We start from the raw sequence: 56,800 nt of genomic DNA on the forward strand, positions 1-56,800 counted from the left end.
CCCGCGGGGGGGGGGGGGGGGCCGCCCCCCCCCCCCCCCCCGCGGGGGGGGGGGGGGGGGGCGCGGGCGGGCCCCCCCCCCCCCCCCCCGGGGGCCCCCCCCCCCCCGCCGGGGAACGCCCCGGGCCTCACCCCGCGCTGCCGGTCCGCTCCGCCAGTTCCTGGAACTGCGCCCAGCTCAGCGCCGGTTTCCGCGGATCCCACAGCTTCTGCGAGGTCGCCACCAGCGGCATCCTGATGCCGTCCGCCACCTGCTGGGTGGTCTGCGCGTTCGGCAGGTCGCCCCAGACGGCGAACCGGCCGCCGAGGATCTGCTTCGAGTAGCGCTCCGCCACGGGTTCGGTGCCGCGCAGGACCAGCGGGGTCCACTGCTCGTAGATCCGCTCGCCGGTCGGGTAGACGAACTCGTTGGGCTCGCCGAGCACGTAGTAGAGGAACTCGTCGTTGAGGTTCAGCATCTTGTAGCCCGCGGCGAGGTACTCCTGCGGCGGGCGGGCGCCGATCTCCTTGCCGGTCCAGTACTCGATCTCGATGTTCTCGTCGGCCTTGACCTTCGTGTCCCGGAAGAGCCCGTCGTTCCAGGCCTTGGCGGTCCGGCCCTTCGGGACGACGACGGCCGCGCGGTCGTTCAGCCAGCCGGTGGCCAGGTCCTCGATCGAGGCTCCGGCGCCGTGCTTCTCCTCCGCCGCGCGCTGGAGCTGCGGATAGGAGGCGGCCGGGTTCTGGACGGTCAGCGCCTGGTACTCGTCCGCGCCCAGGTGCCAGAAGCGCCCCGGGAACAGCTCGGTGTACTCGTCGAGGAGTTCGTCGATCAGCTTGGCCGCGCCCGGCTCGGAGATGTCGATGGAGCCCTTCGACGCGACGCCCGCGGTGTTGCGCAGCTGGAGGTCGGGGTGGGCGGCCAGCACCGCGCCGAGGTGGCCGGGCGAGTCGATCTCGGGGACGACCTCGATGTGCCGACTGTTGGCGAGGGCGACGATGCGGCGGACCTCGTCCTGGGTGAGGGCCTCGTCGGAGACCACCTCGGGGTGCGACTTCGACTCGATCCGGAAGGCCTGGTCGTCGGAGAAGTGCAGGCCGAGCTGGTTGAGCTTGAGGTCGCCCATCTCACGTATGCGGTCCTCTATCCACCCCGCGCTGTAGTGCTTGCGCGCGATGTCGAGGTTGAGTCCGCGCTGCGACCGGTCCGGCCGGTCGTTGACGACGCCCTCGGGGAGCGTGCCGTCTGCCTTGATGGACTGCTTCAGGGTGCGGGTGCCGTAGAAGACTCCCGACTCGTCGGGTCCGGTGATCTTCACCTTCCGGTCGCGCACGGTGAGCGTGTACGACTCGGTGGGGCCCGCGTCCTTGGCGCCGAGCGCCAGCTCGACGTCTCCCGTCCGCGCCGGCTCGGCGCCCCGGTAGCGGATCTTCAGCTCCTCGGCGAGCAGCTCCGCCTCGTCGGCGAGCACCTGGCTGCCCTTGGCGATGACGACGGTGCTGTCCTTGCCCGGCTGCCAGCCGGGCCCCCGGGCCGGGGTGTGCTCGCGCACCGCGGGGATCGTGCTCGGTGTGCTGGACATCGGGTAGCTGCGGGAGGGCGACGGGGCGACGGCCTCGGCGGAGGTGCCGGAGGGCGACGCGGTGTCGCCGGACGATCCGCTGCCGGACCCCTCCGGCCAGACGACGACGGTGAGGGCGACGGCGGCCGCGGCCGTGACAGCCGCGCCGGTGACGAGGGCACCACGCGTGGGCGACATCGGGCAGATTCCTCCGTTGAGGGGGCAGGAGCGGGTGAAACGAGTGAAGAGCCGATGAAACGAGTGAATACGGTGCAAGGTTGGCATTTTTGCCGGGGCCTCGCCCATCGGAGGCTCGGGGGGATCGAACAGAACCCCGGTCGACGCAGGTCAGGCGTCCATCACACGTTCCGAAACTCTCCCGTTCGGGTGATTTTTCCGCGGTCCGCCGGACGGCCGCCGACCGATCTCGCTAGCGTTGCGGCACATTCGTCTCTCCCTTCACTCCCGCCCCCGCGGAACTCACTCCCACGCCGGGCAACCTCGGTACGTCCTGATCTGTCTTCCAGGGACAGAGGGTTCCTTTCGGGGCCACAGAGTCATAGCTGTCGTTGATACGAGGAGTCCACGCTGTCCAGGTCCAGCGAGTCCCCCGCCGGCCTGCCGAAGCGATCCGCGCCCCCGGCCGGCCGTCCGGCCGTGCCCGCGCAGCCGCACCACCCCGTTCCGGCCGACGGCCCGGGAGGCCCGGGAGGCCCGGGAGGCCCGGGAGCGCCGCCCGCCGTCGCGCCGCCCGCCGTCGCGCCGCCGGTTGATCATGCCGCCGACCTGGCCCATTTCAACAACCTGCCCTTCGCCGCCGCCGAGGCGGCCTTCCTGGAGTGCTGCGGCAGTCTCCGCTGGGCCCACCGGATGGCCGCCCACCGCCCCTACCCGGATCTCGGCGCTCTACTGGCCGCGTCCGACGAGGCGGGCTACGACCTCGCGCCCCGGGACATCGCGGAGGCGCTGGCCTCGGAGCTTGCCCCCTGCCTGCACGACGACGCTCCCCGCGCCGCGCATCTGGCGCTGCGGGCCGCGCACGCGGCGTACGAGAGCCGGTTCGGCCACGCCTTCGTGATCTGCCTGGACGCCTACCAGCCCTCCCAGCACGTGGACCAGGTGCTGGCCGGGATCCGGGTCCGGCTGGCGCACGACACGGACGAGGAGCGGGCCGTGACCGCCGAGGAGCTGCGGCGACTCGCCCGGAGCCGGATCGTCGAGCTGCTGGCGGCGGACCCGCGGCGGTAAGGGGCGCTCTAGCCCGTACGTGCCTGATTGATTGCCACTTTGATCACACGGGAGGCCCCGGCGCGAACGAACCGACAATGCGTCGCTACGATGGCCAGGGCCGGTGGACCGTACCCGGCCGGGTCAGACCGACAGTCAAGCCGGCCGACCCCAATCCCCGCTCCCGGAGGGTTCTTCCGTGCCGGCTGGAACGCTGTACCGCGGCCGGGAAGGCATGTGGTCCTGGGTGGCTCATCGAGTCACCGGTGTCCTCATTTTCTTCTTCCTGTTCGTACATGTCCTGGACACCGCTCTCGTCCGCGTCTCCCCCGAGGCCTACGACGAAGTCGTGGCCACGTACAAGACGCCGATCGTCGCGCTCCTCGAATACGGCCTCGTGGCCGCGATTCTCTTCCACGCGCTGAACGGTCTCCGGATCATCGCCGTGGACTTCTGGGCCAAGGGCCCGCGACTCCAGAAGCAGATGCTCTGGACCGTGGTGGGCATCTGGATCGTGCTGATGGTCGGGGCCCTGTACCCCGTCCTCGGTCACGCCGTACGCGACGTCTTCGGGAGCTGAGGCCCATGTCCAGCGAGACTTCTTCCGCAGCCGCGATCGGCGACGTCGAAGGCGTGAGCCTGTATGACGTCGACCACCCGGCCCCGGTGATCGAGCCCCCGCGCAAGCGGACGGGCAAGACGCCCAAGGCTTCGCGCACCAATTTCGAGATGTACGCCTGGCTCTTCATGCGCCTGTCGGGCATCGTCCTGACCGTCCTCGTCATCGGCCACCTGCTGATCCAGCTGGTGCTCGACGGCGGCGTCTCCAAGATCGGCTTCGCCTTCGTGGCGGGCCGCTGGGCCTCGCCGTTCTGGCAGGTCTGGGACCTGACGATGCTGTGGCTCGCCATGCTCCACGGCGCCAACGGCCTCCGTACGGTCATCAACGACTACGCCGAACGGGACAACACCCGCTTCTGGCTGAAGATGCTCCTGTACACCGCCACGGTGTTCACCGTCCTGCTGGGCACGCTGGTGATCTTCACCTTCGACCCGAACATCCGCTAGGCGCCGGGACAGAGGGACCAGAGGGAAACCATGCAGATCCACAAGTACGACACCGTCATCGTCGGCGCCGGCGGCGCCGGCATGCGCGCGGCCATCGAGTCGACCAAGCGCAGCCGTACCGCCGTGCTGACGAAGCTCTACCCCACCCGCTCCCACACGGGCGCGGCGCAGGGCGGCATGGCCGCCGCGCTCGCCAACGTGGAGGAGGACAACTGGGAGTGGCACACCTTCGACACGGTCAAGGGCGGTGACTACCTGGTCGACCAGGACGCCGCCGAGATCCTGGCGAAGGAGGCCATCGACGCCGTCCTCGACCTGGAGAAGATGGGCCTGCCGTTCAACCGGACGCCCGAGGGCCGCATCGACCAGCGCCGCTTCGGCGGTCACACCCGCAGCCACGGTGAGGCCCCGGTCCGCCGGTCCTGCTACGCCGCGGACCGCACGGGTCACATGATCCTCCAGACGCTGTACCAGAACTGCGTCAAGGAGGGCGTGGAGTTCTTCAACGAGTTCTACGTTTTGGACCAGCTGATCACCGAGGTCGACGGGGTCAAGAAGTCCTCCGGCGTCGTCGCGTACGAGCTGGCGACCGGCGAGATCCACGTCTTCCAGGCGAAGTCGGTCATCTACGCCTCCGGCGGCACCGGCAAGTTCTTCAAGGTGACGTCGAACGCCCACACCCTGACCGGTGACGGCCAGGCCGCCTGCTACCGGCGCGGCCTGCCGCTGGAGGACATGGAGTTCTTCCAGTTCCACCCGACGGGCATCTGGCGCATGGGCATCCTGCTGACGGAGGGCGCCCGCGGTGAGGGCGGCATCCTCCGCAACAAGGACGGCGAGCGCTTCATGGAGAAGTACGCGCCGGTCATGAAGGACCTCGCGTCCCGCGACGTCGTCTCGCGCTCCATCTACACGGAGATCCGGGAGGGCCGCGGCTGCGGTCCGGCCGGTGACCACGTGTACCTGGACCTGACGCACCTGCCGCCGGAGCAGCTGGACGCCAAGCTCCCGGACATCACCGAGTTCGCGCGGACGTACCTCGGCATCGAGCCCTACACGGACCCGATCCCGATCCAGCCGACCGCGCACTACGCCATGGGCGGCATCCCGACCAACGTCGAGGGCGAGGTGCTGGCCGACAACACCACCGTCGTCCCGGGCCTGTACGCCGCCGGCGAGGTCGCCTGTGTCTCGGTGCACGGCGCCAACCGCCTGGGCACCAACTCGCTGCTCGACATCAACGTCTTCGGCAAGCGCTCGGGCATCGCCGCCGCCGAGTACGCGACGAAGACCGACTTCGTCGAGCTGCCCGAGAACCCCGCCCAGCTGGTCGCCGACCAGGTCGAGCGGCTGCGCAACTCCACCGGCACCGAGCGCGTCGCGACGCTGCGCCTGGAGCTCCAGGAGTGCATGGACGCCAACGTGATGGTGTTCCGCACCGAGCAGACGATCAAGACGGCGGTCGACAAGATCGCCGAGCTGCGCGAGCGGTACCTCAACGTGTCCATCCAGGACAAGGGCAAGCGGTTCAACACCGACCTGCTGGAGGCCATCGAGCTGGGCAACCTGCTCGACCTGGCCGAGGTCATGGCGGTCTCCGCGCTCGCCCGCAAGGAGTCCCGCGGCGGTCACTACCGCGAGGACTTCCCGAACCGCGACGACGTCAACTTCATGCGCCACACCATGGCGTACCGCGAGGTGGCCGCCGACGGCGCCGAGTCGATCCGGCTCGACTACAAGCCGGTCGTGACGACCCGCTACCAGCCGATGGAGCGTAAGTACTGATGGCTACCCCGACCCTGGACAAGACCGACGGGACCGCGAAGCCCGAGGCCGGCTTCGCCGACTCCCCGTTCATCACCGCCACGTTCCGGATCCGCCGCTTCAACCCGGAGGTCTCCGACGAGGTCCAGTGGCAGGACTTCCAGATCGAGATCGACCCGAAGGAGCGTGTCCTCGACGCCCTTCACAAGATCAAGTGGGAGCTCGACGGAACCCTGACGTTCCGCCGTTCCTGCGCACACGGCATCTGTGGCTCCGACGCGATGCGGATCAACGGCAAGAACAGGCTCGCCTGCAAGACGCTGATCAAGGACATCAACCCGGACAAGCCGATCACGGTGGAGGCCATCAAGGGCCTCACGGTCCTCAAGGACCTCGTGGTCGACATGGACCCGTTCTTCCAGGCGTTCCGCGACGTCATGCCCTTCCTCGTCACCAAGGGGAACGAGCCGACCCGCGAGCGTCTGCAGTCCGCCGAGGACCGCGAGCGGTTCGACGACACCACCAAGTGCATCCTGTGCGCCGCGTGCACGTCCTCGTGCCCGGTGTTCTGGAACGACGGCCAGTACTTCGGCCCGGCGGCGATCGTCGCCGCGCACCGCTTCATCTTCGACTCGCGCGACGAGGCCGGCGAGCAGCGGCTTGAGATCCTCAACGACCGTGATGGTGTGTGGCGTTGCCGCACCACCTTCAACTGCACGGACGCCTGCCCGCGTGGCATCGAGGTCACCAAGGCGATCCAGGAGGTGAAGCGCGCGCTCATCACGCGTCGCTTCTGACCTTCCCGTAACACCTGTTACCTCGACGGGCCCCGCCCCCGCAGCCTCACCGCTGCCGGGGGCGGGGCCTGTTGCTGCGCCGGGGCCGCACGGGCGGTACGGTTCAGCGGAGCTGAAGACCGAAAGAGAACGGGGATCGTCGTGAGCGAGCCGAATCCGTACGCGGACGACGCGTACAAGTGGGGCCCGCCCCAGCAGCCGGGCCACCAGCCGACGGTGGCCGACGGCCAGGGGTACGGCCACCCGGTGCCGGGCGCCCCGCCCGCGTACGGCTATCCGCAGCCGCTGCCGGAGTCCGCGGCCCAGCCCGGCCCCGGTTACGGGTACCCGCAGCACGGCCAGCACGCGCAGCCGACGATGCCCGGCCAGTACCTCCCGGTGCCCCAGGGATTGCCCCAGGGAGCGCCCGGCCAGGGCGGTGTCCCGATGCTGTCGATCGGCGACATCACCGTGATGAGCGACGCGATCGTCACCCCGTCCGGGGCGATGCCGCTCAAGGGCGCGGTCTGGACGGCCACGGACATGTCGCGCACGGAGGAGAAGATCCCGACGCACGCGGTCGTGCTGGCGATCATCTTCGCGCTGTTCTGCCTGATCGGTCTCCTGTTCCTGCTGATGAAGGAGAAGCGGACCACCGGCTTCATCCAGGTCACGGTGACCAGCGGCGGCCGGCACCACTCGACGATGATCCCGGCCATGGGTCCGTACACCTTCCCCGCGGTCATGGGCCAGCTCAACCAGGCCCGCTCGATGAGCGCCTGACGCCCGGGTCGCTCTGAACCACCCCCTCCCCGGACCCCTTCTTGAACATGTTCAAGAAGGGGTCTATCGTCATGCCCGGAAGTATTTTTGAACGCGTTCAAGGGAGGGTGGGGCATGGACCTCACTGTTGTCGCGTACGTCATCTATCTGCTGATCACCGTGGCGCTCACCGTCTGGGTCGCGCGCACCCTCAGCCGCAACGGACGGATCTTCCTCGCCGATGTGCTGCACGGGAACGAGAAGCTCGCCGACGCCGTCAACCACCTGTTGGTGGTCGGCTTCTACCTGGTCAACCTCGGGTTCGTCACGCTCTACCTGAAGAACGCCGACGGGGTGGCCAACGCCCGTGAGCTGTTCGAGGCCCTCTCGGTGAAGGTGGGCGTGGTGCTGCTGGTGCTCGGCGTCATGCACCTAGGCAATGTGTGGGTGCTCAGCCGCATCCGCCGCCGCAGCGCCCTGGAGCGCGAACAGACCCCGCCCGTACCGCCGGGGGCCTGGACGCCGCCGGGCGACCGGGGCCCGTGGGCCGCACCCGCACCCGGGCGGTGAGCCCGGTGACCGAAACCGCGTCCGAGGCGTCGCCGGGACCGGCCTCGTACACCGCCGCCCGGCCCGGGCTGCCCGTACGCCGGCTCACCGTGCTCTACGACGCGCGGTGCCCGCTCTGTGTCCACCTGCGGCACTGGCTCCAGCGGCAGCGGCAGCTCGTCCCGCTGGACCTCGTACCGGCCGGATCGGCCGAGGCGCGGCGGCGGTTCCCTGAGCTGGACCACGCCGCGACGCCGGCGGAGATCACCGTCGTCGGCGACCTGGGACAGGTCTACCGGGAGACCTCCGCCTGGATCGTCTGCCTGTGGGCGTTGGCCAAGTACCGCTCCAGGGCCCACTGGCTGACCACCCCGGCGGGGCGGCCCTTCGCCCGGGGCACCGTCCTGGCCGCCGCCCGCTACCGCTCCCTGGTCCTCCCGCCCTGCGCCCCCGGGGTCCGGGAGTGCGCCGCCCCGCCCGGAGGGCCGTGGGGTCCCCGATAACCTTGGCCCGTGGTGAAGGAAGAGAAGAACGTGCAGGAGACCAAACCGGCCAAGGCCGCGAAGAGCGAGCAGACCCGCACGCTGATTCTCGAAACGGCGCTCCGGCTCTTCGCGGAGCGCGGCTACGACCGGACGACCATGCGGGCCATCGCCCAGGAGGCGGGCGTCTCGGTCGGGAACGCCTATTACTACTTCTCCTCGAAGGAGCACCTGGTCCAGGGTTTCTACGACCGGATCGCCGGTGAACACGCGGCGGCGGTCCGGCCCGTGCTGGAGGGCGACGGGGATCTGACCGTACGCATCAGGGGCGTACTGCTCGGCTGGCTGGACGTGGCGGAGCCTTACCACCGCTTCGCCGCCCAGTTCTTCAAGAACGCCGCCGATCCGGACAGCCCGCTCTCCCCGTTCTCCGAGGACTCGGTGGCCGCCCGCGACGCGGCGATCTCCATCCACGAGCGCTGCATCGCCGGGGCGGACGTCAAGAGCGACCCGGAACTGGCTCCGCTGCTGCCGCAGTTGATGTGGCTGATGCAGATGGGACTGGTGCTGTTCTGGGTGTACGACCGCAGCGAGGGCGCCGAGCGCAGCCGCCGGCTGGTCGAGCGCACCGCGCCGATCGCCGCCCGGGCGATCTCGCTCTCCCGGTTCCGGGTGCTGCGACCGTTGGTGCGGCAGATCCACGGCCTGCTGGTGGAGTTCCTGCCGGGTACGGAGACGGCCGGGCCTCAGGGACGAGACGCCCCCGAGGCCCGGCCGGCCGGCTGATCCGTCCGGATCAGATCCAGCTGAGTTCCCACAGGCGCCAGGTGCCGGTGCCGTCGGAGAGGTACTGGGAGCCGGCGACATCGGACTTGGCGACGACGTAGTCCTTCTTCTGCCACAGCGGCAGCAGGGGGACGTCCTCACCGACCAGCGACTGCATCTCCTTGAAGTCGTTCGAGGTCCGGCTGCGGTCGCTGAACTGCTGTGTGGCGGCGATCAGCTGGTCCATCTTCTTGCTGGAGTATCCGCTGTGCAGGACGTTCCCGGTGCCGACGAGCGGCTGGCTGAAGGTGTCGGGGTCCGGGAAGTCGGGGAACCAGCCGACGGTGTACATGTCGTACTGACCGTCCGCGTACCCCTTCTGGTACTTCGTCCACTCCACGGCCTCGACCGAGACCTTGAACAGCCCGTCCTTCTCCATCTGACGGCGCAGCTCGGCGGTCTCCTTGGTGTACATGTCGCCCTCGCGGTAAGCGAACTTGACGGAGACCGGCGTCTCCACCCCGGCCTGCTCCAGCAGTCGCGCCGCGCCCTTGGGGTCGGAGGAGGGGTAGGTGTCGAAGAAGGGGGTGCTGTGCCCGATGTAGCCGGTGGGGATCAGCGAGTACAGCGGGTCGACCGTGCCCTGGTAGACCTTCCGGACCAGGGGGCCCCGGTCCAGGAGCGTGGCGACGGCCTGGCGGACCTTCTTGTCCGCGAACGGCGAGTCCTCGCGGACGTTGAAGATGATGTTGCGGATCTCGGCGCTGGCCGCCTCGGTCACCCGCACGTCCGGGTCGTTCACGTTCAGTTCGGCGAGCGTCTCGGACGGCAGCTGACGGTGGGCGATGTCCACATCGCCGCTGTCCCACGACGTCTGCAGGTCCTCGGAGGTCTTGAAGTAGCGGATGTTGACCGCTTCACCGGTCTTCTTGAGCGCACCCTTGTACTTCAGGTTCGGCACCAGCTCGGCGCTGTTCCCCGACTCGTACGACTTCAGGACGTACGGGCCGGAGCCGTCGACCTGGTTGCCCTGGCGGAGCCTGTCCTTCGGGTACTTGGTCGGGTCGACGATCGCGGCGGCGCCGGTGGCGATCTTCTGCGGGAAGGTCGCGTCCTTGCCGGAGAGGTTGAACGTGATCGTGCGGCCCTCGGTCGTCACCGTGTCGAGCGTGGGGAAGAGACCCGCGGGACCGACGTCCGACTTGATCGTGAAGATCCGGTCGAAGGAGTGCTTGACATCCTCGGCGGTGATCTTGCGGCCGTTGGAGAAGGTCAGGTCGTCGCGGAGCTTGCACTGGTACGTCTGGAGCTTCTGCCCGACGAATCCGCAGCTCTCGGCGGCGTCCGGTTCCGGCGTGACCGCACCGGGCTTGAAGGTCATCAGCGACTGGTAGATGTTGCTGTAGATCGCCCAGGAACCCGCGTCGTACGCGCCGGCCGGGTCGAGGGAGGTGACGACGTCCGATGTCCCGACCGTGATCGCATCGGTCTTCGCCTCCCCCGACGGGAGCAGTTGCCAGGCACCGACGCCCGCTATCACCAATACCGCGAGAATCGCGAGAATCCGTACCCGGACCGACCGCATTGCCGTGCTCTCCCTTACCAGCCCCACCTCGGCGGTCGCGTTTGTGACGCGCACATCGCCGCATGTTCGCGCTTACCCAATCACACGATTTTCACATCTGGAAGAGTAAATGGGGCACTCACAGCCTTTTATTGGACACGTGCCCGAACCTCTGTCCGAAAAGGCTGTTTCGCGCCTCCTACCTGCGGGTTTCCGTAGCTGACGGTGACCCTTCGGTGTGGATTCCATGAGGATGGATCGAGGGTTCCCGAACCGTCGCACCCGCAACGGAACTACGCCTGACGGGAGGCCAGCTCCACGACGGTGATGTCGGAGGGAGCGCCCACCCGGACCGGCGGGCCCCAGGCGCCCGCACCGCGCGAGACGAAGAGCTGGGTGTCGCCGTAGCGTTCGAGCCCGGCGACGGTGGGGTTGGCCAGTTCGGCGAGGAGGTTGCCGGGCCAGAGCTGTCCGCCGTGGGTGTGGCCGGAGAGCTGGAGGTCGACGCCGTGCTCGACGGCGTCGTGGATGACGACGGGCTGGTGGGCGAGGAGGACGGCGGCCCGGCCGCGGTCCCGGTCGCCCAGTGCGCGGCCGAAGTCGGGCCCCTGCCCCTCGGTCTCGCCCGCGATGTCGTTGACGCCGGCGAGGTCGAAGCCCTCGATCTCGACCCGGGCGTTCTCCAGCGGGATCAGGCCCAGTTCACGGACGTGGTCGACCCACTGCTCGGCGCCGGAGAAGTACTCGTGGTTGCCGGTGACGAAGAAGCTGCCGTGCCGGGCGCGCAAGGCGGCCAGCGGTTCGGCGGCGGAGCCCAGGTCCGCGACGGACCCGTCGACGAGGTCGCCGACGACGGCGACCAGGTCGGGCGAGGTCGCGTTGATCGTGTCGACGATCCGGCGGGTGTGGGCGCGGCCGAGGATCGGCCCGATGTGGATGTCGCTGACCACGGCGATCCGGAAGCCGTGGGCGGAGCGGGGCAGTTTGGCCAGCGGGACGGTGATCCGCCGGACGCTGGGCCCGCGCAGCACGCCGTACGTGCCGTACCCGACGGTGGCGAGTCCGGCCGCGGCCGCCGCGCCGCCGACGACCCGGGAGACGAACAGCCTCCGGGAGGGGCCGGGAGCGGGGGCGGTGACGGAGGTGGCCGTGGCTTCGGCGGCGGGTTCCGTTTCGGGTTCCGTCACGGGGTCAGGGGCCGTACGCGCCACGGCTTCCGAGCGGGTGGGGGCACCGGCCGACCGGGACGGCACCAGCTCTTCGGCACGAGGACGGGTCTCGTCCGGGAGGTCGGCGAGGGTGCCGGAAGCCGTTCCGCTTTCCGCCGCGCCCGTGCTTGCGTCGCGGCGGGCGAGAACCCGCAGGAGCAGGGGGCGTACGGCCTCGCCGACGAACAGCGCCAGCGTCAGATAGAGCAGACAGGCCAGCCAGAGGAAGCCCGGCCAGGCCAGCACCTGCTGGAGCCAGAAGGGGGCTCCCACCCGGCCGGACATCATGGCGCCGACACTCAGCAGGGGCAGGACGAAGGCCGCGACGGTGCCCGCCCGGCGCAGCGGGCTGCCCGGTGCCGTCGTGTCACCGACGAAGCGGCGCCACAGATACCGGTGCACGGCGCCGAGCAGCACCAGTACCACAAGCCCCACCAGAGCGAAGACCACTGCTGCCATCCGAGCTTCCCCATGTTCCCGTCGTCATGCGCGGTCGTCGCGCAAAGCCCTCACTCCGCGCAACCCGATCACGCCGACCGCCGTCCCCAGAAGAAAGGACGTGATGGCGAGCAGCAGGTGTACCCAGAAGTACCCGGTCGGTTCGCCCGCGTCGTCGAAGGCGAGCCCGCTGCCGTCCTGCCACAGGTTCTTGACGAAAGTGATCCAGATGAACCAGCTCCACACCCCGAACGCGAGCAGGAACCAGGACACGCGGCGGCTGAGCTTCATGGGTCCAGTATCGCCGCCGCCTCCCGGCCCCCTTCCCCGGGGTGGCGTCCGAACGGGGCCGTCCCGGCGTTCCCTGCGGCGGGTCAGCCGGTCCGGGTCCGCATCCACACCTTCGCCCTGTACGTTTCCGACCGTGCCTGCTCTGAAAAAGATCGCTCTCACGGTCACCTCCGCCGCCTTGTTGTCCGGTTTCGTCCTGAGTCCCGCCGCGGCGGCCGACAAGGACAAGAGCGACGACAAACAGCCCAAGCCGCCGAGCACGATGTCCAGCCTCGGCGGGGAGCAGCTCGGCAAGGCCGGCACCCAGGTGAATCTAGGCCCGGGGGCGCCGGTGCTGCCCAAGAAGCTGACCGGTCGGTCCTGGATCGTCGCGGACGCGGAGAACGGGGACGTTCTGGCGGCGCACAACTCGCACTGGCGGCTGCCGCCCGCCTCCACCATGAAGATGCTCTTCGCGGACACCGTCCTGCCCGCGCTCCAGCCCACCACCCTGACCCACAAGGTGACGGGGAGTGAGCTGTCCGGGGTCGGCGAGGGCAGCAGCCTGGTCGGGATCAAGGAGGACCACACCTACACGGTCCACGACCTGTGGCTCGGGGTATTCCTGCGGTCGGGCAACGACGCGGTGCACGTCCTGTCGGAGATGTACGGCGGCGTCCCGCAGACGGTGTCGGCGATGCAGAAGCACGCCGAGGAGCTCCAGGCCCTGGACACCCGGGTGGTCTCGCCGGACGGGTACGACGCGCCGGGCCAGGTCTCCAGCGCCTACGACCTGACCCTGATCGCCCGCAGCGGACTCCAGAAGAAGGACTTCCGTGAGTACGCGGCGACCGCGTCGGCCGACTTCCCCGGCGAGGAGAAGAAGGGGAAGAAGCGCGACTCCTTCGAGATCCAGAACACCAACCGGCTGATCACCGGGGACATCGGCGTGGACCCGTACCAGGGCATCGCGGGCGTCAAGAACGGCTACACCACGCACGCGGGCAACACCTTCACCGGAGTCGCCGAGCGCAACGGCAAGGTCCTGCTGGTCACGGTCATGAACCCGTCGGCGGAGGAGAGCCACGCCGTCTACAAGGAGGCCGCCCACCTGCTCGACTGGGGCTTCGCCGCGAGCGGCAAGGTGACCCCGGTCGGCGAGCTGGTGCCGCCGAAGTCCATCGACACCGGCACCGCGACCGGTGGCAAGGGCGCGGCACCCGCCGCCGGTGCCGACCAGGGCTCGGGGGGTCAGGCGGAGGCCGCGCACGCGTCGGCGGCCTCGGACGGTTCCAGCGGGGTCGGGATCGCCCTGGCGATCATCGGCGGTCTGCTGGTGTTCCTGGCCGGCGGGGTGCTCCTCGTCAACCGCCGCTGGCCGCTGACCGGCCTGGCCCGCCGCACCCCGCCCACGCCCGACCCGGCCGAACCCGCCGAGCAGGCCGAGCCTGCCGCCTCGACCGACAAGTCCTAGACGCGGGTGGAGCCGCCGGGCCCCGTGGCGGCTCCACCCGGTGCGGGGCCGTCCGCACCGGGGCCCCCCGCGCCGGGGGCCTGTTCGGTCTCCGCGCGGGCCTCCTCGTCCTTGCTGCCGGTCGCCGTCCAGGCGGCGCAGAACAGCAGCAGCTTCGCGGTGAAGTTGATCCACAGGAGCAGCGCGATCGGCACGCCGAACGCGCCGTACATGCTCTTGCCCGCGACCTCCCGCATATAGCTGCCGAGCAGCAGCTTGAGCAGTTCGAAGCCGACCGCCCCGAGCAGGGCCGCGACCACCAGCCGCCGCCGGGGCGGCTCCACCCCGGGCAGCAGCGTCAGCAGGTAGAGAAGCAGCAGGAAGTCGGCGACGACCGCGACCGCCAGGGCGGCCGCCCGCAGCAGGATGCCGCCGGCCCCGTCCTCGGGGATGCCGATCAGGTCGGCGGTCCAGCCGACCGCCGTCGAGCCGATGGTGGAGACCGCCAGGGTGGCGAGCGCCGCGCCGCCGAGGCCGACCAGCAGCACGGCGTCCTTCACCTTGGCGACGACGGGGTTGGCCTCCTGGACGTCGTCCAGCTCCCAGACCGCGCGCAGGCACTCCCGCATGGAGCCGACCCAGCCGATACCGGTGAACAGCAGCAGCGCACCGGCCACGAGGCCGACCGTGCCCGCGTTGGCGATCAGCCCGTCGATGCCCAGCTGGTCGGAGATGCCCGGCACCTGGTCGGCGAGCTTGTCCTTGACGGTGTCGACCTGCTGGTCGCTCAGCAGGGCGGCGGCGACGGCCGCGCCGACCGCGATCAGCGGGAAGAGGGCCAGGAAGCTGATGAAGGTGATCGCCGCCGCGAGTCTGGCCCAGTGGACCCGGTCCAGCCGCTCGTAGGAACGCCACACGTGCGTTTCCATCAGCCGCGCGACCAGGGGCCCGATCACCGGGAGTTTCTTCAGCCAGTCCATGACGTCACGCGTACCCTCCTGGGCCCGGAACATCGACGGCCCGCCCCGGACTCTCCCGGACACGTCCGGCGGAACTCCGCCACGCTCCGCCGACACTCACGCCATCACCCGTTCCGGTGAGCGAATTCACCAATGCCGCGAAGGGGATTTCCCGGACGATACGGTCACCCTCATGTCCGTCGACACGGTGTCCTTGACCGGCTGGGGCCGCACCGCCCCGACGACCGCCGTGCGGTTTCGCCCCCGCACCCACGAGGAGGCGGCCGCCGTCGTCCGGGGGCGCGGGCCCCGGGGTGTCATCGCGCGCGGGCTGGGGCGGTCGCCCGGGGACGCGGCGCAGAACGCGGGCGGCTCGGTGCTCGACCTGACGGGCCTGGCCCGGGTCGAGAATGTCGACGCCGCCGTCGGCGTGGTGCGCTGCGACGCGGGGGTGAGCCTGGAACGGCTGCTGCGGGTCCTGCTGCCGCTCGGCTGGCTCCCGCCTGTCGTGCCCGGGACCGGCAGGGTGACGGTCGGCGGGGCGATCGGCTCCGATCTGTCCGGCCTCGACCACCGCCGCTCGGGCTCGTTCGCGCGGCACGTGAGCGCCCTGGAGCTGCTCACCGCCGACGGCGAGGTGCGTACGGTGCTGCCGGGCACGGCCCTCTTCGACGCGACCGCCGGGGGCCTGGGGCTGACCGGGGTGATTCTGGGCGCCACCCTGCGCCTCCGGCGCGTGACGACCGGGCTGATGTCCGTCTCCACCGAGCGCGCCGGAGACCTGGACGATCTGCTGGCCCGCTTCACCGCGGGCGGTGACCGGCTGCCGTACGCCTCCGCCTGGATCGACCTGATGGCCCGGGGCCGGGCGACCGGACGCGGGATCCTCACACGGGGGGAGCACGCGACCCCTGATGTGCGCCCGGCGCACGCGGGGCGCACTCCGCTCTTTCCGCGTTCCGGAGGGGCCCGGGGGCGGTTCCGGCTCCCCGGCTTCCCGCCGGTCCCGGGCGGGCTGCTGGGCCCGGCGTCGGCCGCCCTGTACAACGAGGTCCGCTACCGGGGCGCACCCCGCGCGCGGACCGGTGAGCTCCGGCCGGTCCCCGCCTTCTTCCACGCCGCGGACGCCTTCCCGGACGCGAACCTGCTGTACGGCCGGGCCGGCCTGGTGCGCTACCGGTTCACCGTCGGGTACGGCCGGGAGGAGACCCTGCACCGGGTCGTGCGGCGGATCGCGGCCCGCCGGAGCCCCGCCGTGCGGGCCGTGCTCCAGCGGTTCGGGGCGGCGGACCCGGGTGGGCTGTCGTTCGCCGCGCCCGGCTGGTCCCTGGCCCTGGATCTGCCCGCGGCCCTGCCCGGCCTGGCCCGCTTCCTCGACGACCTCGACGAGGAGGTGGCCGCCGCCGGGGGCCGGGTCTGCCTGGCCAAGGACTCCCGGATGCGGCCGGAGACGGCGGCCGCGATGTACCCGGGTCTTGCGGACTTCCGGGAGCTGCGGGCACGGCTGGACCCGTCGGAGGCGTTCCGCTCCGACCTGTCGCGCCGGCTCGGGCTGTAGGGCCCCAGCGCTGCCTGTGTTTCTTCCCCACACCCCTCTGATCAGGAGATTTCCGTGAAGGATGCCTTCGGCGCCCCGCAGTCCCTGCTCGTCCTCGGCGGCACCTCCGAGATCGCCCTGGCCACCGCGCGCCGGCTGATCGCCCTGCGCACCCGCCGGGTCTGGCTGGCCGGGCGCCCCTCCCCGGCCCTGGAGTCGGCCGCCGCCGAGCTGCGCGGCCGGGGGGCGGACGTGCGGACCGTCGACTTCGACGCGCTGGACTCCGCCTCCCACGAGGTCGTCCTAGGCAAGGTCTTCGCGGAGGGCGACATCGACGTGGTGCTGATGGCGTTCGGGGTCCTCGGCGACCAGGCGCGGGACGAGGAGGAGCCGATGGCCGCGGTCCGGGTCGCCCAGACCAACTACACGGGGGCGGTCTCCGCCGGGCTGGTGTGCGCCGGCGCACTGCAGGCGCAGGGGCACGGTTCGCTGGTGGTGCTGTCGTCGGTGGCCGGGGAGCGTGCCCGGCGCGCGGACTTCATCTACGGCTCCAGCAAGGCGGGCCTCGACGCGTTCGCGCAGGGGCTCGGCGACGCGCTCCAGGGGACCGGGGTGCAGGTGATGGTCGTCCGCCCTGGCTTCGTCCGGACCCGGGCCACGGCGGGGCGGCCGGAGCAGCCGTTCGCGACCGGCCCGGAGGAGGTCGCGGAGGCGATCGTCACTGGGCTGCGGCGGCGCTCGGAGAGCGTGTGGGTGCCCGGTTCGCTCCGGGTGGTGATGGCGGCGCTGCGGCACGTCCCGCGCCCGCTGTTCCGCCGGCTGCCTGTCTAGGGCCTGTCGTCAAACTGCCGTCGTCGCCCGAAGGGCGGCCGGGCGGCGTCTGGTGCGTGCGATCGCAAGGCGCTGGAATGGTCTCGTAGCGGAGCTACTAGGGCATTTCGGCAACGCCGCGAGCGTGCGTGCCAGACGCCGCCCGGCAGGCGGCAGTTTGACGACAGGCCCTAGGGCCTGCGGCCCCAGGGGCTCAGGGCCGCAGCGACGGGGCGTCGATCGTGTAGCCGCCCTGGGCCGGGACGGCGGGCGTGCCGCCGCCCGCTTCGAACGGGAAGTCCCGGAGCTTGCGCCAGACGGCGTCCGGGCCCTGCTCGTACAGCGCGAAGGATCCGCAGGTCCAGGCGGCCTCGTAGTCCGCGAGCTCCTCGTAGGCCCGGTCCATGGCCTCCTCGGCGATGCCGTGGGCCACGGTGACGTGCGGGTGGTAGGGGAACTGGAGCTCGCGCACCAGGGGGCCCGAGGCGTCCCGGACCCGCTTCTGGAGCCAGGAGCAGGCCGAGGCGCCCTCGACGACCTGGACGAAGACCACCGGCGACAGCGGGCGGAAGGTGCCGGTGCCGGACAGCCGCATCGGGAACGGCCGGCCGGCCGTGGCGATCCTGTCGAGGTGCGCCTCGATCGCCGGGAGGTCGGCCGACTGCGCCTCGGTCGGCGGCATGAGGGTGACGTGGGTGGGAATGCCGAAGGCGGCAGGGTCCCCGAAGCTCGCGCGGCGATCCTGGAGCAGGCTGCCGTAGGGCTCCGGGACCGCGATCGAAACGCCGAGCGTTACGGTCCCCACGTCGTTCTCCTCCACCGTCGATGGTCGATTTTCGGTCATGCCGCGTGGGCCGGGTTTCCGGCCCACGCGTTCCGTCGCCGCAAGTGTGACCCCTGCGGCCATGATCTCGCCAGGGTCCTTGGACTCAGTGCTTCGCGGGCAGCAAGCCCATCCGGTCGTACGTCTGTGCCAGGGTCTCCGCGGCGACGGCCCTGGCCTTCTCCGCTCCCTTGGCCAGGATGGCATCCAGCGTCTCCGGGTCGTCCAGATACTGCTGGGCGCGGGCCCGGAAAGGAGTGACGAATTCCACCATGGCCTCGGCAAGATCGGTCTTCAGCGCACCGTAGCCCTTGCCCTCGTAACTCCGTTCCAGGTCCTCGACCGGGCTGCCGGAGAGGGTGGAGAGGATCGTGAGCAGGTTGCTGACGCCCGGCTTCTTCTCGGCGTCGAAGCGGATCACCGTGTCGGTGTCGGTGACCGCGCTCTTCACCTTCTTCGCGGTGGCCTTCGGGTCGTCGAGGAGGTTGATGAGGCCCTTCGGCGTGGAGGCCGACTTGCTCATCTTCACCGCCGGGTCCTGGAGGTCGAAGATCTTCGCCGTCTCCTTGAGGATGTACGGCGCGGGGACGGTGAACGTCTGGCCGTACCGGCCGTTGAACCGCTCGGCGAGGTCGCGGGTCAGCTCGATGTGCTGGCGCTGGTCCTCGCCCACCGGGACCTGGTTCGCCTGGTAGAGCAGGATGTCCGCGACCTGGAGCACCGGGTAGGTGAAGAGGCCGACGGTGGCCCGGTCGGCGCCCTGCTTGGCGGACTTGTCCTTGAACTGCGTCATCCGGGAGGCCTCGCCGAAGCCGGTGAGGCAGTTCATCACCCAGCCGAGCTGGGCGTGCTCGGGCACATGGCTCTGGACGAAGAGTGTGCAGCGCTCCGGGTCCACACCGGCCGCCAGCAGCTGCGCCACGGCGAGCCGGGTGTTGGCACGCAGCTCGGCGGGGTCCTGCGGGATCGTGATCGCGTGCAGGTCCACGACCATGTAGAAGGCGTCGTGGCTCTCCTGAAGCGCCACCCACTGGCGCACCGCGCCCAGGTAGTTGCCGAGGTGGAACGAGCCCGCGGTGGGCTGGATCCCGGAGAGCACGCGCGGACGGGCGGCCGCACCGGTGCGGCCCGTCTGCGGCTGGTCGGTGGGGAGGTCAGAGGCCATGGCTTCATTGTCTCAGGTACGGGGGCGATCTCCGGCAGCCGGTGCGGGGCGGAGAGGGCGCGTACTCGCAGGGGCACGGAGCACGGGAGCGCACGCGCGAGATGAACCGCACATTTCGGCTGCCCGGCGTGCGACGGCGGGCGCGCCGGGCAATGGAGGTTTCCCGGCGCGGGTTCCGACCGACGATACAAAGTGGGCACCACCCCCGCCCACGCCGCACGACGAACGGAGATCCCGTGTCGATCACGGAAACTGCCATCGCCTCCGCCGAGGCGCACAGCGCGCACAACTACCACCCGTTGCCGGTCGTCGTGGCCTCGGCGGAGGGCGCCTGGATGACCGATGTCGAGGGCCGCCGGTACCTCGATCTGCTCGCCGGATATTCGGCACTCAATTTCGGCCATGGCAACCGCCGGCTCATCGACGCGGCCAAGGCCCAGCTGGAACGGGTGACGCTGACGTCCCGGGCCTTCCACCACGACCGGTTCGCCGACTTCTGTACGGAGCTGGCGGCGCTGTGCGGCATGGAGACGGTGCTGCCGATGAACACCGGGGCGGAGGCCGTGGAGACCGCGGTGAAGACCGCCCGCAAGTGGGGCTACCGGGTCAAGGGCGTGCCGGACGGCATGGCGAAGATCATCGTGGCCTCGGACAACTTCCACGGCCGCACGACCACGATCGTCAGCTTCTCCACCGACCCGGAGGCGCGGGCCGACTTCGGCCCGTACACCCCCGGCTTCGAGATCGTCCCGTACGGGGACCTCACCGCGATGCGGGAGGCGATGACCGAGAACACCGTGGCGGTGCTGATCGAGCCGATCCAGGGCGAGGCCGGGGTGCTGGTGCCGCCGGCCGGCTACCTCCCCGGCGTACGGGAGCTGACCCGCGAGCGGAACGTGCTGTTCGTCGCGGACGAGATCCAGTCGGGGCTGGGGCGTACCGGGAAGACGTTCGCGCTGGAGCACGAGGGCGTGGTGCCGGACATGTACCTGCTGGGGAAGGCGCTCGGCGGCGGGGTGGTCCCGGTGTCGGCGGTCGTCTCCTCGGCGGACGTCCTCGGCGTGTTCCGGCCCGGCGAGCACGGCTCCACGTTCGGCGGGAACCCGCTGGCCTGCGCGGTGGCGCTGGAGGTGATCGCGATGCTGCGGACCGGCGAGTACCAGCAGCGGGCGGCCGAGCTGGGCGACCATCTGCACCGCGAGCTGGGCCTGTTGACGGGCGGCGGCGCGGTGGAGGCGGTGCGCGGCCGGGGTCTGTGGGCGGGCGTCGACCTCGCTCCGGCGCTGGGCACCGGCCGGGAGATCTCCGAGAGGCTGATGGAGCTGGGGGTGCTGGTGAAGGACACCCACGGCTCCACCATCCGGATCGCCCCGCCGCTGGTGATCAGCAAGGAGGACCTGGACTGGGGCCTGGACCGGCTGCGGGCGGTACTGAGCGCCTGAGAGTCCGCCGGGCGGGGCCCGGGGCCGGGCCTCGGGACCTCAGAGGATGACGTGGGGCAGGAAGCGGGCGTACTCGTCCGTGACCGGCCCCGCCGACTCCCGGATGCCGAGCCCCGCCGCCTCGTCCTCGACGACCCACGCGCCGAGCACCACCCGGTTGCCGTCGAAGTCGGGCAGCGGAGCCACCTCCTGGTAGCAGCACGGCTCGTCGCGCGTCACGGGCGGCGAGCCGGGGCCGTGCAGCTCGACACCGGCGCCCTCGCGGCCGAGCAGCGGCTTGGACACGTATCCGGCCCCGCCGGGTCCGGCCAGCTCGCGCGGGCCGTCGAGGTAGGCGGGCAGCAGGTTGGGGTGGCCGGGGTACAGCTCCCAGACGATCGCGAGCAGCGCCTTGTTGGAGAGGAGCATCTTCCAGGCGGGCTCGATCCAGCAGGTGGTGCCGGAGCCGCCGCCGTTGTCGAGGGTGTCCAGCACCTGCGGGCCGAAGCGGTCGGTGGCCAGCCACTCCCAGGGGTAGAGCTTGAAGCAGCTGCGGATGAACCGCAGCCGTTCGTCGACGAACCGGCCCGACAGCCGGTCCCAGCCGATCTCCTCGACGGACAGCGCCTCGGTGTCGAGCCCGGCCTGCTGGGCGGTCTCGCGCAGATACGCGACCGTCATCAGGTCCTCGCCCAGCTCGTCGCCGTCGGAGTGGACGAAGTGCAGCGGCCCGGGCGGCAGCAGGGGCGCCTGCCGCTTCCAGGCGTCGACCAGCCTCTCGTGCAGGGAGTTCCACTGGTCGGCCCCGGGGAACCGGTCCTCCATCCAGAACCACTGGGCGCTCGCGGCCTCCACCAGCGAGGTCGGGGTGTCGGCGTTGTACTCCAGCATCTTCGCCGGGCCGTTCCCGTCGTAGCGCAGGTCGAACCTCCCGTACACGGACGGCAGTTCGGCGCGGCGGCGCCAGGACTCGGCGACCAGCGCGGCGAGCCGGGGGTCGGTGATGCCGAGGTCGGCGAAGCGGTCCCGCTCGACGATGTGCGCGGCGGCGGCCAGGCACATCGTGTGCAGTTCCTCGACGGTCTCCTCCAGCGCCTCGACCTCGGGCAGCGAGAAGACGTAGTAGGCGCTCTCGTCCCAGTACGGACGCAGCGAACCGTCCGGGTAGCGGGTGAGCGGGTAGACGACGCCCTGCGCCTCGACGGTCTCCTGCCAGCCGGGGCGCGGCTCGATCGTGCGGCGTTCCACGGCGGTCAGCCGCCGCCGGAGCCGGAGCAGCCGAAGCCGCCGCGGTCGACCGCCGACTTGTCGAAGCTGCCGCCCTGCACCTTCCCGCTGTCGCTCTTGCCGCCGTAGTAGTACGAACCGTTGCCGCCGCTGCGGCACTCGGAGCTCGGCAGCGTCCGCTGCGTCGTGCGGTCGGCGCAGCGCTTGTCCGGCTCCGAGCCGCAGGACGTGATCGTCAGGGCGAGCAGCCCCATACCGCCGAGCACGACCGTGCTCGACCTCAGCCTTCGTGTGGACATGTTCGGTTCTCCCCCGTCGTACGCGATCGGATCCGGCGTCCCTTTTCCGCCACCGGACCTCTTGTCAGATTAGTGGGAGGGGTGGCCGGTTCGGAACCTGGTCCCCTACGGGAGTACCCGGCACAGGGCGTCGAGCGCGCCCGCCCAGGCGCTCTCCGACGGCGAGCCGTAGCCGATCACCAGGGCGTCGCGGGCGGCCGGGGCGTCCGGGTGGCGGTAGCGCGCGAGGCCGTCCAGTGCCAGGCCCTGGAACGCCGCCGCCTGGATCACCGAACGCTCGGCGCCCGGCGGGAGTTCGAGGACCGCGTGCAGCCCGGCCGCGATCCCGCTGACCTCGATGCCCGGCGCGCGCTCGGCGAGCGCCGCGACGAGCTGGTCGCGGCGACGGCGGTAGCGCAGCCGCATGGAGCGCACATGCCGGTCGTACGCCCCGGAGGCGATGAACTCCGCGAGCGTCAGCTGGTCGGGCGAGCCGGACATCCAGTCGGACACGCCCTTCTCCGCCACCACCTCCTCCACCAGGCCCCGGGGCAGCACCATCCAGCCGAGGCGCAACCCCGGTGCCAGCGACTTGCTGGCGGTGCCGAGATGGACGACCCGCTCCGGGTCGAGGCCCTGGAGCGCCCCCACCGGCTGCCGGTCGTACCGGAACTCCCCGTCGTAGTCGTCCTCCAGGATCAGCCCGCCGGTGGACCGGGCCCAGTCGACGGCGGCGGCCCGCCGGTCCGGGTGCAGCGGTACGCCGGTGGGGAACTGGTGCGCCGGGGTCAGCAGGACCGCGCCCGCGCCGCGCAGCGCGGCCAGCTCGCCGGTCCGGGACCCGTGCTCGTCCAGGGGCAGGCACGGGGTGCGCAGCCCGGCTTCGGTGAGGAGGTCTCTATGGAGGTCGAGGCCGTACGACTCGACGGCGATCTCCCGGCCCCCGCGCCGCCGCAGCACCCGGCCCAGCAGCCTCAGCCCGTGCGCGAAGCCGGAGCAGATCACGATGCGCTCCGGGTCGGTGTGGACCCCGCGCGCCCTCGCCAGGTACTCGGCCAGCACGGTGCGCAGTTCGACGCGGCCGTGCGGATCGCCGTAGCCGAAGGCCTCGTCGGGCGCGGCGGTGAGCGCCTTGCGGGCGGCCTTGAGCCAGGCGGTGCGCGGAAAGGCGGAGAGGTCCGGCGAGCCGGGCTTCAGGTTGTGCCCGGCCCCGGGCCGCACCGGCCGGGACCGGGCCGCCACGGGGTCGGTCCGGCGCGGCGCGGACCGCTGGGCGACCCGGGTCCCCGAGCCCTGTCGGGCGGTGAGCCAGCCCTCGGCGACCAGCTCGGCGTAGGCGTCGGCGACCGTGTTGCGGGCGACGCCCAGGTCGGCGGCGAGCACCCGGGAGGACGGCAGCCGGGTGCCGGGGGTCAGGCGGCCGGTGCGCACCGCCTCCCGCAGCGCCTCCATCAGCCCGCTGCGGAGCCCCTGGCCGACCGGTTCCAGATGCAGGTCCGCGCCGAAAGTGGCCCAGGAATCCGTCATGCCAATGGACCATACCGGGGTGCCATCGGGGCCGTAGCGTCGTCCTCATGACCTCGACGCACGAGCACCACCACGCCCCGGCCGACCTCTCCCCCGAGGAGCCGCCCCGGATCTCCGTCTCCCAGCTCCTCCCTGACGTCTACAAGGCGATGGTCCGGCTCGACATCGCCGCCCGCAAAGGCCTGGACCCCGTCCTGGTCGAGCTGGTGAAGATCCGGGCCTCGCAGCTCAACCAGTGCGCGTTCTGCCTGGACATGCACAGCAAGGACGCGCTCGCGGCGGGCGAGTCGGTCGAGCGGATCGTCCAGCTCAGCGCCTGGAGGGAGTCGCGGCACTTCTACACCCCGAAGGAGCTGGCGGCGCTGGCCCTGACCGAGGCGGTCACCGTCCTGACCGACGGCTTCGTCCCGGACGAGGTGTACGCGGAGGCCGCCAAGCACTTCGAGGAGACCGAGCTGGCCCAGCTGATCGCGGCCATCACCGTGATCAACGCCTGGAACCGCTTCGGCGTCACCGGGCGGCTGACCCCGGGCCACTACACGCCGGGCGACTTCAAGAGCTGATCACTCCCGGCTGATCGCTCCTGGCTGATCACTCCCCCGGGAACGCCCGTCAGAACGGGTCGTCGTACGGGTCCCTCGGCGTCGTCCTGGGTGATGAACCCGGGCAGCGGCGAGGCGTCCGGGGACGCGGTGTCCGAGACCTCGGGCGGGTCCTGGCCCTGCGACGGCCGCGGCACGGCACTCCCGGTCACCGGCACCTCTTTCCCTCTGGCACTTCGCACCGGTCCCGGCCCGGGACGTACGGAGACGGTTGAGGGCGGGAAACGCGGAAGCGCCCCCGGCGGCGGGTGCTGCCGGGGGCGCTCGACGTGGTGCGGGTGCGGGTCTCAGATGAGGCCGAGCTCGCGGACCGCGTCGCGCTCCTCGGTGAGCTCCTTGACCGACGCGTCGATGCGCGTACGGGAGAACTCGTTGATGTCCAGGCCCTGGACGATCTCGTACTTTCCGTCCTTCGTGGTGACCGGGAAGGAGGAGATGATGCCCTCGGGGACGCCGTAGGAGCCGTCCGACGGGATGCCCATCGAGGTCCAGTCGCCGGCGGCGGTGCCGTTGACCCAGGTGTGCACGTGGTCGATGGCGGCATTGGCGGCCGAGGCGGCCGAGGACGCGCCACGGGCCTCGATGATCGCGGCGCCGCGCTTGGCGACGGTCGGGATGAAGGTGTCGGCCAGCCACACCTCGTCGTTGACGGTCTCGGCGGCGTTCTTGCCGGCGATCTCCGCGTGGAAGATGTCCGGGTACTGGGTGGCCGAGTGGTTGCCCCAGATCGTCAGCTTCTTGATGTCGGAGACGGCGGCACCGGTCTTGGCGGCCAGCTGCGAGATCGCGCGGTTGTGGTCCAGACGGGTCATCGCGGTGAAGCGCTCCGCCGGTACGTCCGGGGCGGCGGCCTGCGCGATGAGCGCGTTGGTGTTGGCCGGGTTGCCGACGACGAGGACCTTGATGTCGTCGGCGGCGTTGTCGTTGATGGCCTTGCCCTGCGGCTTGAAGATGCCGCCGTTGGCGGCGAGCAGGTCACCGCGCTCCATGCCCTTGGTGCGCGGGCGGGCGCCGACGAGCAGGGCGACGTTCGCACCGGCGAAGCCGACGTTCGGGTCGTCGGTGATCTCGATGTTGCGCAGCAGCGGGAAGGCGCAGTCGTCGAGCTCCATCGCGGTGCCCTCGGCGGCCTTGAGGCCCTGCGGGATCTCCAGGAGGCGCAGGTTGACCGGCACGTCCGGGCCGAGCAGGTGGCCGGAGGCGATGCGGAAGAGCAGCGCGTAGCCGATCTGGCCGGCTGCGCCGGTCACGGTGACATTCACGGGAGTGCGGGTCATGGCGGTCTCCGTTTAGACAGCTGGCGGTGGGGGTCCCGGCCCCTGGTGCCGGACCCTGGTGCTGGACACCCTCCCCGCCCCGACGAATCTTGACGTGAAGAGATATCCAGCGGTCAGGCTATCGGACCCGGCTCGGCCGGGCCGCCCGCCCCCCTGTGGCACCGCACACAAACGGTCACGCACCGCACCCACGGGCCACGGGGCTCCTGGCTTCCGCCGCCCCGGGCCCGCCGTCACTCGCCCGGGTCGGTGCACCCCTTCGTGCCGGAGGTGAGCGTCGCGCAGGCCTTCGCGTCGGGCGCCTTCTTCACCGCGACCATCGGGGTGTACGCGTCGGTGTCCCCCATGACCTCGCCGTTCTGCGCTCCCTCGCCGGCGGTGATCCGCACGGTGTCGCCGATGGCCGCCTCGGTGAGCCGAGCCCAGGAGGCGGAGCAGACCTCGCTGTAGCGGACCTCGATCTTGCTGCCGCCGACCACGGCGGCGGCCACCGTACGGGCGAACTCGCCGCCGCAGCCCATCGCCTCGGGGTCCTTCCCGGCGCACTCCGCGCCGCTGCACTCGACGCCCACGGGCAGCTCCGGGGCGGCCTTGGTGGGAGCCACCGACGGGGTGGGGGTGGCCTTGGCCGCGTCGTCGCCCGGTGCGAGCAGCACCGCGCCGACCACGACGATCAGGGCGCCGAGGGCCCCGACGGCGAGCATGGGGCCCTTCCTGCGGCCGCCGGGGGTCTGGCCCGGTCGGGTGCCGCGCACGTCCCGGCCGGAGCCGGAGTCGCGGCCGGTGTTCTCCGCCGTGTTCCGCTCCGGCCGCTGCCCGCCCTGGTTCGGCCCGCCGTCGTACGGTCGGTCCTGGTGGCGTGCGGGGTGCGGTGCGGTGCCGCGCTGCATGGGAACGATGAGTTGGCGCGTGTCGTCGTCGCCGGGCCCGTAAGCCCCGCCGCCGTACGGGTCCTTGCCGTGGACGTCGCGGGGCGGGGCGTCCGTGCCGGCCGGGCCCGCGGCGGCGGGAACCCGCGTGCCGGCTCCGGACGCGCTGTGCCGGCCGCCGGCGGAGGACCGGCCGGACCGGCCGGCCGCCGGGGCGTCGGGAGCCGTCGTGCCGAGCTCGCCGAGCGCGGCGCGGGCCTGCGTGATCCGGATGGTCTCCATCGTCATGTCGTGGCGCATCTCGGCCCGGCTCCAGGCCCGCTCCGCCAGCTCCCACATGGTCGTGAGGTGGTGCTGCGGGGCGCCCGTCACCTCGGCGAGGGCCACGACGGCTCCGCGCGGGGCGAGCAGCCGCCCGTTGAGATACCGCTCCCAGGACGTCTTGCTGTAACCCGTGCGGTCGGCCACCGCGTTGATGTTCAGTCCGCTGCGGTCGACGAGCCTGCGCAGCTGGCTGGCGAACTCCCTGATCTGCGGGTCGAGCTCTTCGGGCAGTGCCTTCCAACGAGGCATCGCGTTTCCCCCTCTTGTCCCCCGGACGTATTTGCTGTGCCCCGCTACGGCCGGTCCCCCGGTCCGCGCATCCCCCGGTCCGTCCGCCGCCGTCCGGTCCGGACCGTCAGCTGGACTACCCACGAGGATGCGCGGAGCCAGGGTGTCAGTTCCTGACGAGGAGGCGCACGGGAGCATTCGGGAGGGGTGCGTGTTCTCACGCGCCCCGAACTCCGCGCCGGCCACTGCTCCGCCTGCTCCGTGCCGCTCTGTGCGCCGTGCCAGTCTGCCATCGTTGCGCGGCGATCACACCGTGCCGGAATGGTCACTTCCGTGCCACAGGCCACAGTGAGCGCTTGTTCCGGTCTTTCATGTCCATGACGCTGGAGTCGGGACGGGGCAAGGCCGCCCATCTCGCCGCATACCGGGGCTTCTTGCCCGGTTGTCCCGTTCCGCCGTGGTGTCCGTCCCTCCTCGGGGGTGGGGACGGGCACCACGGACCTGATCGGGACGGGGCGCCCGGCGGCGGAATCGGGACGGATGCCCGCTAGCGGATCGTGAAGCGGACCGCGTCCTCCAGGATCGGGACGTCGAGCCACGGCGCGGGCTGTGCGACCAGCGCGAGCAGCACGATCAACGTGCCCATCAGCCCGTACGTGACCAGGTCGGTGAAGCGGGAACGTACCGCCAGCATCCCGACCGAGGGCACCACCCAGCGCAGCACGGCACCGGCGATCAGCGCGCCACCGATCAGGATCGTGCCGATGCGGAACGCCTGGTCGAACGGGTCGAGCACCACGATCAGCAGTCCGAGGCCCGCCGCGCAGAGCACGGTGAGCAACGGCCACTGCCGGGCCGGGGCGGGCGCGTCGCCGGACGCCGCCCTGCCACCGCCCTCGGGACGGGCGGTGTCCCGGGTGAACCGCGGGAACCGCCGCGACCGGCGGGGCCGCCCGTCGGCCGCGGCCCCGTCCTTGCCCGGGCCCGTGGCCGTGGCCGTGTCCGTGGCCGTGGCCGTGGCCGTGTCCGTGTCCGGGGCCTCGTCCGTGTCCGTGGACGTGGACGAGGACGTGGTGGTGTCCGTGGACGTGTCCGTGTCCGTGGACGGGGCGGTGTCCGTGCCCGGAGCCGTGGCGTCCGTGGCGTCCGCGACCGGGTCCGGTCCGGCGGACCCTGTGGACCCGGCGGGCCCGGCGGACCCGTCCCGCTCTTCCCGCTCGTCCGGTTCGCGCGGCTCGTCCGCCGCCCGGCCGGCGGGGGCGGGGTCGGCCGGACTCGTACCAGCACCCATGAGGTTCCCTCCGGATCCGGCCGTCAGCCCGTTGCGGCGGCGTCGGCGGCCTCGGCGGCGGCCCGCTCGGCGGCCTCGACCACGTTGACCAGCAGCTGCGCGCGGGTCATCGGGCCGACGCCCCCGGGGTTCGGGGCGACCCAGGCGGCCACCTCACGGACCCCCGGGTGCACATCGCCGACGATCTTGCCGTCAGCGTCCCGGCTGACGCCGACGTCGAGCACGGCCGCGCCCGGCTTCACGTCCTCCGGCTTGATCAGGTGCTGCACGCCGGCGGCGGCGACGATGATGTCGGCCTGCCGCAGGTGGGAGGAGAGGTCCCGGGTGCCGGTGTGGCACTGGGTCACCGTGGCGTTCTCCGACTTGCGGGTCAGCAGCAGCGGGATCGACCGGCCGATGGTGACACCGCGTCCGACGACCACGACGTGCGCCCCGTTGATCTCCACGCCGTGCGCGCGCAGCAGCTGGACGACGCCCTGCGGGGTGCAGGGCAGCGGGCCGGTCTCGTTGAGGACGAGGCGGCCGAGGCTCATCGGGTGCAGCCCGTCGGCGTCCTTCTCCGGGTCCATCAGCTCCAGGATCCGGTTGGTGTCGATGCCCTTGGGCAGCGGCAGCTGGACGATGTAGCCGGTGCACTCGGGGTTGGCGTTGAGCTCCCGGACGACGTCCTCGATCTCCTCCTGCGTGGCGGTGTCGGGAAGTTCGCGCTGGATCGAGCCGATGCCGACCTGGGCGCAGTCACGGTGCTTGCCGTTGACGTACCACCGGCTGCCCGGGTCGTCCCCGACGAGCAGGGTTCCGAGGCCGGGAGTGATCCCCTGGGCCTTGAGGGCCGCCACACGGACGGTCAGATCGGATTTGATCGCGGCAGCGGTGGCCTTGCCATCGAGAATCTGGGCAGTCATGGTCCCATCCTCGCGGATGACCCCGCCCGCATACCAATTGCCGGTGCCGCACCCGTACCGGACATTGCACTTGCACAACGTCGGGGGCCCCGGACTGGACAAACAAGGGTCCCGCTCATAACGATGAAGGCCGCGGTTGTACGGGGGGCGGGCCGCTGATCGATGTCCTTCCTCCGTGTGGCCATCTCGTCCCCACACGTCTGTTGAAGGAACACCCCTTATGAGCTTCGGCGACCCGAACAACCCGTACGGGCAGCAGCCCGGCCAGCCGCCCCAGGGCCCGCCGCAGGGACAGCCCGGTTACGGCTACCCGCAGCAGGCTCCGCAGGGTGTCCCGCCGCAGGGCTACGGCTACCCGCAGCAGCAGCCGGGGTATCCCCAGCAGCCCGGCTACCCGCAGCAGCCCGGCCAGCCCTACGGTGGCGGTTACCCGCAGCAGCCCGGCCAGGGCGGCATGCCGGAGCTGGCCCACTGGGGCCTGCGCTTCGGCGGACTGATCGTCGACGGGCTCGTCATGATGGTCCCGTACATCCTGGTCATCATCGGCGGTGGGGTCGGCGACTCCTTCGGCATGATCCTCAGCGCCATCGGCTCCATCGGTGTCATCGCCGTGGTCATCTGGCAGCTGTACCAGGAGGGCACCACCGGCCAGACGATCGGCAAGAAGGCCGTGGGCATCCGCCTGCTGCGCGAGGCCGACGGCCGCCCGCTGGGCTTCGGCATGGCCTTCGTGCGCCGCCTGGCCCACTTCCTGGACAGCATCGCCTGCTACATCGGCTGGCTGTGGCCGCTGTGGGACGCGAAGAAGCAGACGTTCGCGGACAAGGTCTGCTCGTCGGTGGTCGTCAAGGCCAACTGATCCACCTCATCCACCTGATTCACCTGATTCACCTGATTCACCGCAGCACCTCGCGCATACGAAGGCCGCACCCGTTGAACGGGTGCGGCCTTCGCGCGTACGGGCCCGGGGCCGCTGTCGGTCGACCGGGACGCTGTCAGTCCCCCCTGGCCCCCGGGATCTCCGCCGGCTCCGGTGACGTGCGCTCCATCACCACGAAGCTGCCACCCCGGTGCTTGAGCCGGTAGGACGCCTCGGGGTGCAGCTGCTGGGCGTACGCCACCGGGTCCTGGATCGGGCGGGACCAGCCGAAGTCCAGGTTGATGGCGACGAAGTCGGGTGCGGTGCCCGGGGCTCCGCCGACCCAGTAGACGGTGCGGTCGGAGGTGAGGTGGGCCATCAGCGTGATGTCCGTCTCGACCCGCGCCCCGGCCGGGATGGCGTCGAGCGCCGCCCGGGCCGCCTGGCTGCGGGCGTCGTCGGTGCGGTAGGTCTCCGGGCGCAACAGGTCGCGCAGCGGCAGGTGCTGGGTCATCGCGACGGCGATCGCGGCGGCGACGGGCACGGCGACCTTCGCGTACGAGGCGAGCCAGGGCCGGTGCGAGTCGCGGCTGCGGCGGACGCCGTCGGCCAGCGCGAGGAAGAGCACCGGCATGAGGATCGCGCTGTAGTGCCAGACCATGCCCCAGTGGTTGCTGTCCTGCGAGAGCAGCCGCCAGCCGAGCGTGGGAACGATCAGCAGCGTCAGCGGTGAACGCAGCGCCATGAACGCGGTGATGCCGATCAGGAAGACCAGCATCTCGATCTTGACGGAGGAGTTGAGGACGCCGAGGACGGAGTCCAGCATCGAGACGTCCTGCTCACCGTTCTTGTCGATCTTCTGCCAGTAGTCGTAGGTGCCCGCACTGCTGGCCGCCGGGATGAGGACCATGAGCGTGACGACGAAGGCGGCGACCCCGAAGGCGGCGAGCAGCGCGCCCTGGAGGCGGCGGCCGTACACGAAGAGCAGGAAGCCGACGACCGCCACGGTGGCGCCCAGGTCCTCCTTGACCAGGACCAGGGGGAGCGACCACAGGAGCGCGGCCGTGTACCGCTTCAGGAGCAGGGCCCGGCAGACGAGGGCCAGCAGCGGTACGGCGAACGCGATCTCGTGGAAGTCGGCCTTCACCGCTTCCTGGATGCCCCAGGAGAGTCCGTACGCGACGGTGACGCAGAGCCCCGAGCGCCCGCCGAGGAGCTGCTGGGTGGTGCGGCCGACGATGACCGCTCCCAGCGCGAACAGTGCGGCCTGTGCGAACAGCAGGGACTCGGCCGACGGCCAGAGCCAGTACAGCGGGGCCAGCAGCGCCACGATCGGGGAGAAGTGGTCGCCGAGGATCAGATAGCCGGGGCCCTTGATGTCGACGACCGGGGCGTCGAACCCGGCGTACGCCCGGACCTCCTGCTCGAAGATTCCCAGGTCCCAGGAGGGTGAGCCGAAGCGGCTGTACTGGAAGTACGCGTAGAGGAAGTAGAGCGCGCACAGGATCGCGCCGGCGACGAGGTACGGGCGCAGGGGTACGCGTTCGGCGGCGGCGTCGCCCGTACGCGGCGCGTCGCCGGCCGGACGGGCGTCCGGCCCCGGGCCCTGGGCGGGCAGGCGTCCCGGTCCGGACCGGTCCGTTCCACTCTTGTTCAGCTCAAGCACGGTGACTGCCCCCGCTACGGATTTCCACGGCCGTTCATTAGAACAGAGCGGCGAGCCGGTTCCGCACGACGGACACGGCCGAGGCCGCACCCGTGTCGGGGTGCGGCCTCGGGCCGGTCGGTGAACTCCGCGGAAGAGGTCCCGGTCAGTGGAAGAAGTGGCGCGTGCCCGTGAAGTACATGGTCACGCCGGCCTTCTTCGCGGCCTCGATCACCAGCTCGTCGCGGACGGACCCGCCGGGCTGGGCGACGGCCTTGACGCCGGCGGCCGTGAGGATCTCCAGACCGTCGGGGAACGGGAAGAAGGCGTCGGAGGCGGCGTACGCCCCGCGCGCCCGCTCCTCGCCGGCCCGCTCGACGGCGAGCTTCGCGGAGTCGACCCGGTTGACCTGGCCCATGCCGACGCCGACCGAGGCGCCGTCCTTGGCGAGCAGGATCGCGTTGGACTTGACGGCGCGGCTCGCCTTCCAGGCGAAGGCCAGCTCCTTCAGCTCAGCCGCGGAGAGCGCGTCGCCGGTGGCGAGCGTCCAGTTGGCCGGGTCGTCGCCGTCGGCCTGGAGGCGGTCGGCGACCTGGAGCAGCGCGCCGCCGTCGATCGGCTTCACCTCGAACGCGGCGGTCGGGGCCTCGGGAGCGCGCAGCACCCGGATGTTCTTCTTGCGGGCCAGCACCTCGACGGCGCCGTCCTCGTAGGCCGGGGCGACGATGACCTCGGTGAAGATCTCCGCGACCTGCTCGGCCATCTCGACGGTCACCGGGCGGTTGACGGCGATCACGCCGCCGAACGCGGAGAGCGGGTCGCAGGCGTGCGCGTTGCGGTGCGCGGTGGCGACGTCGTCGGCGATGGCGATGCCGCACGGGTTGGCGTGCTTGATGATCGCGACGCACGGCTCGGCGTGGTCGTAGGCGGCGCGGCGGGCGGCGTCGGTGTCCGTGTAGTTGTTGTAGGACATCTCCTTGCCGTGCAGCTGCTCGGCCTCGGCGAGACCGCCGTCGCCGGAGGTGTAGAGCGCGGCGGGCTGGTGCGGGTTCTCGCCGTAGCGCAGGACGTTCTTGCGCGTGTAGGTGTCGCCGAGGAACTCGGGGAGGCCCGAGGCATCCGCGGCCGCGTAGTCGTCCGCGAACCAGGAGGCGACGGCCACGTCGTAGGCGGCGGTGTGCTGGAAGGCCTCGCCGGCGAGCCGCGCGCGGGCGGTCAGGTCGAAGCCGCCGGCCTTGACGGCGGCGAGGACGTCGGCGTACCGCTCGGGGCTGGTGACGACGGCGACCGACGGGTGGTTCTTGGCGGCGGCGCGGACCATCGAGGGGCCGCCGATGTCGATCTGCTCGACGCACTCGTCGTCGGAGGCGCCCGAGGCGACGGTCTCCTTGAACGGGTAGAGGTTCACCACGACCAGGTCGAAGGGCTCGACGCCGAGCTCCGCGAGCTGCTCGCGGTGGGAGTCGAGACGGAGGTCGGCGAGGATGCCGGCGTGGACGCGGGGGTGCAGCGTCTTGACGCGGCCGTCCAGGCACTCGGGGAAGCCGGTGAGCTCCTCGACCTTGGTGACCGGCACTCCGGCGGCGGCGATCCTCCCGGCGGTGGAGCCGGTGGAGACGAGTTCGACGCCCGCCTCGTGCAGACCGCGGGCGAGGTCTTCGAGCCCCGTCTTGTCGTAGACACTGACCAGGGCGCGGCGGATGGGCTTATTCACCGACATGACCGAGATGAACCTTTCGTCCCTCAATGCGATAGCCGTCACGGGCGATACGCCCCACGGCCTCGACGAGCAGCGAGCGCTCGACTTCCTTGATGCGTTCGTGAAGGGCGGCTTCGCCCTCCGGGGTGTCCTCCTCGGTCACCTCGACCACGCCCTGCGCGATGATCGGACCGGTGTCGACGCCGTCGTCGACGAAGTGGACGGTGCAGCCCGTGACCTTGACGCCGTACGCGAGTGCGTCACGCACTCCGTGGGCGCCGGGGAAAGCGGGCAGCAGGGCGGGGTGGGTGTTGACGGTCCGGCCGCCGAACGCGGCGAGGAACGCCGGACCGACGATCTTCATGAAACCGGCGGAGACGACGAGGTCCGGGCGGTGCGCGGCGACCTGCGCGGCGAGCGCCTCGTCCCACTCGGCGCGGGTCGCGTGGTCCTTGAGCTTGCACACGAACGTGGGGATTCCGGCCCGCTCCGCGCGCTCCACGCCCCCGGTCCCGTCGCGGTCCGCGCCGACGGCGACGACCCGTGCCCCGTACGCCGCCGGGTCGTCGCCGATGGCGTCGAGCAGCGCCTGGAGATTCGTACCGGATCCGGAGACCAGCACGACCAGCCGGGCAGGAGAGGCGGAGGGGGGCGGGGAGGCCACGTCGGGGCCCTTTCTCACGTGATGACCGCAGGGTGACGCAGGTGCGGCATGCTCTTTGTAGGGTCGTACGAAAGTATCGCCTCGCCCGATACGGGGAACCCTACGAACGGGCCGACCGTCAGCAACGATACCGGCACACCCGACGGCCCCCACGGGACGGGGGCGTGACCGGGAGGTAGCGTCAGGGGACAGCGAGCCGTCCACCGGGCGGACGAACCGTCCTACGGGCGGACATGACGAGATGGGGAAGACGTTCACCACATGCCGGACCGACGCCGTCGCACCGCCTTCCGCCTCCCGCTGCCCGAGCGGTCCGCTCCCCTGATGCGGGAACGCCTGCCCTCTTCGCCGGACTCCTCGTCCCCGGGCTCCTCGCCTCAGGGACCTTCCTCGTCGGGTCCTCCTTCCCCGGATTCCTCGTCCTCGGGTTCCTCGTCCTCGGATTCCTCGTCCCCGGGTCACTCCTCGCCGGATTCCTCCTCGGGATCCGCGCCGGCCTCCGGCTCCGCCGCGAAGCCTCAGGAGGACAACCCGTTCGCCGCGCCGCCCGTGGACCGTCCGGACCAGCCGTGGCAGCCGCGCCGCGCCGCCGGGTCCAACGGGCCGGAGGGGTCGAACGGTTCGGACGGGAACGGTGGGCCCGACGGGGACGGCTCCGCCGGGGACCGCCCGTCGTGGGGCAGCCAGTGGAGCAGCAAGCAGCCCGGCCGGGGCAACGGCGGCTTCGGCGGCCGCTCCGGCGGGAACGGCTCCGGCGGCCCGGGAGGCAAGGGCGGATCCGAACGCGGCGGTCCGGGTGGACTGCGCTGGGACCCCACCGACCCCGCACAGCGGCGCGCCCGCTACGCGGTGCTCGGCGGTATGTGGGCCTTCTTCTTCGCCCTCTTCGACCTCTCGGAGCTCGCCCTCCTCCTGGGCGCGCTCTCGACGTACTGGGCGATCAGCGCGCTCCGCACCCCGATGAAGAGCGCGTCCGCGACGGACCGTACGGCGGCGGGCGGCACCGGAGCGGCCGGGACCGCTGCGGGGGCCGAGACCGGGACGGGGGCCACGGCGGGCGACGTCTCCGGAGCCTCGCCCGCCGTGCCCACGCCCGCCGCGCCGCCGAATGTCAGCAGCAGGCAGCAGACCACGGCGGCGGTGAGCGGACTGGTGACCGCCCTGCTGGCACTGCTCATCGTGGCGACCACGTTCACCGTGCAGCTCGTCTACCGCGACTACTACACGTGTGTGAACGACTCCCTGACCAAGACGGGCGCACTGTCCTGCAACGACCAACTGCCGAAGCCTTTGGAGCCGTTCTTCGGCGTCAAGGAGTAGGCCCCGGGCGGTCCGCTTCCGCCGCGGGACGCCCCGCGGCGGCATCGGCGGCATCAGCAGAATCGGCGGGGCCGGCGAGACCAGCAGAATCGGCGGGACCAGCGGGGAAGTCGGCCATCAGGCCGCCGGAACCCCGCTTCAGGGAGGCCCAACGGGCCTCCCTGAAGTCTTTCTCGTGCCACGGGTCGGTCGGCAGGAAGTCGTACGGCTCGAACCCCGCGTCCCCCCTCCCCGCCCCCGACCCGGCCCCGCCGACCAGAGCGCCGGAGACCGTTTCGGGTGCCGACCCGGGGGCCGGAACGGCGGACGCGGCGGGTGCCGCGGAACCGCCCTGCGCCGCATCGCCGGACGCGCCCGCCGCCCCTCCCCGCACCCGCCACGGCGCCCACCAGCGGCGCGGACGCCCGATGGCGGCCTGCGCGTCCGCCCCCGCCTTCTCCTCGGACGCCGTCGCTTTCGCTGCCGCTTTCGTCGGCGTCGGCGTCGACGCTGTCACCGAGGGCTCGTCCGCTTCCGGTACGTCCCTGCGCCAGGCCCAGCCCGGGGTGCGCAGGCGCCACAGGCGCAGCAGCAGGACCGCCGGTACGCCGATGCCCGCCGTCCACGCCAGTGCCGCCGGTCCGGCCAGCCACCACACCGGGCCGAACTCCCTCAGCGCCCCGGTGCCGAGCGGCCCGCCGGCCACCGCCATGAGCAGCCCCGTCACGGCACCGCAGGCCAGCGCGGCGAGCAGCGTCACCAGCACCGTCTCGCGCCGGCTCCACACCTGAGCGCGGGGCGCGTCGGCGGGCGCGGCCCTGCGGGCGGTGAACCAGGCGACGGCCAGCGCGGTCGCCACCGGCACCGCCAGGGCCGCCCCGTTCAGCAGGGAGCCCGGCCCCTGGTCCGGCACGGCCGCCAGCAGGGGGAAATGGGGCGCCGCCGGAGTCCCGTCGAGGCCCAGCGGGGTGGCGGTGGCTCCCGTACCGAGCGAGAAGCCGGGCCCGAGCCCGTACGAAGCTCCCCACAGTGCGGCGTTCGGCACGAGCGAGGCGGCCAGTAGGAGCACGGCGAACCGTCCCGACCAGTCGCCCGCGAGCCCCAGGAACGCGTCCTGCGCCACCCCCGCGTTCCGGCCGAGCGCCACCGCGACCAGCACCGCACCGCCCCCGAGCAGCACCGTGACGCCCACCGCCGCCGACCGGCACGCCGCCTCGACCCGATCGCGGAAGAGCGTCCGCGCGATCGCTTCCTGAAGCACCAAAGGAGACCAGGACGGCAGGGGCCCGAGTGGCCGCCCGGCCGCCGTCCACACCCCGGCCGCCGCCGCACCGGCCACCACCAACGCCACCGGGAACACCAGCGTGTCCGGGTCCGGGCGCAGCGAACCGCCGCGCGCACCGGCCGCCGCCCCCGCCACGACCAGCAAATATCCCGCGGTCACCGCGCAGAACGCGCCCACCTGCGAAGGCCTGGGCCGCCCCTCCTCCGGCTCCGCCGCATCGCGCGCCGCGCGGTGCGCCAGCCAGACCGGGCCCACCACGAGCAGCAGCGGCACCACGGAGACGGGGGCGGGAACGCCGCTCAGGGTGTCGGGCCGCACGAGCCCCGCGCCGTGCGCGAGCAGCCAGACCCCGGCCGCCGCGCGCAGCGCGCCGCCCGGCCCGCTGTCGGGATACGGGGAGCTGATCCACAACACCATGACCAGCACCGTCAGCGACCCGAGGCCGAGCCCGGCAGCGACGGCTCCCCGCACCAGGGCGGAGGCCAGGGCGAGGGTGCGGTTCCGCTCGGCCGTCGCCTTCGGGCTGCCTTGCGTCATTTGGGTCACGCGGCCCATGCTGCCAACGACACGCGCTTATTTCGCGTAACGCGCGAACAGCCGTTGTGTCGCTCAATATACGTTTATGTACTTTTTCACTCAGTGCGGCGCTGCCGGGGGTCGTCCATGACCCGGAGCACGACCGACGAGGCCGCCGCGCCGCAGCTGCCCTCCCCCAAGGAGCGCCGCAGACTGCGCGAGGCGAAATCGCTGAGCGAGGAGCAGGTAGCGGCGGCGGTCGGCGTCACGCGCGCCACCGTGCGCTCCTGGGAGACGGGGCGCACGAGCCCGCGCGGACGCAAGCGCGCGCTGTACGCGAAGCTCATCGCCCCCGAACCGAAGGCACCCACCACGCCGCCACCAGCGGCTGCCCCGGCGGCTGCGGCTGCGGCTGCGGCTGTGCCTGTGCCTGCGGCTGTGGCAGCTCAGGAGCCTCCTCCCGAGGCCCCTCCCGAAGCCGCTCCGGAGGTAAAGGTGCCGGTGGTGGCGGAGGCGGAAGCGGAGCCGGAAGCGGAGCCGGAGGGAGAGAGGGAGGGGGACACGGAGGCAGTCGGAGAGCGGCGTCTCTCCCCCGCCGAGGCGTTCGACGAGTTGTACGCCCGGACTGCCCCCGGCCTCGTCCGGCAGGCCTATCTGCTGACCGGCCGCCGCGCCCTGGCCCGCGAGTCCGTCGAGCGTGCCTTCCAACTGGCCTGGCACCGCTGGCCCGAGGTGGCCGTCGACCGCGACCCGGCCGGCTGGGTGCGCGCGGCGGCGTACGAGTACGCGATGTCCCCCTGGCACCGGCTGCGCCGCGGGCACCGGCATCCCGACGCCCCGCCCACGGAACCGGGGAAGCGGGCGCTGTTCGACGCGCTGCTCGACCTGCCCCCGGCCTACCGGCGCACGCTCCTCCTGTACGACGGGGTCGGCCTGGACCTCCCGGAGACCGCGGCCGAGACGGAGGCCAGCACCCCGGCGGCGGCGGGCCGTCTGATGACCGCCCGCGCCGCCGTCGCCGAGCGGCTCCCCGAACTCGCGGCCGTCGGCTCGCCCGCCGAGCAGTCGGCCCTGCTGCACGACCGGCTCGGCGGGCTCGCGCGCGCCGAGCACGTACCCGTACCGCGGCCGGCCCGTGCTGTGCGCACCGGCAGCGAGGACAAGGCCAGGCTGTGGACCAGGGCCGCCATCGCGGGTGTCGCGGTGCTCATCGCCGTGACCGGACTGACCCTGCACACCGCGCCCACCCACTACGAGCCGCCGATCGCCCCCGCCGAGCGGGTCGGGGGCGTACCGCCCCGCGGTGGTCCCCAGAAGCTCACCGCCCAGGACCTGAAGCTCCAGATGTCGCTGCGCGAGCAGTTGGCGCACGGCCCGGAGCGGCTGATTCCGCAGCTCCGGTGAGCCGTCACGTGAGCCGTCACGCGGACTGAGCCATCACCCGGACGGCAGGCGCGTACGCGAACGGCGCGGGCCCGCACCCCTGCGTCACAGGGAGTGCGGGCCCGCGCCGTTCGCAGCGTGCCTCCGCCGCCTGACCGACTGCGTCAGGCGCCGAGGATCTCGCGCGCCAGCTTGGCGGTCTCGGTCGGCGTCTTGCCGACCTTGACGCCGGCGGCCTCAAGGGCCTCCTTCTTCGCCTGGGCGGTGCCCGAGGAGCCGGAGACGATGGCGCCGGCGTGGCCCATGGTCTTGCCCTCCGGGGCGGTGAAGCCCGCGACGTAACCGACGACCGGCTTGGTGACGTTCTTCGCGATGAAGTCGGCGGCACGCTCCTCGGCGTCGCCGCCGATCTCGCCGATCATCACGATGAGGTCGGTCTCCGGGTCCGCCTCGAACGCCGCGAGGGCGTCGATGTGCGTGGTGCCGATGACCGGGTCGCCACCGATGCCGACGGCGGACGAGAAGCCGATGTCACGGAGCTCGTACATCATCTGGTAGGTCAGCGTGCCCGACTTCGACACGAGACCGATGCGGCCGGGCTTGGTGATGTCGCCCGGGATGATGCCGGCGTTGGACTGGCCGGGGGTGATGAGACCCGGGCAGTTCGGGCCGATGATCCGGGTCTTGTTGCCCTTCGCGCCGGCGTACGCCCAGAAGGCGGCCGAGTCGTGGACGGCGATGCCCTCGGTGATCACGACGGCGAGCGGGATCTCGGCGTCGATCGCCTCGACGACGGCGGCCTTGGAGAAGGCCGGCGGCACGAAGAGGACGGACACGTTCGCGCCGGTCTTCTCCATCGCCTCGGCGACGGAGCCGAAGACCGGTACCTCGGTGCCGTCGAAGTCGACGGAGGTGCCGGCCTTGCGCGGGTTCACGCCGCCGACGATGTTGGTGCCGTCGGCGAGCATGAGCTTGGTGTGCTTCATGCCCGTCGCGCCGGTCATCCCCTGGACGATGACCTTGCTGTCCTTGGTGAGGAAGATAGCCATGGTGGTCTGAGTCCCTCTTCCTTACTTCGCAGCCGCGGCGAGCTCGGCGGCCTTGTCGGCCGCGCCGTCCATGGTGTCCACGCGCTGCACGAGCGGGTGGTTGGCGTCGGAAAGGATCTTGCGACCCAGCTCCGCGTTGTTGCCGTCGAGACGCACGACCAGCGGCTTCTCGACCTTCTCGCCCTTGGACTCGAGCAGCGCGAGCGCCTGCACGATGCCGTTGGCGACCTCGTCACAGGCGGTGATGCCACCGAAGACGTTGACGAAGACGGACCGGACGTCCGGGTCGCCGAGGATGATCTCCAGGCCGTTCGCCATGACCTCTGCGGAGGCGCCGCCACCGATGTCGAGGAAGTTGGCGGGCTTCACGTTGCCGTGGTTCTCACCGGCGTACGCGACGACGTCCAGGGTCGACATGACCAGACCGGCACCGTTACCGATGATGCCGACCTCGCCGTCGAGCTTGACGTAGTTGAGGTTCTTGGCCTTGGCGGCAGCCTCGAGCGGGTTGGCTGCGGCCTTGTCCTCGAGCGCCTCGTGACCCGGCTGACGGAAGTCGGCGTTCTCGTCGAGAGACACCTTGCCGTCCAGGGCCAGGATCCGGCCGTCCTTGGTCTTCACCAGCGGGTTGACCTCGACGAGGAGCGCGTCCTCGGCGACGAAGGTGTCCCACAGGGTCACCAGGGCCTCGGCGACACCCTCGGCCACGTCGGCCGGGAACTTCGCCTGGGCCACGATCTCGCGGGCCTTGACAATGTCGACGCCGTCGACGGCGTTGACGGGGACCTTCGCGAGGGCCTCGGGGGTCTTCTCCGCGACCTCCTCGATGTCCATGCCGCCCTGCACCGAGGCCATGGCCAGGAAGGTGCGGTTGGTGCGGTCGAGGAGGTACGAGACGTAGTACTCCGCCTCGATCTCCGGGGACAGCTCGGCGATCATCACCTTGTGGACCGTGTGGCCCTTGATGTCCATACCGAGAATGTCGGTCGCCCGGGCGACCGCCTCGTCGGGGTCGGCCGCCAGCTTGACGCCACCGGCCTTGCCTCGGCCACCGACCTTCACCTGCGCCTTGACGACAGACTTGCCGCCCAGCTTCTCGGTCGCCTCGCGGGCTGCCTCAGGCGTGTCGATGACTTCACCGGCCAGCACCGGTACACCGTGCTTGGCGAAGAGGTCCCTCGCCTGGTACTCGAACAGGTCCACGCGCGTCCGTCCCTTTTAGTGGTATCGCGGTTCGTTCTTCTGCGTGGGCGTGCCGCGATGGGCAACGTGACTGCGCGGTCACAAGGAAGGCGTACACGGTGTCCGAGTACGCGGCATGTCCATCCGGCAGGTTATCCCCGCGCTCCGTGTGACCCTAAATCGCAGATCACACCTGAGCGGTGATAACGGTCACAGGGGGTGGCCCCTCCGGCTCCCGGACGGGGCTCGCCGGGAGCCGGAAGAGGCTGGTCGGAACCGGAGCACCCGGCCCGGGTCCCCCTGGGCCGAGTACTCCGATGTGGTGAACCGTGCGGCCTCTCAGCCCGCGCCGTTCGTCCTTGTCGGACATCTCGGAGCCGACATCTCGGAGCCGACTTCTCGCAGCCGATTTCTCAGAGGGGGCTTCTCAGAGGCGGCTTCTCAGATCGGACTTCTCAGAGCGCGGGCAGCGCGTCCGTCGCGAAGGACGGGGCGACGGAGGTGACGCCCTGGACGCCGGCGCCCGCGTGACCCACGGCGGGGCGGGCGTCCTCGCTGACCGTGTCCGCCAGACCGCCCGCGAACGGCCGGGCCTGCGCCCCGACGCCCTCGGCCAGCGGCTGCACCCGGGCGGTGACCCCCTGGGCGAACGGCGCGACGGCGTCACCGGTCAGACCCTCGGCGAGCGGCGACACCTCGGCGGCGACGCCTCCGGCGAACGGCACGGCCGCACCCGTGACGCCGGCCGCCAGCGGCTGGACCTCGGTCGTGACTCCCTGCACGAAGGGCGCGGCGGCGTCGCCGACGACGCCCTGGGCGAACGGCGCGACCTCGCCAACGACTCCCCGGGCGAGCGTGCCGACGTCGCCGACCGCCTGCCCGACGACCGGGACCGCGACGCCGACCGCACCCGCGGCGAGCGGCGGCAGCACCGCGTCGGACGTCTGCCCGACCACGGGCCCCGCCTCGGCCAGCGCCCCCTGGACGGCGGCCGGCGCCTGGTTCTGCGCATAGCCGGGGATCTGCTCGATCGGCCCGAAGAGGTAGTCGATCTCGTCGGCCGGCGCGGCGGGAAGCCGCACGGCCCCGGGCACCTGCTGTACGTCGCCGAGCTCCGGCACCTCCGCGGCATGCGGGACTTCCGGCACCTGCGGCGCGCGCACCTGTGACGGGAGTCCGTCCCGTACGTCGGCCGCACCGGCGGCCTTGCTCCCGGCCTCCGTCAGCGTGTCCTTGACGCCGTCGACGCCGTCGATGGTGTCGATGCTGTCGACGGCCTTGGCGTCCTTGAGCACCTTGGCGTCCCTGGAGTCCTTGAGGACCTTGGTGTCGGTGACGTCCTTGACGTCCTTGACGATCTCCGTCGCGTCGGGGGCCTCGGCCGCCAGGTCCGGGGTGGAGAGCGGTACGGACACGGGCAGCTCGTCCGCGCTCGCCGCGGCGGTGCCGAGCGCCCACATACCGGTGGCGGTGGCGGCGACGGCTATGGATCGGCGCATGTTCTTGTGCATGGGTGTGTCAGATCCTTCGAAGATGTTCGGCAGTCCGGAGAGCTCCGGACGCGGGCAGACCTGTTCCGCCCCCGCGCGGCAGGTCGAGGCGGGGAACGGCCTGCCCTAGCCGGGGAATTCGAGGATCTCGCCGGATCTGTCGGGTATCGGGGCGGCGGTCGCCGGGAGTCCCGCTCCCCGGACGAGCGCGGTGTACGGGCCACTCGGGGCACGGACCGCGTGCAGGTCGCCGCCGCGCGGCCCCTGGCCGTCGGCCACCGCCGTACGCACGAGGTCGCCGCAGGGACCGAGCGGTGCACGGCCCGGAGCCGGCGTGGGCTCGGAGTCCGGTGTGTGCCCGGCATCCGACGCTCCGGACACGTCCGGCACGGCCGGGGCGGAGCCCTGGTCCGCGGTGCTCCGGTCGTGGCCGGCCCTGGGCTCGGCCGAGGCGTCCGCCCCGGCGTCGACGTGCGCCGCCGTGCCGCTCCCGGCCCCATGGCCGGTGTCCGGCACGGAAGGTGACGGAGCACCGGGTGCGTCCGGTCCACCACCGGGCACGGGGAGCACGGAGAAGAGCGGGGGAAGCCCCGGCAGGGACGGCACCAACGGCCGCACCGCCCCGGCGATCCGGTCCACGGTGTCTCCCGCACCCCCGACCACGGCATCGCGGACGCGAGCGGGCGCAGAGGCAGTGGAGGCAGCAGCGGAGACGGTTGAGCCAGGGGAGACGGTGGAGGCAAAGGCGTCGGTGGAAGCAAGGGCGTCGGCGGGGGTCGCGGGTTCGGCGGCCGGTTCCGCGGCGGATTCCCCTACAGATTCCGCAGGGGCCTTCTGCACGGTCCGCTGCTGTGCGGCCTGTTGCCGGGCGGCCCGCTCGACCGGCTCGATCACTGTCCTGACCACCGGCTGGGCCGCCGGCTCGACTGCCGTGGGGACGGCGGCCTCAGGGGCTGCGCCCTCCGGCACGGCGTCCGCCACGGAGGCGGTGAGCGGACCCGGGCCCGGACGCTCCCGCGCTTCCGCGTGTCCACCCGCGAGGAGACCCAGGGCCAGCAGCCCGCCGAGGAACAGCACCACCTGTACCGCGCGACGCCCCGCCGTACCCCGCGCCGGGCGCGGATCGACGGCTGCGCGAGCAGCGGCGGTTGCGGTCACCTCGGTGGATCCTCTCTGGTGCACGGGGGGGGCGGAATGCGCCCCTCCGCGAATGACGGGTCGATGCTTGCACGAGCCCGTGGGGGTCGCGCAAGTCCCCGGTTACTGTTGGGTCTCCTTGTCCGGTATGGGCAGTGGCCTCTTCTCGATCGCCGCCGCCATGACGTCCGGGAAGAGATCCGGCGTACAGGCGAACGCTGGTGCGCCCAGCGCCCCGAGCGCCGCCGCGTGGTCGTGGTCGTACGCGGGTGCGCCCTCGTCGGAGAGCGCGAGCAGCGTCACGAACTGCACGCCGGAGGCCTTCATCGCGGCGATCCGCTTGAGCATCTCGTCGCGTATGCCGCCCTCGTAGAGGTCGCTGACGAGGACGACGACGGTGTCCGCGGGGCGGGTGATCTTCGACTGGCAGTAGGCGAGCGCCCGGTTGATGTCGGTGCCGCCGCCGAGTTGGGTGCCGAAGAGAACGTCGACCGGGTCGTCGAGCTGGTCCGTGAGGTCGACGACCGCCGTGTCGAAGACGACGAGCCGGGTCGAGAGGGTGCGCATGGAGGCGAGCACCGCCCCGAAGACCGAGGCGTAGACGACCGACGCGGCCATCGAGCCCGACTGGTCGATGCACAGGACGATGTCCTTCTTGGCGGACCGGGAGGCGCGCCCGTAGCCGATGAGGCGCTCGGGAACGATCGTGCCCGTCGGCGGCGCACCGTCGGCCCCCGGGACGGGGAGGTAGTTCTTGAGGTTGGCCCGGATGGTGCGGTTCCAGTCGATGTCCCGGTGGCGGGGCCGGCTGATGCGCGCCGAGCGGTCCAGGGCGCCGGTCAGGGTGGCCCTGGTACGGCTCTCCAGACGCTTCTCCAGGTCCTCGACGACCTTGCGGACCACAGCGCGCGCGGTCTCCTTCGTCGTCTCGGGCATCGCCTTGTTGAGGGAGAGCAGGGTGCCGACGAGGTGGACGTCAGCCTCGACCGCCTCCAGCATCTCCGGTTCGAGGAGCAGGGCCGCCAGGCCGAGCCGGTCGATCGCGTCGCGCTGCATGACCTGGACCACGGAGCTGGGGAAATAGGTCCGGATGTCGCCGAGCCAGCGGGCGACGGAGGGCGCCGACGCGCCGAGACCCGCCGAACGGCCACCGGAGCCCCGGCCGCCGGGCTTCTTCCCCGCGCCCCCGCCGTACAGCGCGTCCAACGCGCCGTCCATCGCGGCGTCCTGGCCGGTGAAGGCACGCCCGGTGCTGTCGGCACTGTCCGCGCCGAGCACCATCCGCCAGCGCCGCAGCCGTTCGGCGTCGGGCACGTGCGGGGCGGTGGGCCGCGCCGTCCCGGAGGCCTGTGCCGTCGTCCGTTCCATCGTCTCCTCCGTCGGGTCCGTCGGGTCCGTCGGGTCCGTCGGGTCCGTCGGGTCCGTCGGGTCCGTCGGGTCCGTCGGGTCCGTCGGGTCCGTCGGGTCCGTCGGGTCTGTCGGGTCTGTCGCGCCGTGGCCGGTCGTGCCCGGGTCGGTGGTCCCCGGGTCCGTCGCGCCGTGGCCCCTCGGGCCCGGGCCCGTCGTGCCGTGGTCGGTCGTCCCCGGGTCGGTCGTGGTCGTCGTCATCCGGCTGCCTCCTCGGGCTCCGATCGGCTGCCGATCAGCAGGCGCAGCACCGGCTCCACCGCGTCGGCCCGGACCCGGTCGAGACCGGGTCCGAAGCCCCCGGGCACCCGGCCGACGTCGTCGCGGCGGGCGCCCTCGGGGACGGGCCCGCGCCGGACCAGCTCGCCCAGAGTGCGCCGTACGCCCGGTTCGTACGCGGAGAACGTGCGGCGCAGCAGCGGCAGCACATCGGTGAACATCTCGGCGGGGACACCGGTCAGCCAGGCGTCGATGAGGCCGAGCAGCCGCTCGTCGTGGACCAGCAGCATGCCGCCGCCCGACGCGCCGCCGACGAACCCCTCGATCCAGGCGGCGGCGTCGGCGGGCGGCGTTCCGGGCGAGAGCGCCAGGCCCATCAGCCGGGCCGCCTCGTCCTCGGCCAGCCGCCCCTCGTCCAGGAGCAGCCGGGTGGCGCGGCCCCGGATGATCCCGGCGACCGTGTCCCGGGCCGCCAGCTTGTGCAGAACGGCGTCCCAGCGCTCTCGCAGTCCTTCGGCGGGGGCCGTCCCGGCGAGCAGGAGCCCGATCGCACCGTGCACGGCCTCCACCTGACGGCGCAGCGCCTCGGCCCCGTCGGCGTCGAGGCCGGTGCAGGCGGGCGGCAGGCCGACGCAGATCCGCTCGGCGAGTCCGGCGGCGACCTCCGCGAGCGCCGCCGTGTCCGTGGAGCGCACGTCCCCGTACCGCAGGGAACGGGCCAGGGCGGGCAGCGCGTCCGCGAGGTGGCCGACGTCCGCGTCGAGGGCGGCCCGGTCGGCGAGGGCCCTCATCACGACGGGCAGCGCGTCGGGCAGTCCGGCCAGGAGGCAGCGTTCGGCGAGTGCGGTGACGTCGGCCAGCGCGGTCGCCGCCACGGCCCCCGACTCGGCCTTCGCGGTGGCGGCGGTGAGCACGGTGGTGCCCCACACGCCCGCCTCCGCGACCCGGACGTGCAGTTCCGGTTCCCAGCTCAGCCGCCAGCTCTCCCGGAAGGTGCCGGTGCTGCCCCGGCCCTCGACCGGGTCGCCCCAGCCGACGTCGAGGAGGCGCAGCCGGTGCAGGAGGCGGCTGCGGGCGGCGTCGGTCTCCTTGCGCAGGTCGAGGTCCAGCTCGCGCTCCGACGCCTCCGGCTTGAGCCGGAGGGTGCGCTGGCTGCGGGTCAGGTCCCGTTGCAGCGGGACGGCAGGGGCGGTATCCGGCACCTCGCCGAGGGTCTCGCCGACGATCAGCCGGTCCCGGACGAGGGCGAGCGGGACGTCGGACCCCTCGCACATGACGGCCCGCACAGCGTCGGTCGTCTCCCCGAGGCCGGCCAGCGGGCGGCCCCGGAGGGCGGCGAGGGTCTCGGCGAGCCGGACGGCCTCGATGACATGGGCGGTGGAGACGAACCGGTCCTCCTCGCGCAGCAGTCCGGCGACCTTGGTCATCCATCGCTCGATCGGCCGGTCGGCGACGTCGAAGAGGTGCCCGTACCACCCCGGCGAGTCGATCCCCGCCCCGTATCCGCTGTGCCGGGCGAGCCGGCGGTGGGTCCAGGGCACCCAGGTGAGGTCGGCCTTGACCTTCGGGTGGCCCTTGAGCAGGGCGCGGTCGGCGGCGAGGGTGGTCCGCGCGGCGAGGGCGGGAACGTGCCAGGCCCCGCAGACGACGGCGACGTCCTCCCCGAACTCCTTGCGCGCGGTACGCAACTGGATCCGCATGTACGCCTCGCGCACCGCGTCCCGGGGCTGCCCGCCGTCGCCGTATGCCTCGCGGAGAGCGCTCATGGCCTCCGCCAGCGCGACGAACGGCGCGAGCGCGTCGCCCCCCTCGCTCGCGTCGCCCCCCTCGCTCGCGTCGCCCCCGTCGCTCATGGGGTCCCCGTCGCTCACGTCCACCGTGGCTCCGGGCGGGCCGCCGGTGGGCGCCGCTCCGGTGGGTGCCGCTCCGGTGGGTGAGCGGTGCTCGACGACGTCCTCCCACCAGCGTTCGGGATCGTCGTATCCGGCGGTCTCGGCGAGGACCCGGATCGGGTCGACGACCGGCGTGGCATCTTCCCCGGCCCGCTCCCCCGCCGCCGGCTCCTCGCTCCCGATGCCCGGCGCGGGTTCCTTGAGCGCGAGGGAGTGGGCGGCGGGGAGGTCGATGAAGCGGACCGGGACGTCGTGGTCGAGAGCCCAGCGGATGGCCACCCACTCGGGCGAGAACGCGGCCATCGGCCAGAAGGAGGCCCGCCCGGGGTCGTCCACGGCGTGCGCGAGCAACGCGACGGGGGGACGCATCCGCGGGTCGGCGACGAGGGGCAGCAGCGCGTCGCCCTCGGGCGGCCCCTCGATGAGGACGGCGGCCGGACGGGCCGCCGCGAGCGCGGCGAGGACCGCGCGGGCCGACCCGGGGCCGTGGTGCCGCACCCCCAGGAACCAGGGCCCGGCGGCCACGCGGGGCCCCGGCCCGTCCGTTCCGGTCGTGGCCCCGGTCACCGCTGGCGCCCCGGCGGCGGTCGGCGCTCCGGTCGCGGTCGTGGCCGGGGCCGGGGCCCCGGTCACCGCTGCCGCCCCGGTCGTGGGCGGCGCTCCGGTCGTCGTCGCCGCCGTCCCGGCGGGGCTCGTCATGCCGATACCTCGCGGCAGGCGCGGTAGAAGTCCTTCCAGCCGTCCCGCTCGCGGACCACGGTCTCCAGATACTCCTGCCAGACCACCCGGTCCGCCGCCGGGTCCCGGACGACCGCGCCGAGGATGCCGGCCGCGACGTCGCCGGGGCGCAGGACGCCGTCGCCGAAGTGGGCGGCGAGTGCGAGACCGTTGGTGACGACGGAAATCGCCTCCGCCGTGGAGAGCGTGCCGGAGGGGGACTTGAGCTTGGTGCGCCCGTCGGTGGTCACCCCCTCGCGCAGCTCGCGGAAGACCGTCACCACGCGCCGGATCTCGGTCAGGCCCTCCGGCGCCGCGGGCAGGTCGAGCGAGCGGCCGATCTGGTCGACGCGCCGGGACACGATGTCGACCTCGGCGTCCGGGGTGGCGGGCAGGGGCAGCACGACGGTGTTGAACCGGCGGCGCAACGCGCTGGACAGCTCGTTGACCCCGCGGTCCCGGTCGTTGGCCGTGGCGATGAGATTGAACCCGCGGACGGCCTGGACCTCCTGCCCCAGCTCGGGGACGGGCAGCGTCTTCTCGGACAGGATCGTGATGAGCGAATCCTGCACGTCGGCGGGGATGCGGGTCAGCTCCTCGACCCGGGCGGTCATGCCCTCGGACATCGCCCGCATCAGCGGACTGGGCACCAGGGCGTCGCGGCTGGGGCCGTGGGCGAGCAGCCGGGCGTAGTTCCACCCGTAGCGGACGGCTTCCTCGGGCGTCCCCGCCGTGCCCTGGACGAGCAGCGTCGAGTCACCGCTGACGGCGGCGGCGAGATGCTCGGACACCCAGGTCTTGGCCGTACCGGGGACGCCGAGCAGGAGCAGCGCCCGGTCGGTGGCGAGCGTGGTCACGGCCACCTCGACCAGGCGGCGCGGGCCCACGTACTTCGGCGTGATCACCGTGCCGTCCGGCAGGGTCCCGCCCTGCAGATAGGTGGCGACAGCCCAGGGCGACAGCCGCCAACGGGCGGGCCTCGGGCGGTCGTCGGCGGCTTCGAGCGCCTTCAGCTCGTCGGCGAACGCGTCCTCGGCGTGCGGGCGGAGCGCCTCGGCGCCCGCCTCCGGCTCGACGGCCGCGGTGGTTTCGGACACGGTCATGGATCCCCCTCCAGATCGTTCGACCTGATGTGGTTCCCACCGTGCACCATGCCACTGACAACGGGCCCTGACCGCAGGTCAGGACCCGTTGTCAGGCCCGCGGGGCCAACTCGGCCGCCCCCGCCGGACCCCGCGCTCGGCCAGTCAGTCAGGCGCTCGGCCGGTCGGCCGGTCAGCGGGTCAGCCGGTCAGCCGGTCAGCCGGTCAGCCGGTCAGCCCACGATCGGGGACACGGCGACACAGCCGCCCGCCGTGAGCATGCCCTCCCCCTTCGCCTCCTTGATGACCTTGCCCTTGTACGTGATGGTGCAGGTGACGTCGGCGCCGCCCGCGTCCACGGCCATCGGCATGACGGCGGGCGGCATGATGCCGCGCAGCTCGACGGTCTTCTTCCACGGCAGGGTCGGCGAGGTGACGGTCTCCAGCTTGGGCTCCATGGCCTCCCCGCCGCCCCCGTGGTACGTGATCTCGTCGACGCTCTTGCCGGTGACCTCGTACGTGACCTCGTACTTCTCGTCCACGGTCGTGTCGACCGCCTTGCCGACCGCTTCGTCCACCGACTCGGCCGAGCAGGCGCCGAGGCCGAGCACGAGACCGGCGATGGCGAGGGCGTGGGCAGCGGCGCGTACCGGGCGGGTGGTTCTGGCGGTACGTGCGGTGCGGGTGGTGCGGTTCATTTCGGGATCCCCCCTGGATCGGACCGGGCACGGATCTTTTCCGTACGCGGAGATCGCAGAGAAACGTAAGGCAATGGCAAAGTCAAATCCCGCGCGGAGCGGCTGCTTCGCAGGTCGGAGGGGTCTGTCAGTGGTGCCCCCTACCGTCGGAGGCATGCTGCTATCTCACGGGGGAGAACCCTCGCCCACCGGTGGACCGGTGGCGCGCTGGTCGGTGGAGCAGGTGCTGGCACTGGCTCCTGACGACGCATCACGCAAGGCGGGTACGCGACTCGGCGCGGCCGGCCCGTGGACGGGCACGGGCCGCGACGCGGCGGGCGCGGTATGGGGCCGGTGCAAGGGGAGCGGGAGCACGCCGTACCGCACGGTGGTCGACACCACCGGCCCGGCCTACTCCTGCAGTTGCCCCAGCCGCAAGTTCCCGTGCAAGCACGCGCTGGGGCTGTTGCTGCTCCGGGCGTCCGACGACGCCGCGTTCCGGCCTGGTGAGCCGGCCGACTGGGCCGCGGCGTGGATCGAGGCCCGGCGCGGACGCGCGGCGGAGAAGGACGGGCCCGCCACGGGCGGTGACACCGCGCGGGGTCCCGCCGACCCCGCCGCCGCCAGGAAACGGGCGGAGCGCCGTGCCGAGCGCGTCACGGGCGGGGCCCAGGAGCTGGAACAGCGCCTGGCCGACCTGCTGCGCGGCGGACTCGCCGCGACCGACCGCTCGGGGTACGGCCTGTGGGAGGAGACCGCGGCCCGCATGGTCGACGCCCAGGCCCCGGGGCTCGCGGCCCGGGTGAGGGAGCTGGGCGCGATCACCGGGTCCGGTCCGGGCTGGCCGGTCCGCCTGCTGGAGGAGTGCGGCCTGCTCCATCTGCTGGACACGGCCTGGCTCGGCCGGGAGCGGCTGCCGGACCCGCTGGCCGCGACCGTGCGGACGAGAGTGGGACTGCCCATGTCCGCCGAGGGTGCCCCGGTCCGTGACCACTGGCTGGTCCTCGCGCAGTACGACATCCCGGACGGCAAGATCGTCGCCCGGCGAATCTGGCTGTACGGGTGGGAGTCGGGCCGTACGGCTCTGCTGCTCTCGTTCGGCGCGGCGGGCCGGTCCCCGGCTCAGGCGCTGCCGGTGGGCGCGACGATCGACGCCGAGCTGACGCCGTATCCGGGCGGCGGGCAGCTCCGGGCGGAGCTGGGCGAGCAGTTCGGGGCCATGGCCCCGGCCGGGCCACCGCCGGGGATCGCCGCCGCGGCCGCGCCGGCCGTCTACGGGGACGCCCTGCGGGAGGACCCCTGGCTGGACGCCTGGCCGGTCACCCTGCGCGACGTCATACCCGTGCCGGCCAAGGACGGCTGGCAGGTGGCGGACGCGCACGCCGAGTCCGCGCTGCCGATCGCCCCGGCCGCGCTGTCCCGGCCGGGGCTGTGGAAGCTCGTCGCCCTGTCCGGCGGTGGCCCGGTCACCGTGTTCGGCGAGATCGGCCACCGCGGCTTCGACCCGTTCGCGGCCTGGGACCCGGGCGAGGCGGAGGAGGGCGGGCGCACCACGGGCGGCTCGATCGTCCAACTGGTCTGACCCGCACGACCGGCCGCCCGGCCCGTCGTCCCTGCTCGCCGCCCCTCCCCCGCCATCAGTCCGCCGTCCCAGTCCGACATCCGCGCATTCCTGCCGCTGGAGGGGAAAGATGCCTCGCACGACCAGCCCCACCGCCACCATCGCCACCACCGCCCCCGCTGCTGCCGCCGCGTCTGCCACCGATACCGCCGCTACCGCCGCCGCTTGCGGCTCCATCGACTCCCTCCCCTGGGAGGAGCTCGTCACCTCGGCGCTCCTGGGCACCGACCGCCGCCCCCCGACGCCCCACGGCGGCCCGGTACCGGCCGATGCGCCCGCGGCCCTGCTGGACGCCGCCGCGCTGCACACCGTGCGGCAGCGGGCCGGGCTGCTGCCGGCCGTGCCGGAGGCCCGGCCCGAGCCCGCTGCACCGGATCCCCGTCCGGCGCTCCCCGAGGCCGCCCGGCACCGACTCGCCCACCTGCTGGCCGACCGTGCCGCGCCTTCGGGCAGCGGGCGCCGCGGGGCCGCACCCGATCTCACCGAGCTGATTCCGCAGTGGCTGGCCACCGCCAACCGGAAGGGGTTCCGCGCCCCGGCGGCCCTGTTGCCGCCGCTGCTGGACGCCGCCCGCGCCCGTACGGACCTGCGCCCGCAGGCGCTCGCGTTCGCCGGGGCGCGCGGTCTGTGGTTGGCCGGGCTGAATCCCGACTGGAAGTTCGCCCTGCGGGGCGCGGCGCGCGGCGCGCTCCACCCCGACATCACGGACCCGGAAGCGGTGGGCCGGCTGTGGGAGGAAGGGCTGTTCGCGGAGCGGGTCGCGCTGCTCGACGCCGTACGGGCGCAGGATCCGCCCGCCGCGCTCGCCCTGCTCGCCACCACCTGGCCGGCCGAACGGGCCGAGGACCGGCTGATGTTCCTGGACTCCCTGCGGTCCGGGCTCGGGGGCGACGACGAGCCGTTCCTGGAGCAGGCCCTGTCCGACCGCAGCCGCAATGTCCGCGCCACCGCCGCCGAACTGCTGTCCGCCCTGCCCGAGTCGGCGCTCGCCGGACGGATGGCGGCCCGCGCGATCTCCTGCGTGAACCCGGACCGTACCGGGGACACCGCCTCCATAGCCGTGGAGGCGCCGCACGAGTGCGACGCGGCGATGCAGCGCGACGGCGTCGCCGCGGTCCCGCCGACCGGCCGGGGCGAACGGTCGTGGTGGCTCGGCCAGTTGGTGGAGGCCACCCCGCTCGGCATCTGGGAGGAGCGGTTCGGCAAACGTCCCGCCGAGGAGGTCGTGGCCCTGCCCGTCGCCGACGACTGGGCGGACGAGCTGCACGCCGCCTGGTGCCGGGCGGCCGTACGGCAGCGGAATCCGCAGTGGGCCCGGGCTCTGCTCGGGCGCCCCTCAGCACCCCCGGCGAGCGGCCCGGGGACGGTCTCGATCGCCGAGCGCTCGAAGCTCCTCGCGATCCTGGAGCAGGCCGAACGCGCTTCCTGGGTGGCCGAGTTCATCGCCGCGCACGGCCTCTCGGAGGCGTTCCAGCTGCTCGGGGTGTGCACGGTCCCCTGGGCCGGGCCGCTCGGGCGTGCGGTGGTCGACGCTCTCGACATCGCGCGGGACAGTGGGAGCTATCCCTGGAGCTTCAGCGGAGTGATGGGCCTCGCGGAACGCTGTCTGGATCCGGCCGAGGCCGACCGGCTGGAGGTCCTGACGGCCGCGCAGGACGAGCAGGAGGGGGCATCGCCGGGGGCGGGCGGCTACTGGTCGGAGGCCTTCCAGCGCCTGGTCTCCACCCTGCGGCTGCGCGCCGCGATGGAGGCGGAACTGATGTCCTGACGCCGCGAGGGAAGCGGCGCGGATCTGCCAGCCGCCGCAAGGGAGTCGGAGCTGCCCCGCCCACCGCCGTGACAAACGACGGCGAGAACGCGGGCACACACGCGGGGAGGGCGACCGCGAGCACGTACGCGCACGCGGGCGACGGCGAGAAAGCCGGCACGTACGCGGGCGAGGGCGGCAGCGACGGCCCGGGGCGGCGGCGACGGAACCGTCGTCGCCCGCGCGGGCCCCGTACGCAGCGGGCCCGCTCCGGGGTCGGCGTTCAGGCCTGCGCGGCCTGGCGGACGTTGGCGTTGACCCACGTGACGATCTCGGTCGTCGTCGCCCCCGGGGTGAACAGCTCCGCGACGCCCAGCTCCTTCAGCGGCGCGATGTCGTCCTCCGGGATGATCCCGCCGCCGAACACCTTGATGTCCTCCGCCTCCCGGACCTTCAGCAACTCGATCACCTTGGCGAACAGCGTGTTGTGCGCCCCGGAGAGGATCGAGAGGCCGATGGCGTCGGCGTCCTCCTGGATCGCCGTGTCGACGATCTGCTCGGGCGTCTGGTGGAGCCCCGTGTAGATCACCTCCATACCGGCGTCCCGCAACGCCCGCGCGATGACTTTGGCCCCGCGGTCGTGGCCGTCGAGTCCCGGCTTGGCCACCACCACACGGATCGGACCGGTCACACCCATCACTGCCTCCACCTGGTCTCCCGCGCCTGAAGGGCCGGGGATGTGAACGAACGTTATCCACAGCATCCCGCAAGGCGCTGTTTCGCGGCAGGCGGGGAGGGGGAAATCACATGTGGGACATGTTCGCCGGGCGTCATCGACCCGTACGTGACCGATCGGACACCCCCAGGGGAAGGGCACGAGGTTGTCGTACCACCGCGCCGCCAGCCGCACGGCACGGTGGTGCGGCCCCCGTGGCCCGCAGGTCCGCGACCCTCGCGGAGACACCCCATGGCGGAGACACCCCATGAGGGCATACGGGGACGGGAGCCGTCTCCTCGTACGCCAGTGCAGGAGGTCGGCCGTGAAGCTCCTTCCTCTCCTCTCCCTGCTGCCCCGCCTGCCGGGCCCCCGACTGTCGTCCGCGCTGCTCGGCGCCACCGCGCTGGAGCTGGCCGTCCTCACCGGGCACCTGATCGCCTACCCCTTCGGCCTCACCCCGGAGCGCCGCCCGTCTCCCCGCCCGCCGGCCCCGCCCGCGAGCGCCGGGGCCGACGGCCCGGGTCACAGCGGGACCACCCCACCCGGGGCCACCGCCCTGCCGGTCGCGGCCACCGCCGCGCCGCCCGTCGTCCTGTTGCACGGCTTCATCGACAACCGTTCCGTGTTCGTCGTCCTGCGGCGCACACTGACCCGGCACGGCCACCGCCACCTGGAAGCCCTCAACTACTCGCCGCTGACACGCGACATCCGCACCGCCGCCGAACTGCTCGGGCGGCATGTGGAGGAAATCTGCGAGCGCACCGGGCACAGCCGGGTCGACGTCGTCGGGCACAGCCTCGGCGGCCTGATCGCCCGGTATTACGTACAGCGACTCGGCGGTGACCGGCGGGTGCGCACTTTGGTGACGCTCGGAACCCCGCACGGGGGCACCGCCGTCGCCCCAGGGGCGGGCGTTCACCCCATCGTGCGTCAGATGCGCGGCGGTTCCTCCGTGATCGAGGAGCTGCGTGCCCCCGCTCCCGGCTGCCGGACCAGGTTCGTGAGCTTCTGGAGCGAGTGGGACCAGGTGATGGTTCCGGTCAGGACCGCGCGCGTCGACCATCCCGATCTCGACGCGGTGAACGTACGCGTCACCGGCATCGGACACCTCGCGCTGCCCGTGCACCCGACGGTGGCCGCCGCGATCCGTGAGGCGCTCGATGCGCCGGAGGCCGGAGAGCACACCGCCACCGCCGCCGGATCCTCCACCGGGACGACTTCCGCGGCCTGAAATAGAACATCAGTCGAACGTAGGGCCAAGGCTGCGCCTGCCGTCCACCGAAAGACGGCCGATTGCCCGTTTCCTGCGAACGCAAAACCTGTCGAAGATTGTCGTCCTCACATACCGCCGGGTACAGTCGCGGCCACTGCTTCCCCCTGGGGCTCCCCTGACCGGGACCCAGAACAGTCCTGCTGCCGAGGCGAGAGAGAAGTTGGTGAACGACCAGCACCCCCACGCCGGGCATGTCGGGTACGACGACCGATCGACCGGCAGCTTCGACACCGACCCGCTCTTCGGCTCCCTTCCGGGCGGCCACGACACCGGCTACGACGCGGGTCACTCCGTCGCCGGATACGGCGACACCACCTACGGCGCCGGTTACGACACGACGTACGCGACCGGACAGCCGGACCACAGCGGCCAGTACGACTCCTCCGCGTGGAACACCGACACCGGCGCACAGCAGACGCCCGCCTACGACGGTCACGCCGCCCAGGAGCAGGCCCCGCAGCAGTGGGACACCTCCGGGGCCTGGCAACAGGTCGCCGACCAGAACCTGACCGGCCAGTGGGCGACGGCCGACACCGGCGCGTTCCCCACCACGGGTTTCCCCGCCGCCCCGTACGGCACGGACACCGCGTACGCCACGGAGGCGTACGGCACCGGGGTGTACGGGACGGACGCCTACGACACCGGTACATACCCGGCCGGCGCCGCGTACGGAGCCGACGGCGTCCACGGCGCCGACGCCTACGAGTCCGGGTCGTACCCGACCGGCGCGTACGGCACGACGGCCGTCGCCGCCGACACCGGGACGTACGCCACCACCGCCTTCACCACCGGTACGTTCGACGCGGGCACCCATGACACCGGTGCGCATGGCACGGGCGCGCATGACACCGGTTCGTACGACATCGGTTCGTACGACATCGGCGCCTACGAAACCGGCGCTTACGGCACCGTTTCCTACGGCACGGGCACGTACGACACAGGCGCCTACGACGCGACCGCGTGGAACTCCGGCGCCACGCCCGGGGACTCCGCGTACGAACCCGAACAGACGTCGCACCCGCTGTACGAACAGCAGCCGGCCGACGCGACGGCGGCCGCGGCGGCAGCCGAACCGGACGGTACGACCGAGGAGCCGGAGACCGGCCACCACTCCACCGCCGAGTTCGCCGCCCTCGCACCGGACACCGTGCTGGAGCCGGAAGCCGGGGACGACTCCCCCGCCCCGCACTCCGTGAACCGCACCGCCGTCCGCCCCCCCGCCCCCCGCAACCGGGCCCGTCGGCGCACCCCCGCCAAACGTTCCGCCCTGCTGACCGTCGCGGTGCCCTCCGCCTGCGTGATGAGCGTCGCGGGCATCGCCGCCGCCTCGGTCGGCGGGATGCCCGGCGGCGAGGAGAAGCCGGAGGAGACGACCACCTCGCTGGCGGTGGCCGACCCCAGCACGGTCAAGCCGGTCGCCGCGAACAACCGGCTGGACAGCCAGCTGGAGCAGCTCTCCGAGGGCAGCGACGACTTCCGTGAGCGCGCGAGCCGCACCCAGGAGCGCATCGACCTGCGGGAGCGGCAGGCGGCGGAGAAGAAGAAGCGCGAGGAGGAGGCCGCACGCCGCGAGGCGCTGCGACCCAAGTTCGTCCTGCCGGTCAAGCAGCACGGGCTCAGCGCCTACTACGGCCAGGCGGGCGTCAACTGGATGTCCGTGCACTCGGGCATCGACTTCCCCGTCTCGTACGGCACTCCGGTGATGGCCGCGACCGACGGCACCGTACGGACCCAGCTGAACAGCGCCTACGGGGTCATGGCGATCGTGACCGCCGCCGACGGCACCGAGACCTGGTACTGCCACCTCAGCAGCACCAAGATCCGCTCCGGCCCGGTGAAGGCCGGCGACGTCATCGCGTACTCGGGGAACTCGGGCAACTCCACCGGTCCGCACCTGCACTTCGAGGTCCGGCCCGGCGGCGGCTCGGCCATCGACCCGCTGGCATGGCTGCGCAGCAAGGGCATCGACCCGAGCTGAGACGGCAGCACGAGCACGGACGGACGGAAGCGGGGGGGGGGGGCGCGGGCCCCCCCCCCCCCCGGGGGCCGCCCCCCCGGGCCCCCCCCCAACACCCTCGAGCCCCGGGGGGGCCCCCCCCGCCGCGTAGTAGGGGGGGGGTGACCCCACTC

The 56,800-nt window shown here is 72.3% G+C and carries 48 protein-coding genes; 21 read left to right on the forward strand and 27 right to left on the reverse strand.

Going from position 1 to position 56,800, the window contains the following annotated elements; translation table 11 throughout:
- Positions 1-127 precede the first annotated feature (127 nt).
- Complete coding sequence (locus ACIQRW_RS34730) at positions 128-1,738, reverse strand: family 20 glycosylhydrolase (RefSeq protein WP_403768360.1); 1,611 nt, start codon at positions 1,736-1,738, stop codon at positions 128-130.
- Positions 1,739-2,197: 459 nt separating this feature from the next.
- Between ACIQRW_RS34730 and ACIQRW_RS34735 the strand changes: the two genes are divergently transcribed.
- The 9 genes from ACIQRW_RS34735 to ACIQRW_RS34775 all read left to right on the forward strand — a co-directional run bounded on the left by ACIQRW_RS34735 (position 2,198) and on the right by ACIQRW_RS34775 (position 8,954).
- On the forward strand, positions 2,198-2,788 hold the full coding sequence (locus tag ACIQRW_RS34735; protein ID WP_403768363.1) for a 2-oxo-4-hydroxy-4-carboxy-5-ureidoimidazoline decarboxylase: 591 nt from the start codon (positions 2,198-2,200) through the stop codon (positions 2,786-2,788).
- Positions 2,789-2,966: 178 nt separating this feature from the next.
- Positions 2,967-3,347, forward strand: coding sequence for a succinate dehydrogenase, cytochrome b556 subunit (sdhC, locus tag ACIQRW_RS34740; RefSeq protein WP_097868837.1), 381 nt, complete (start codon positions 2,967-2,969; stop codon positions 3,345-3,347).
- A 5-nt stretch (positions 3,348-3,352) separates the two neighbouring features.
- Positions 3,353-3,835 carry a succinate dehydrogenase hydrophobic membrane anchor subunit gene (locus ACIQRW_RS34745; RefSeq protein ID WP_215110457.1) on the forward strand — a complete coding sequence of 161 codons (483 nt, stop codon included), beginning with the start codon at positions 3,353-3,355 and terminating at the stop codon, positions 3,833-3,835.
- A gap of 30 nt (positions 3,836-3,865) precedes the next feature.
- Positions 3,866-5,620, forward strand: coding sequence for a succinate dehydrogenase flavoprotein subunit (gene sdhA / locus ACIQRW_RS34750; RefSeq protein WP_403768366.1), 1,755 nt, complete (start codon positions 3,866-3,868; stop codon positions 5,618-5,620).
- The gene (locus ACIQRW_RS34755) at positions 5,620-6,396 is read left to right on the forward strand and encodes a succinate dehydrogenase iron-sulfur subunit (protein WP_215110459.1); all 777 of its coding nucleotides are present in this window, start codon (positions 5,620-5,622) and stop codon (positions 6,394-6,396) included. Before sdhA ends, ACIQRW_RS34755 begins: the two co-directional genes overlap by 1 nt.
- A gap of 141 nt (positions 6,397-6,537) precedes the next feature.
- Positions 6,538-7,158 (forward strand): hypothetical protein, encoded by a 621-nt coding sequence (locus ACIQRW_RS34760; protein WP_403768369.1) that lies wholly within the window; start codon positions 6,538-6,540, stop codon positions 7,156-7,158.
- Positions 7,159-7,272: 114 nt separating this feature from the next.
- Positions 7,273-7,707, forward strand: coding sequence for a hypothetical protein (locus ACIQRW_RS34765; protein WP_403768371.1), 435 nt, complete (start codon positions 7,273-7,275; stop codon positions 7,705-7,707).
- Between the two features lie 5 nt (positions 7,708-7,712).
- Entirely contained in the window at positions 7,713-8,189 is a 477-nt protein-coding gene (locus tag ACIQRW_RS34770) for a thiol-disulfide oxidoreductase DCC family protein (protein ID WP_403768374.1), read from the forward strand.
- Between the two features lie 9 nt (positions 8,190-8,198).
- On the forward strand, positions 8,199-8,954 hold the full coding sequence (locus ACIQRW_RS34775; RefSeq protein ID WP_403768377.1) for a TetR family transcriptional regulator: 756 nt from the start codon (positions 8,199-8,201) through the stop codon (positions 8,952-8,954).
- A gap of 10 nt (positions 8,955-8,964) precedes the next feature.
- Here the strand turns inward: ACIQRW_RS34775 and ACIQRW_RS34780 are convergent, their stop codons facing one another.
- From ACIQRW_RS34780 to ACIQRW_RS34790, 3 genes are all read right to left on the reverse strand, one after another.
- Positions 8,965-10,518, reverse strand: coding sequence for an ABC transporter substrate-binding protein (locus tag ACIQRW_RS34780; RefSeq protein WP_403768518.1), 1,554 nt, complete (start codon positions 10,516-10,518; stop codon positions 8,965-8,967).
- Between the two features lie 272 nt (positions 10,519-10,790).
- Positions 10,791-12,155, reverse strand: a complete 1,365-nt coding sequence (locus ACIQRW_RS34785) for a metallophosphoesterase (protein WP_403768521.1) — start codon at positions 12,153-12,155, stop codon at positions 10,791-10,793.
- 33 nt (positions 12,156-12,188) lie between these two features.
- Complete coding sequence (locus ACIQRW_RS34790; protein ID WP_032794318.1) at positions 12,189-12,434, reverse strand: SCO4848 family membrane protein; 246 nt, start codon at positions 12,432-12,434, stop codon at positions 12,189-12,191.
- 133 nt (positions 12,435-12,567) lie between these two features.
- Between ACIQRW_RS34790 and ACIQRW_RS34795 the strand changes: the two genes are divergently transcribed.
- Positions 12,568-13,887, forward strand: coding sequence for a D-alanyl-D-alanine carboxypeptidase family protein (locus tag ACIQRW_RS34795; RefSeq protein WP_403768380.1), 1,320 nt, complete (start codon positions 12,568-12,570; stop codon positions 13,885-13,887).
- Here ACIQRW_RS34795 and ACIQRW_RS34800 read toward each other — a convergent pair.
- Positions 13,884-14,846, reverse strand: a complete 963-nt coding sequence (locus tag ACIQRW_RS34800) for a YihY/virulence factor BrkB family protein (protein ID WP_403768383.1) — start codon at positions 14,844-14,846, stop codon at positions 13,884-13,886. The genes ACIQRW_RS34795 and ACIQRW_RS34800 overlap by 4 nt on opposite strands.
- Before the next feature lie 172 nt (positions 14,847-15,018).
- On the opposite strand from ACIQRW_RS34800, the gene ACIQRW_RS34805 reads away from it, so the two are divergent.
- Entirely contained in the window at positions 15,019-16,383 is a 1,365-nt protein-coding gene (locus tag ACIQRW_RS34805; RefSeq protein ID WP_403768386.1) for an FAD-binding protein, read from the forward strand.
- Between the two features lie 54 nt (positions 16,384-16,437).
- A complete protein-coding gene (locus ACIQRW_RS34810) occupies positions 16,438-17,193 on the forward strand; it encodes a decaprenylphospho-beta-D-erythro-pentofuranosid-2-ulose 2-reductase (protein WP_403768388.1) in 756 nt (251 codons plus the stop codon).
- Between the two features lie 193 nt (positions 17,194-17,386).
- Here ACIQRW_RS34810 and ACIQRW_RS34815 read toward each other — a convergent pair whose 3' ends face one another.
- Both ACIQRW_RS34815 and trpS read right to left on the reverse strand, forming a co-directional pair.
- Positions 17,387-17,977, reverse strand: a complete 591-nt coding sequence (locus ACIQRW_RS34815; RefSeq protein ID WP_403768391.1) for a 2'-5' RNA ligase family protein — start codon at positions 17,975-17,977, stop codon at positions 17,387-17,389.
- Positions 17,978-18,101: 124 nt separating this feature from the next.
- A complete protein-coding gene (gene trpS / locus ACIQRW_RS34820) occupies positions 18,102-19,094 on the reverse strand; it encodes a tryptophan--tRNA ligase (RefSeq protein ID WP_403768524.1) in 993 nt (330 codons plus the stop codon).
- A 302-nt stretch (positions 19,095-19,396) separates the two neighbouring features.
- Here trpS and rocD point away from each other — a divergent pair, with 302 nt between their 5' ends.
- Entirely contained in the window at positions 19,397-20,602 is a 1,206-nt protein-coding gene (gene rocD / locus ACIQRW_RS34825) for an ornithine--oxo-acid transaminase (protein ID WP_403768393.1), read from the forward strand.
- Between the two features lie 39 nt (positions 20,603-20,641).
- On the opposite strand, the gene ACIQRW_RS34830 is transcribed toward rocD, so the two are convergent.
- From ACIQRW_RS34830 to ACIQRW_RS34840, 3 genes are all read right to left on the reverse strand, one after another.
- Positions 20,642-21,829: a glutathionylspermidine synthase family protein gene (locus tag ACIQRW_RS34830; RefSeq protein ID WP_403768396.1), complete on the reverse strand. Its 1,188-nt coding sequence runs from the start codon at positions 21,827-21,829 to the stop codon at positions 20,642-20,644.
- A 5-nt stretch (positions 21,830-21,834) separates the two neighbouring features.
- Entirely contained in the window at positions 21,835-22,107 is a 273-nt protein-coding gene (locus ACIQRW_RS34835) for a hypothetical protein (RefSeq protein ID WP_026290180.1), read from the reverse strand.
- Between the two features lie 105 nt (positions 22,108-22,212).
- Positions 22,213-23,613 carry a PLP-dependent aminotransferase family protein gene (locus ACIQRW_RS34840; protein WP_403768399.1) on the reverse strand — a complete coding sequence of 467 codons (1,401 nt, stop codon included), beginning with the start codon at positions 23,611-23,613 and terminating at the stop codon, positions 22,213-22,215.
- Positions 23,614-23,660: 47 nt separating this feature from the next.
- Here ACIQRW_RS34840 and ACIQRW_RS34845 point away from each other — a divergent pair, with 47 nt between their 5' ends.
- The gene (locus ACIQRW_RS34845) at positions 23,661-24,176 is read left to right on the forward strand and encodes a carboxymuconolactone decarboxylase family protein (protein ID WP_403768402.1); all 516 of its coding nucleotides are present in this window, start codon (positions 23,661-23,663) and stop codon (positions 24,174-24,176) included.
- Between the two features lie 326 nt (positions 24,177-24,502).
- Here ACIQRW_RS34845 and ACIQRW_RS34850 read toward each other — a convergent pair whose 3' ends face one another.
- The 4 genes from ACIQRW_RS34850 to ACIQRW_RS34865 all read right to left on the reverse strand — a co-directional run bounded on the left by ACIQRW_RS34850 (position 24,503) and on the right by ACIQRW_RS34865 (position 29,109).
- The gene (locus ACIQRW_RS34850) at positions 24,503-25,492 is read right to left on the reverse strand and encodes a malate dehydrogenase (RefSeq protein WP_215107652.1); all 990 of its coding nucleotides are present in this window, start codon (positions 25,490-25,492) and stop codon (positions 24,503-24,505) included.
- A 233-nt stretch (positions 25,493-25,725) separates the two neighbouring features.
- Positions 25,726-26,934, reverse strand: a complete 1,209-nt coding sequence (locus ACIQRW_RS34855; protein WP_403768405.1) for a helix-turn-helix domain-containing protein — start codon at positions 26,932-26,934, stop codon at positions 25,726-25,728.
- Between the two features lie 526 nt (positions 26,935-27,460).
- The gene (locus ACIQRW_RS34860) at positions 27,461-28,204 is read right to left on the reverse strand and encodes a DUF3017 domain-containing protein (RefSeq protein ID WP_403768408.1); all 744 of its coding nucleotides are present in this window, start codon (positions 28,202-28,204) and stop codon (positions 27,461-27,463) included.
- A 23-nt stretch (positions 28,205-28,227) separates the two neighbouring features.
- Positions 28,228-29,109 (reverse strand): bifunctional methylenetetrahydrofolate dehydrogenase/methenyltetrahydrofolate cyclohydrolase, encoded by an 882-nt coding sequence (locus tag ACIQRW_RS34865; RefSeq protein ID WP_215107657.1) that lies wholly within the window; start codon positions 29,107-29,109, stop codon positions 28,228-28,230.
- Between the two features lie 220 nt (positions 29,110-29,329).
- On the opposite strand from ACIQRW_RS34865, the gene ACIQRW_RS34870 reads away from it, so the two are divergent.
- Positions 29,330-29,968: an RDD family protein gene (locus ACIQRW_RS34870; RefSeq protein ID WP_403768411.1), complete on the forward strand. Its 639-nt coding sequence runs from the start codon at positions 29,330-29,332 to the stop codon at positions 29,966-29,968.
- Positions 29,969-30,104: 136 nt separating this feature from the next.
- Here the strand turns inward: ACIQRW_RS34870 and ACIQRW_RS34875 are convergent, their stop codons facing one another.
- The 3 genes from ACIQRW_RS34875 to purN all read right to left on the reverse strand — a co-directional run bounded on the left by ACIQRW_RS34875 (position 30,105) and on the right by purN (position 33,976).
- Positions 30,105-31,634 carry a DUF2079 domain-containing protein gene (locus ACIQRW_RS34875; protein WP_403768414.1) on the reverse strand — a complete coding sequence of 510 codons (1,530 nt, stop codon included), beginning with the start codon at positions 31,632-31,634 and terminating at the stop codon, positions 30,105-30,107.
- Between the two features lie 145 nt (positions 31,635-31,779).
- On the reverse strand, positions 31,780-33,333 hold the full coding sequence (gene purH / locus ACIQRW_RS34880; RefSeq protein ID WP_403768417.1) for a bifunctional phosphoribosylaminoimidazolecarboxamide formyltransferase/IMP cyclohydrolase: 1,554 nt from the start codon (positions 33,331-33,333) through the stop codon (positions 31,780-31,782).
- Entirely contained in the window at positions 33,320-33,976 is a 657-nt protein-coding gene (gene purN, locus ACIQRW_RS34885; protein WP_403768420.1) for a phosphoribosylglycinamide formyltransferase, read from the reverse strand. The genes purH and purN overlap by 14 nt, the downstream gene beginning before the upstream one ends.
- 261 nt (positions 33,977-34,237) lie before the next feature.
- Here purN and ACIQRW_RS34890 point away from each other — a divergent pair, with 261 nt between their 5' ends.
- Positions 34,238-35,296: a hypothetical protein gene (locus ACIQRW_RS34890; RefSeq protein WP_403768422.1), complete on the forward strand. Its 1,059-nt coding sequence runs from the start codon at positions 34,238-34,240 to the stop codon at positions 35,294-35,296.
- Here ACIQRW_RS34890 and ACIQRW_RS34895 read toward each other — a convergent pair.
- On the reverse strand, positions 35,286-37,097 hold the full coding sequence (locus ACIQRW_RS34895; RefSeq protein WP_403768527.1) for a DUF6350 family protein: 1,812 nt from the start codon (positions 37,095-37,097) through the stop codon (positions 35,286-35,288). The genes ACIQRW_RS34890 and ACIQRW_RS34895 overlap by 11 nt on opposite strands.
- A 126-nt stretch (positions 37,098-37,223) precedes the next feature.
- On the opposite strand from ACIQRW_RS34895, the gene ACIQRW_RS34900 reads away from it, so the two are divergent.
- Positions 37,224-38,480 (forward strand): helix-turn-helix domain-containing protein, encoded by a 1,257-nt coding sequence (locus ACIQRW_RS34900; RefSeq protein ID WP_403768425.1) that lies wholly within the window; start codon positions 37,224-37,226, stop codon positions 38,478-38,480.
- Positions 38,481-38,623: 143 nt separating this feature from the next.
- Here ACIQRW_RS34900 and sucD read toward each other — a convergent pair whose 3' ends face one another.
- The 8 genes from sucD to ACIQRW_RS34940 all read right to left on the reverse strand — a co-directional run bounded on the left by sucD (position 38,624) and on the right by ACIQRW_RS34940 (position 49,332).
- The gene (gene sucD / locus ACIQRW_RS34905; protein ID WP_018955930.1) at positions 38,624-39,508 is read right to left on the reverse strand and encodes a succinate--CoA ligase subunit alpha; all 885 of its coding nucleotides are present in this window, start codon (positions 39,506-39,508) and stop codon (positions 38,624-38,626) included.
- Positions 39,509-39,529: 21 nt separating this feature from the next.
- Entirely contained in the window at positions 39,530-40,711 is a 1,182-nt protein-coding gene (sucC, locus tag ACIQRW_RS34910) for an ADP-forming succinate--CoA ligase subunit beta (RefSeq protein WP_403768428.1), read from the reverse strand.
- Positions 40,712-41,145: 434 nt separating this feature from the next.
- Positions 41,146-42,201 (reverse strand): hypothetical protein, encoded by a 1,056-nt coding sequence (locus tag ACIQRW_RS34915; RefSeq protein WP_403768431.1) that lies wholly within the window; start codon positions 42,199-42,201, stop codon positions 41,146-41,148.
- A 105-nt stretch (positions 42,202-42,306) separates the two neighbouring features.
- Positions 42,307-43,338: a hypothetical protein gene (locus tag ACIQRW_RS34920; RefSeq protein ID WP_403768434.1), complete on the reverse strand. Its 1,032-nt coding sequence runs from the start codon at positions 43,336-43,338 to the stop codon at positions 42,307-42,309.
- A gap of 102 nt (positions 43,339-43,440) precedes the next feature.
- On the reverse strand, positions 43,441-44,685 hold the full coding sequence (locus tag ACIQRW_RS34925) for a VWA domain-containing protein (RefSeq protein ID WP_403768529.1): 1,245 nt from the start codon (positions 44,683-44,685) through the stop codon (positions 43,441-43,443).
- Between the two features lie 236 nt (positions 44,686-44,921).
- Positions 44,922-47,534: a DUF5682 family protein gene (locus ACIQRW_RS34930; RefSeq protein WP_403768436.1), complete on the reverse strand. Its 2,613-nt coding sequence runs from the start codon at positions 47,532-47,534 to the stop codon at positions 44,922-44,924.
- Positions 47,531-48,655 (reverse strand): AAA family ATPase, encoded by a 1,125-nt coding sequence (locus ACIQRW_RS34935; RefSeq protein ID WP_403768439.1) that lies wholly within the window; start codon positions 48,653-48,655, stop codon positions 47,531-47,533. Before ACIQRW_RS34935 ends, ACIQRW_RS34930 begins: the two co-directional genes overlap by 4 nt.
- Before the next feature lie 212 nt (positions 48,656-48,867).
- A complete protein-coding gene (locus ACIQRW_RS34940) occupies positions 48,868-49,332 on the reverse strand; it encodes an MmpS family transport accessory protein (protein WP_403768442.1) in 465 nt (154 codons plus the stop codon).
- Positions 49,333-49,486: 154 nt separating this feature from the next.
- Here ACIQRW_RS34940 and ACIQRW_RS34945 point away from each other — a divergent pair, with 154 nt between their 5' ends.
- Both ACIQRW_RS34945 and ACIQRW_RS34950 read left to right on the forward strand, forming a co-directional pair.
- The gene (locus ACIQRW_RS34945; RefSeq protein ID WP_403768445.1) at positions 49,487-50,893 is read left to right on the forward strand and encodes an SWIM zinc finger family protein; all 1,407 of its coding nucleotides are present in this window, start codon (positions 49,487-49,489) and stop codon (positions 50,891-50,893) included.
- Positions 50,894-51,002: 109 nt separating this feature from the next.
- On the forward strand, positions 51,003-52,700 hold the full coding sequence (locus tag ACIQRW_RS34950; RefSeq protein ID WP_403768448.1) for a DUF5691 domain-containing protein: 1,698 nt from the start codon (positions 51,003-51,005) through the stop codon (positions 52,698-52,700).
- A 262-nt stretch (positions 52,701-52,962) separates the two neighbouring features.
- Here ACIQRW_RS34950 and ACIQRW_RS34955 read toward each other — a convergent pair whose 3' ends face one another.
- Entirely contained in the window at positions 52,963-53,376 is a 414-nt protein-coding gene (locus ACIQRW_RS34955; RefSeq protein ID WP_403768450.1) for a cobalamin B12-binding domain-containing protein, read from the reverse strand.
- A 343-nt stretch (positions 53,377-53,719) separates the two neighbouring features.
- Here ACIQRW_RS34955 and ACIQRW_RS34960 point away from each other — a divergent pair, with 343 nt between their 5' ends.
- Together ACIQRW_RS34960 and ACIQRW_RS34965 are read left to right on the forward strand one after the other, a co-directional pair.
- On the forward strand, positions 53,720-54,628 hold the full coding sequence (locus ACIQRW_RS34960; protein WP_403768453.1) for an esterase/lipase family protein: 909 nt from the start codon (positions 53,720-53,722) through the stop codon (positions 54,626-54,628).
- A gap of 205 nt (positions 54,629-54,833) precedes the next feature.
- Positions 54,834-56,648: a peptidoglycan DD-metalloendopeptidase family protein gene (locus ACIQRW_RS34965; protein WP_403768456.1), complete on the forward strand. Its 1,815-nt coding sequence runs from the start codon at positions 54,834-54,836 to the stop codon at positions 56,646-56,648.
- Positions 56,649-56,800 lie beyond the last annotated feature (152 nt).

The sequence above is a fragment of the Streptomyces sp. NPDC091287 genome (genome assembly GCF_044768525.1).
In the GTDB taxonomy this organism is placed as follows: domain Bacteria; phylum Actinomycetota; class Actinomycetes; order Streptomycetales; family Streptomycetaceae; genus Streptomyces.

Coding starts and splice junctions, on each gene's coding strand:
- ACIQRW_RS34865 (WP_215107657.1), bottom strand. CDS start 29,109: ATGACTGCCCAGATTCTCGATGGCAAGGCCACCGCTGCCGCGATCAAA.
- ACIQRW_RS34780 (WP_403768518.1), bottom strand. CDS start 10,518: ATGCGGTCGGTCCGGGTACGGATTCTCGCGATTCTCGCGGTATTGGTG.
- ACIQRW_RS34730 (WP_403768360.1), bottom strand. CDS start 1,738: ATGTCGCCCACGCGTGGTGCCCTCGTCACCGGCGCGGCTGTCACGGCC.
- ACIQRW_RS34790 (WP_032794318.1), bottom strand. CDS start 12,434: ATGAAGCTCAGCCGCCGCGTGTCCTGGTTCCTGCTCGCGTTCGGGGTG.
- ACIQRW_RS34900 (WP_403768425.1), top strand. CDS start 37,224: ATGACCCGGAGCACGACCGACGAGGCCGCCGCGCCGCAGCTGCCCTCC.
- ACIQRW_RS34835 (WP_026290180.1), bottom strand. CDS start 22,107: ATGTCCACACGAAGGCTGAGGTCGAGCACGGTCGTGCTCGGCGGTATG.
- purH (WP_403768417.1), bottom strand. CDS start 33,333: ATGTCGGTGAATAAGCCCATCCGCCGCGCCCTGGTCAGTGTCTACGAC.
- ACIQRW_RS34745 (WP_215110457.1), top strand. CDS start 3,353: ATGTCCAGCGAGACTTCTTCCGCAGCCGCGATCGGCGACGTCGAAGGC.
- ACIQRW_RS34860 (WP_403768408.1), bottom strand. CDS start 28,204: ATGGGTGCTGGTACGAGTCCGGCCGACCCCGCCCCCGCCGGCCGGGCG.
- ACIQRW_RS34855 (WP_403768405.1), bottom strand. CDS start 26,934: ATGCCTCGTTGGAAGGCACTGCCCGAAGAGCTCGACCCGCAGATCAGG.
- ACIQRW_RS34945 (WP_403768445.1), top strand. CDS start 49,487: ATGCTGCTATCTCACGGGGGAGAACCCTCGCCCACCGGTGGACCGGTG.
- ACIQRW_RS34755 (WP_215110459.1), top strand. CDS start 5,620: ATGGCTACCCCGACCCTGGACAAGACCGACGGGACCGCGAAGCCCGAG.
- ACIQRW_RS34800 (WP_403768383.1), bottom strand. CDS start 14,846: ATGGACTGGCTGAAGAAACTCCCGGTGATCGGGCCCCTGGTCGCGCGG.
- ACIQRW_RS34895 (WP_403768527.1), bottom strand. CDS start 37,097: ATGACGCAAGGCAGCCCGAAGGCGACGGCCGAGCGGAACCGCACCCTC.
- ACIQRW_RS34870 (WP_403768411.1), top strand. CDS start 29,330: ATGAGCTTCGGCGACCCGAACAACCCGTACGGGCAGCAGCCCGGCCAG.
- ACIQRW_RS34955 (WP_403768450.1), bottom strand. CDS start 53,376: ATGGGTGTGACCGGTCCGATCCGTGTGGTGGTGGCCAAGCCGGGACTC.
- ACIQRW_RS34925 (WP_403768529.1), bottom strand. CDS start 44,685: ATGGAACGGACGACGGCACAGGCCTCCGGGACGGCGCGGCCCACCGCC.
- ACIQRW_RS34765 (WP_403768371.1), top strand. CDS start 7,273: ATGGACCTCACTGTTGTCGCGTACGTCATCTATCTGCTGATCACCGTG.
- ACIQRW_RS34935 (WP_403768439.1), bottom strand. CDS start 48,655: ATGACCGTGTCCGAAACCACCGCGGCCGTCGAGCCGGAGGCGGGCGCC.
- ACIQRW_RS34930 (WP_403768436.1), bottom strand. CDS start 47,534: ATGACGAGCCCCGCCGGGACGGCGGCGACGACGACCGGAGCGCCGCCC.
- ACIQRW_RS34805 (WP_403768386.1), top strand. CDS start 15,019: ATGTCCGTCGACACGGTGTCCTTGACCGGCTGGGGCCGCACCGCCCCG.
- ACIQRW_RS34850 (WP_215107652.1), bottom strand. CDS start 25,492: ATGACCCGCACTCCCGTGAATGTCACCGTGACCGGCGCAGCCGGCCAG.
- sdhA (WP_403768366.1), top strand. CDS start 3,866: ATGCAGATCCACAAGTACGACACCGTCATCGTCGGCGCCGGCGGCGCC.
- ACIQRW_RS34890 (WP_403768422.1), top strand. CDS start 34,238: ATGCCGGACCGACGCCGTCGCACCGCCTTCCGCCTCCCGCTGCCCGAG.
- ACIQRW_RS34950 (WP_403768448.1), top strand. CDS start 51,003: ATGCCTCGCACGACCAGCCCCACCGCCACCATCGCCACCACCGCCCCC.
- ACIQRW_RS34915 (WP_403768431.1), bottom strand. CDS start 42,201: ATGCACAAGAACATGCGCCGATCCATAGCCGTCGCCGCCACCGCCACC.
- ACIQRW_RS34840 (WP_403768399.1), bottom strand. CDS start 23,613: ATGACGGATTCCTGGGCCACTTTCGGCGCGGACCTGCATCTGGAACCG.
- ACIQRW_RS34845 (WP_403768402.1), top strand. CDS start 23,661: ATGACCTCGACGCACGAGCACCACCACGCCCCGGCCGACCTCTCCCCC.
- sucD (WP_018955930.1), bottom strand. CDS start 39,508: ATGGCTATCTTCCTCACCAAGGACAGCAAGGTCATCGTCCAGGGGATG.
- ACIQRW_RS34940 (WP_403768442.1), bottom strand. CDS start 49,332: ATGAACCGCACCACCCGCACCGCACGTACCGCCAGAACCACCCGCCCG.